Genomic DNA, 46,576 nt, shown 5'->3' with positions numbered 1-46,576 from the left:
AAGCCACCCAACGGGGCAAGAACCCATCAGCCACACCCCATCGCCCTGGGCATCCAGAACATCCCGTCCTGAACATCAACAATCTTATGGAGAACACCATGGCCGACCAGGACATCATCGCCAACATCGACAAGCTGATCGCCGAGGAGCACGAGCTGCGGTCGCGTTCGGTCGGCGACGGCCTGAGCGACGAGGACCGCACCCGGATGCGCCGGGTCGAGGAGCAGCTGGACCAGTGCTGGGACCTGCTCCGCCAGCGCCGGGCCGCGCGGGAGTTCGGGGAGGACCCGGACCAGGCGCAGGCCCGCCCGGTCAGCGAGGTCGAGTCCTACCGCCAGTGATGGAATACCCACCCTGCCCAGGCTGTTGTGCCGACTAGTTGAACGCACAACTACCTGAGCAGGGTGAGGTCCATGTCCCGCACACTCGTGGTCGTTTCGGCCGGCCTGAGCAGCCCTTCCTCGACGCGGCTGCTGGGTGACCGCCTGGCGCAGGCCGCCGCACGCGAGACCGGCGCCGCGGTCGAGGTCGTCGAGCTGCGCGACCTCGCCACCGACATCGCGAACAACCTGGTCACCGGCTTCCCGAGCCCGAAGCTGGGGGACGCCGTCGAGACCGTCACCCGCGCCGACGGGCTGATCGTGGTGACGCCGATCTTCAACGCCTCTTACAGCGGCCTGTTCAAGTCGTTCTTCGACGTGATCGAGGCCGGCTCGCTGCAGGGCAAGCCGGTCCTCATCGCCGCGACCGCGGGCACCGCCCGGCACTCGCTCGCGCTGGAGTTCGCGCTGCGGCCGCTGTTCGCCTACCTGCGCGCCGACGTCATGCCGACCGCCGTCTTCGCCGCCTCGGAGGACTGGGGCGCCTCCGACGGGCCGGACGGCGACCTGACCGCGCGCATCGAGCGCGCCGCCGGTGAGCTGGCCGCCGCGGTGAGCGGGCGGCCCGCCGCGCCGGCCGTGGCCGCGGAGGACGAGTTCGTCCCCTTCGACCAGCAGCTGGCGCGGCTGGGCATCACGTCATCGCGTTGACGCCGGTCAGGTCCCGGCCGATGATCAGCTTCTGCACCTGGCTGGTGCCTTCGTAGAGGGTGAGCACGCGGGCGTCGCGGACGTACTTGCCGACCGGGTACTCGTCGATGAACCCGTACCCGCCGAACACCTGCAGGCAGTTGTTCGTCACGCGCACCGCGGTCTCGCTCGCGTGGTACTTCGCCGCCGAAGCGTCGGTGGCGTACTCCTTCGGCTTCATCCCGGCGTCGGCCATGCGGGCGACCTGGTGGGTGAGCAGCCGCGACGCCTGCACGTCCACCGCCGCGTCCGCGAGCAGCTCCTGGACCAGCTGGAACGACGCGATCGGCTTGCCGAACTGCTCCCGCTCGGTCGCGTAGCGGGTGGCCGCGTCCAAGGCCGCCTGCGCCACGCCGACCGCGCCCGCGGCCACCGAGATCCGGCCGCGGGACAGCGTGCCGAGCGCGATGCCGAGGCCCTTGTCGACCTCGCCGAGCCGCGCCGAATCGGGCACGCGGACGTTGTCGTAGGTCAGCTCGGCGGTCGCCTGACCGCGCAGGCCCAGCTTGCCCTTGATCTCCGTCGCCGTGAAGCCGGGGGAGTCGGTGGGCACCAGGAACGCGGTGATGCCGCGGTCGCTGGTGCGCGCGAAGGTCAGCGCGACCTTCGCCCACGTGCCGTTGGTGATGAACATCTTGCTGCCGTTGATCACCCAGTCGGAGCCGTCGCGCTTGGCGCGGGTGCTCAGCGACCCGGCGTCGGAGCCGGTGCCCGGTTCGGTGAGGCCGAAGCAGCCCAGCGCCTCACCGCTGATCAGCCGCGGCAGCCACTCCTGCTTCTGCTCGTCGGTGCCGTGCGCGGCGATCGTCTTCGACACCAGGCCGAGCGACACCGACACGATCCCGCGCACCGCGGAGTCGCCGCGGCCCAGCTCCTCGGTGACCAGGACGTAGGACAGCATGTCGGCGTCCACCCCGCCGTACCGCTCGTCCAGCGTCAGGCCGAGGAACCCCAGCTCACCGAGCCGCCGCACCACGGACTGGTCGACGTGCTCGGCGCGGTCCCACTCCCGGGCGTTGGGCGCGATCTCGGCGTCCACGAACTCCGCCGCCATCCGGCGGAAGTCGCGCTGGGTCTCGGTGAGACCGAAATCCCGTGCCAGCATTGGCTTTCTCCTCCTCAGACGTCTTCGGGCGCGGTGCCCGCGGCGGTCAGCGGCAGGCCGAGCTGCGCGCGTTCGGCCAGCCACCGCGTCGGGCGGTAGCGCGGGTCGCCGGTGGCTTCGTGCAGCGCGCGCTGCAGTGTGAGCAGCCGGGCCGGGCCGACCTCGTCGCCCCAGGCCAGCGGGCCGCGCGGGTAGCCGAGCCCGAGCCGCACGCCCAGGTCGATGTCCGCGGGCGCGGCGATGCCCTGCTCGGCGATGGAGGCGGCCACCGAGACGATCGACGACACCAGCCGTTGCGCCACACCGCCTTCGACGTCCCGCACCACCGACACGGCTTTGTCGCCGCGGGCCAGGACCGCTCGCGCGTCCCGAGCCGCGGCCGGGTCGGCGGCCGGGGTGATCGCCAGCACCCGGCGCGCGGTCCGGATCGACAGCGGGTCGACGCCGAAGGTCCGCTCCGGCGGCAGCCCCTGCGCGGCGATCGCGGTGGCGACCGTGGTGCCCCACGTGGTGACGAGCGCGACCGCGTCCTCGGTGACCGTGTCGGCGACCTTCGCGCCGGCCTCGGTCAGCGCGGCGCGCAGCTCGTCATCGTCCGTCCACACCGGACGATCCGCGTCCCCGGTGATGGGCTTCTCGACGGGCTTTTCGGCGCCCTCGGTGTAGTCGAACCAGCCCTGCTTCGTCTTGCGGCCGTGCAGGCCGGCGGCGACCCGGTTCGGCGTCAGGAAGGACGCGCGCAGGCGGTCGGAGTAGCGGAACCCGGCCCAGATCGACTCGATCACCGTCGCGGTGACATCCAGCCCGGTGAGGTCCATCAGCTCGAACGGGCCCATCTTCAGGCCCAGCACGTCACGCGCGATGCGGTCCAGCTCGGCCGGCTCCGCGGCCTGGCGCTCCAGCAGCGCGAGCGCCTCGGTGACCAGCCCGCGGCCGGCGTGGTTGATCAGGAAGCCCGGCGTGTCCGACACGACGACCGCGCTGTGCCCGGTGTCCCGGACCAGTGTGGACACCCTGTCCACCACCTCGGGCCGGGTCCGGGCGCCGGGGATCACCTCGACGATCTTCATCAGCGGCGCCGGGTTGAAGAAGTGCAGCCCGACCAGGCGGGACGGATCGGACAGCCGCGCCGCGATCTGCGTGACCGGCAGCGACGAGGTGTTCGTGGCGAACACCGTCGTGGCCGGCAATGCCTTCTCCAGTTCGGTGAACAACGCGGCCTTGGTGTCCAGGTCCTCGCGGATCGCCTCGATCACCAGGTCCGCCTCGCCCGGCTGTGCGGGGGAGTCCAGCGGCACCAGGCGCGCGCCGATCGCGGCGGCCTCCTCGGCGGTGCTGCGGCCCTTCGCCACGGCCCGGTCGAGCATGCCGCGGACGAACTCCACGGCCTCGCCGACCGACTCCGGCCGGGCGTCGGCCAGCTCCACGGTGTGCCCGGCGGTCGCGGCCCACTGGGCGATCCCGCGGCCCATCACCCCGGTCCCGACGATCCTGATGCGCACGGTCCTCTCCTTCATCGCAGATACACCCGCTCCGGGTCGACATCTTCGCGCAGCAACCGTAGTTCGGCCTCGCTCGGCGGTTCGATCACCGTCAGGTCGCCGCCCACCTCCAGCGGCCAGCCGGTGCACTCGCGCGCCTGGTCCACGGTGACGCCAGGGTGCAGCGCGACCAGCTTCAGCTCCTCTCCCGGGCCGCTGCGCGCGAGGATGCCGAGTTCGGTGATCACCCTGGTGACGCCGAGCCCGGCGGGCCGCACACCGTCGGCGAGGGCGCGGTCGGGGCCGGGCGAGGTGCAGAAGTCCAGCTCGTCCACAAAGGACCGGGGGTCGTGGCGGCGCATCACCACGAACACCTCACGCGAGTTCGCCATGACCTCCATCGCGCCGCCGGAACCGGGCAGCCGCACCTTCGGGGAGTGCCAGTCGCCGATCACCGAGGAGTTCAGGTTGCCCCAGCGGTCGATCTGCGCGGCGCCGAGGAACCCGACGTCGATGTGCCCGCCCTGCAGCACGTAGCCGAACAACGCGGGCATCGACAGCACCGCCTCGGCACCGGTGATCAGCACGGCGTCGGCGATGGTCTCCGGCAGGTGCGACGGGTGCGCTCCGCACACGCCCGACTCGTAGACGATCTCCAGGTCCGGCGCGACGGTCAGGTGGGCCAGCGACGCGGCCAGCGTGGGCAGGCCAATGCCGGCGAACACCGTGCGCTTGCCCGCCAGCTCGCGGGAGGCGACGACGGACAGCGTTTCACTCGAGGTGGTCATGTCAGAGCCTCCGTCCGTAGTTCACCGGTTCGCTCAGCGCTTCGCCGACCACGAGGCCGGCCCAGAACTCCTCGCCCAGCTTGGCGACGTACTCGGCGTGGTCGGCCGTGCCGTGCACCCACTCCGCCATCCACGCGGCCAGCTTCTCCTTGTCCCTGCTGATGCCCGACCACGCGCGGTAGAAGGCGTTGTCGCGGTCGTAGTAGCCCTGCGCGAACGACGGGTGGGCCCCGCGCGGGACCTCGACCACCGCGTCCACGGCGTGCGCGGGCACCACCGTGCGGTTCGGGTCGGAGCGGACCACCTCGTCCGCCACGATCTCCTCGACCACGACGATCGCCCTGTCCGCGGCGAACACCGCCTCGGCCTGGATGCCGGTCAGGCCCCAGATCTGGGTGTTTCCCGCCCGGTCGGCGCGCTGGGCGTGGATGATCGTGACGTCCGGGTTGACCGGCGGGACGACGTAGATCTGCTCGTCGCCGTAGGGGGAGGCGACCTTGCGGATGTTCGGGTTGACGCCAGGCAGGTCGGAGCCGGCGTAGGAGCGCAGCGGGTAGAACGGCAGGCGCTGCGCCCCGGCGAGGTAGCGGCAGATCAGGCCGTAGTGGCTGTACTCCTCGAACTCCAGCGGCTCGGGGTCGGCGTGCTCGATCCGGCGGCGCAACTCGCCCAGCGACCCGGCGGAGGAGTTGCCGACGAACGAGGACACCAGCTTGCGCACGCACCCGCCGGCGAGCATCTGGTCGACGACGATGTCCGCGGTCATCCGGACGACGGTGAGGTCGCGGCGGCCCTGGCGGATGATCTCGTGCCCGGCCGCGGTGGGGATGAGGTGCGTGAACCCCTCCAGGGCGACGGTGTCCCCGTCGTGCACGAAAGCCGCGACCGCGTCGCGCAGGCTCATCGTCTTGTCCGGACCCGGGCGGGGCATCGTCGCGCTCCTGTGCTGCTCGTGGATGGGGCGGTCTTCACCGTGCCACCGAGATTGATTAGTGTCCAATACCGAATCAGAGTCAGATCAAGACGGAGCTGGTAATAATGGAGCTGCGTTACCTCACGTCCTTCCTGGCCGTGGCCGAGGAGCTGCACTTCGGGCGCGCCGCCAAGCGGCTGCAGATGGCGCAGCCGCCGCTGTCGCAGCAGATCCGGCAGCTGGAGAAGGAGCTGGGGGTGCAGCTGTTCGAGCGCAACACCCGCTCGGTGCGGCTGACCAGCGCGGGCGAGTCGTTCCTCGCGCCGGTCCGGCGGGTGATGGAGGACCTGGACATCGCCACGAAGGCGGCGCGCGCGGCGGGCCGGGGCGAGTACGGGCGCGTGACGGTGGGGTTCGCGGGCGCGTCCAGCCACGAGAGCCTGCCGCTGCTGACCCGCGCCGTGCGGGCCGCGCACCCGGGGCTGGAGCTGGTGATGCGCGGCCAGACGTACGCGAACGTGGCGCTGGCGCGCGTCGCGGACGGCTCGCTGGACCTGGGGTTCGTCCGGCTGCCGATCACCCAGCCCGGCGTCGAGGCACGGGTGATCGACGAGGAGGAGATGATCTGTGCGCTGCCGTCGGACCATCCCCTGGCGCGGCTGGACGAGGTGCCGGTCGAGGCGCTGGCGGAGGAGGCGTTCGTGAGCTTCCCGGCCAACGCCGGGTCCAGCGTGCGGGACGCGACGGTGCGGGTGTGCGTGTCGGCCGGGTTCAACCCGCGGGTAGTGCAGGAGGCGCCGGACTCGTACACGATCCTCGCGCTGGTGGCGGCCGGGGTCGGGGTGACGCTGACGGTTTCGTCGTGCCAGCACATCCAGCAGACGGGGCTGGCGTACCGGCCGCTGGCGGGTGAGCCGGTGCGGTTGCAGGCCGCGCTCGCCTGGCGGCCGGACAACCCGTCGGCGGCGTTGCGGACGGTGCTGGCGATCGCGGAGCAGGCCTTGCCTACGCCTGCCTAGGGGTCCTGGCGGATTGCGCGCCGTGGGGTGACACGCCGAGCAGGGGAAGCCACACGGTGTCCACGATCTCGACGATCGCCTCGTCCGGGACCGCGCCCATGCGCATCAGCATGTCGTGGCGCAGCAGGTCGAAGGGCAGGTTCACCAGGCGCGCGGACCGCGGCTCGTCCGCGAGCTCGCCGCGTTCGACGGCGCGCTCGACGAGCGCCGCGAAGGGGGGCGTCTGGTCCGCGGGGCGGAGGCGGCCGCGGAGGTCGTCGAAGGTGGTTCCGGTCTCGCGGAAGTAGTCCGCCAGCTGGATGCGCAGGAGCACCACCGCGCGGGACCGCTCGGCGTTGATCGTGCGCAGGAGTGCGAGGGCGTCCTGGCGCAGGCTGCCGGTGTCGGGAGGGATGTCGAGTGGACGCCAGTGCCGGGCGAGTGTGGCGACGAGGAGGTCCTCGCGCTGCGGCCAGCGGCGGTAGAGCACCGGCTTGCTGGTGCCGGCGCACGCCGCGACGGCCTCGTAGGTGAAGCCGTGGTAGCCCTGGTCGACCAGAACCTCCCAGGCGGCATCGGTGATCGCGTTCTCCAGGGTGGCACCCCTGCGTCGCGTGGAAATGCCGTCCGTGCGCTGCCGCTCACCCATCACTGCCCCACGTCTCAAGCAATACCGTTAGATCCGCTTGCGTATCTTAACCCGCGGACGTAGTCTCGGAGTCATAAGATACCAAGTCGTTTCTAAACGGGGGGAGACCCGTATGTCCATGATGAACGCCGCGCTGGTGGAGTCCTTCGACGAGCCGCCGCACTTCTGCTCCGTCCCGGCCCCTGAGGCTGGTCCCGACCAGGAGGTGGTGGACGTCCTCGCCGTCGGCGTGCACCCCGCCACGCGCGGCATCGCCGCCGGCAAGCACTACACGAGTCCCCAGGCACTGCCCGCCCTGGCGGGTGCGGACGCCGTCGTCCGCCGGGCGAACGGCAGCCTCGGCTACGTCATGCTCATGGGTGCGGGCACACTGGCCGAGCGCATCGTCGTCGATCCGGCCGCCGTCATCCCGGTTCCGGACGGAGCCGATCCCGCACTCGTGGCCGCCACCATGAACCCGGCGCTGTCCTCATGGACTGCGCTGCGCACCCGCGTGCCGTTCCAGGCCGGGCAGTCGGTCCTGGTGCACGGCGCGACCGGCAACGCCGGCTCGACGGCCGTCAAGGTCGCCAAGCACCTCGGCGCGGGGCGGGTGATCGCCGCCGGACGCAACCGCGCCCGCCTCGACGAACTCCTCGATCAGGGCGCGGACGCCGTCGTGCAGCTCCGCCACGACGAGGACGCCACCGCGGCCGCGCTCGCCGAGGCCGCCGCCGAGGTCGACGTGGTCCTGGACTACGTGTGGGGGCAGCCGACCGAACTCGCCATGCGTGCCGTCCTCGGAGCGCGGACCCAGCACACCCGCCTGCTCGACTGGGTGCAGATCGGTGGCATGGGCGGCGACGGGATCACCCTGTCCGGGCACCTCCTGCGCTCCAACGCTTTCCGGATCCTGGGCAGCGGCTTCGGCGCCGTGGACACGCAGGTCATGCAGCGGGAGTTCACCGAGCTCGTGGCCGCGATCGCGGCGGGCGGCATGGCCGTGCGCCCGCACCCGTTCCCGCTCGACCAGGTCGAGGCGGCCTGGGCCCACCGGGACGCGCCCGGGGAGCGCACGGTCATCCTCCTGCGTGATTGAGACGACCGCCGTCTTACCGGCCCCGCGATTCGGTATTGGACTCTTCTAGGTCCCGTTTGGCACGGTGTCCGAGCAACACGGGATCTCAAGGGAGAGAAAATCACCATGAGCACGGCCACGGCGGCCAGACGAGCGGGCATCGGGTCGTTCATCGGCTCGACCATCGAATGGTTCGACTTCTACATCTACGGCACCGCGTCGGCGCTGGTCTTCGACGAGGTCTTCTTCCCCGAGCTGGACGGGGCGCTCGGCACGCTGGTGGCCTTCGCGACGTTCTGGGTCGGCTTCCTCGCCCGCCCGCTGGGCGGGGTGATCTTCGGCCACTACGGCGACCGCCTCGGCCGCAAGAAGACGCTGGTCATCACGCTGCTGATGATGGGGATCTCGACCACGCTGATCGGCGTCCTGCCCTCCTACGCGCAGATCGGCGTCGCCGCGCCGTTGCTCCTCATCGCGATCCGCATGGTGCAGGGCATCGGCCTCGGCGGGGAGTGGGGCGGCTCCGTCCTCATCGCCTCCGAGCACGCGCCCAAGGGCAAGTCGATCCTCTACGGCGCGTTCGCCCAGCAGGGCTCGCCCGTCGGCAACACCCTGAGCACCGTCTGCTTCCTGGCGATCAGCCAGCTGCCCGACGACGCGTTCACCTCGTGGGGCTGGCGCTTGCCGTTCCTGTTCTCCGCGCTGCTGGTGATCGTCGGCCTGTTCATCCGGCTGCGGGTCGCCGAATCGCCGGCGATGGCGAACCTCATCGAGAAGAAGGAGGTCGCCAAGCTGCCGTTCACCGAGGTGCTCCGCACGCAGCCGCTGCTGATCGTCCTCGGCATCGGCGCCTGCACCATCGGCCTGTCGGCCACCTACTTCAAGTCGACGTTCGCGTTGTCCTGGGCCACCTCGGACCTCAGCTTCGACAAGAGCTCGTTCCTGACGATCATCCTGGTCGCCAACATCACGCAGATCCTGGTGCAGCCGTGGGGCGCGGTGATCGCGACGAAGATGCGCAGCTGGTCCCGCGCCGTGATCGTGATGCTGGTGCCGGAGATCCTGCTGATGCCGCTGATGTTCCTGTTCATCGGCACCGAGAACTACGCGCTCGCGATGATCGGCACCGCGGTCGCGACCGTGCCGCACTGCCTGTACTACGCGGCGCTGGCCGGCATGCTCGCCAGCCGCTTCCCCGCGAACGTGCGCTACACCGGGATCTCCCTGTGCTACCAGCTGTGCGGCACCCTGCTCGGCGGCACCACGCCGATCGTGGGCCAGTTCCTGCTGAACCAGACCGGGTCGATCGTCGCGGTGATCGTGTACGCGGTGTTCCAGGTCGTGCTGACGCTGGGCTGCATGCTCGCGTTGCTGCGCAAGCCCAACTACGACGAGCGCGCCGGCGAGCCGACCGGTGCGCAGGCCGTCGCGGCCTGAGGGGAGTGACTTCGATGCCGGTGGTGGCGAACGGGATCCCGGAGATCCTGGCGCTCGCGGGGCGCGACCTGGGCCGCTCGTCGTGGCGGGAGGTGACGCAGGAGCTGATCGACGCCTACGCCGAGGTGTCCGGGGACCACCAGTGGATCCACACCGACCCCGCCCGCGCGGCGGACGGCCCGTTCGGCCGCACGATCGCGCACGGTTACATGACGCTGAGCTGGGGCATCCCGATGGTCGCCGAGCTGCTCCAGGTCACCGGCGTCGGCATGGCGCTGAACTACGGGGTCAACAAGGTCCGCTTCCCGGCGCCCGTCCCGGTCGGCAGCCGGGTGCGGCTGCACGCAGTGATCGCCGTGGTCGAGGAGGTCGGCCGCGGCGGGGTGCAGGTGACGCGGAACTTCACCTTCGAAATCGAGGGCTCGGCGAAACCGGCCTGCGTGGCGGAATCCCTGACCCGCTACTACCCGTAAGACATATCGCGGGCGTATCGGAAAGCGCAGACGCCGTGGCAACAGCCTCCCGCCTTCAGTGGAGGTATGAACCACACCCTGCCACTGCCCGCGCCCGCCCGGCGCGTCCGCCGGATCGTGCTCGTCGGCCTCGCGATCGCCGGGGTGGTGATCGCCGCGCCCGGGGTGCGGCGGCTGTTCGTGGCCGCCGCGCCGCCGGTTCCGTGGACCACCCTCGGCGAGGCCGACGGTGTCGTCCCGGACGGCGCGCCGGTCTCGGTGTGGGACGAAACCCCGGCGGTGGGCAAGCTCGACGCCGACCTCCTCGACGCGCTGCGGCGTGCGGCGAAGGCCGCCGAAGCGGACGGCGTCCAGCTCCGCGTCAACAGCGGCTGGCGCTCGCCCGAGTACCAGGAGGAGCTGCTGCGGCGCGCGGTCGCCCGGCACGGCTCCCTGCAGGAGGCCGCGCGCTGGGTCGCGACCCCGGAAACGTCGCCGCACGTGGCGGGCGAAGCCGTCGACATCGGCCCGGCCCGCGCCGCGGCGTGGCTGTCCGCGCACGGCGCCGCGTACGGGCTGTGCCAGATCTACCGCAACGAGCCCTGGCACTACGAACTCCGCCCGGACGCGGTGCGCCACGGCTGCCCGCCGATGTACCCGGACCCGTCGGAGGACCCGCGGATGCGGCCGTGATCCGCTCCGGATATGCGGGCGATATGCCGCGCTGCCTACGCTGCCGATATGCGCGTGCTGATCGTGGAGGACGAGCCCTACCTGGCCGAAGCAGTCCGGGACGGCCTGCGGCTGGAAGCGATCGCCGCCGACATCGCCGGTGACGGGGACACCGCGCTGGAGCTGCTCAGCGTCAACTCCTACGACCTCGCGGTCCTCGACCGCGACATCCCCGGCCCCTCCGGCGACGAGATCGCGCGGCACATCATCGCCTCCGGCAGCGGCACCCCGATCCTCATGCTCACCGCCGCCGACCGGATCGACGACAAGGTCTCCGGGTTCGAGCTCGGCGCCGACGACTACCTCACCAAACCGTTCGAGCTGCGGGAACTGGTCCTGCGCCTGCGGGCGCTCGACCGCAGGCGCGCGCACGCCCGGCCGCCGGTCCGCGAGATCGCGGGTCTGCGGGTGGACCCGTTCCGCCGGGAGGTCTACCGCGACGGCCGCTACGTCGCGCTCACCCGCAAGCAGTTCGCCGTGCTGGAGGTCCTCGTCGCGGCCGAAGGCGGGGTGGTGAGCGCCGAGGAGCTGCTGGAGCGGGCTTGGGACGAGAACGCCAACCCGTTCACCAACGCCGTCCGCATCACCGTGTCCGCGCTGCGCAAACGGCTCGGCGAGCCGTGGCTCATCGCCACCGTGCCCGGCGTCGGCTACCGGATCGACACCGGCGGAGACCGTGGATAGGCGTCGCGGGCTGAGCCTGCGGCTGAAACTCACCCTCAGCTACGCCGGGTTCCTCCTGCTCGCCGGCGCGCTCCTGATGGTCTTGCTCTGGGTGCTGCTCGTGCGTTCGTTCCCCGACCGGGCGCCCGGGCCGCCCCGGCGCCCTCCCGGCCTGCTCGCCGTCGGCGGGCCCGCCGCGGCCACCGCGGTGGCCTTCCTACTGTTCTTCGGCCTGCTCGGCGGATGGGTGCTCGCCGGGCGGATGCTGGCGCCGCTGAACAGGATCACCGACGCGGCGCGGCGGGCGTCCGACGGCTCGCTGTCCCACCGCATCCGCATGGACGGCCCGGACGACGAGTTCCACGAGCTCGCCGACGTGCTCGACACGATGCTGGAACGGCTCGAATCCCAGGTCACGGAGCAGCAGCGGTTCGCCGCGAACGCCTCGCACGAGCTGCGCACGCCGCTGGCGATCTCGCAGACGCTGCTCGACGTCGCCCGCAAGGATCCGACGTGGGACCGGGACGAGCTCATCGAACGCCTGCACGTCGTCAACACGCGGGCCATCGACCTGACCGAGGCGCTCCTGCTGCTCAGCCGCAGCGACCGGCGCAGCTTCACCCGCGAGCCCGTCGACCTGTCCCTCGTCGCCGAAGAAGCCGCCGAAACGCTGTTGCCCCTCGCCGAACGACGCGGGATCAAGCTCGGCGTCGCCGGCGAGGCGGCGCGGGTCACCGGTTCGGCCGAGCTCGTCCTGCGGATGGTGACGAACCTCGTCCAGAACGCGATCGTGCACAACCTCCCCGCCGGCGGCACCGTGACCGTCCACACGGGACCGGACGAGGACGCGAGCGTGGTGCGGGTGGAGAACACCGGGCCGCCGTTGCCGCCGGACTTGGTGCCGACGCTGACCGAACCCTTCCACCGCGGCACGAAACGCACTCGCACCGGGGAGCACGCGGGGGTCGGCCTCGGGCTCGCCATCGTGGCGAGCATCGTCCGCGCCCACGACGGGACGCTCGAACTCGCTGCCCGGCCGGAAGGCGGGCTCGTCGCCACCGTCCGGCTGCCCCGCTGACCGGTCCGACGGGGAAGGGCTGCGAGGATCGGGGGTGTGATCGAAGTACGCGCTGCCCGCCCGGAGGAGTTCGAGGCCGTGGCCGCGTTGCGGTGGCGGTGGGTGGCCGAGCGGGACGGTCCGCCGCCGGGGGTGGACCGCGGCCGGTTCGTCCGGGAGTTCGCCGTGTGGGCGCGGGAGCACGCGACCACCCACCGGTGCCTCGTCCTGGTGCGGGAGGGTGCGGTGATCGGGATGGGGTTCCTCGCGATCACCCCGCGCGTGCCGGCGCCTCAGTCGTTCTCGCGCACCTCCGGTGACGTGCAGTGCGTGTACGTGGTGCCCGAAGCGCGGGACGCCGGCCTCGGCGGACGGCTCATCGACGGGCTGCTGGAGCTGGCCGTGGAGCTTGGGGTGGAACGGGTGACCGTGCATTCGTCGTCGCGCGCGGTGAGGGCCTACGAGCGGCACGGTTTCGCCGTTTCGCCGCTGTTGCTCCAGAAGGTGGTGCTTTTCCGACCGCGCCGTTGACCGCGAACAAACTTCACGTTATGGTCCATATCACGTGGTCTAGACCAAAAGTCATCCGGGTTCACCGCAAGGAGCCGACATGACCATCAGACGACGCATCGCGACCATCGCCGCCGGGGCGGCCCTCGCTCCCATCGCCCTCGTGGCCCTCCCGGGCACCGCCAGCGCCCACGGCTACGTCAACTCCCCGCCGAGCAGGCAGGCCCAGTGCGCGCAGGGGATCGTGCCCTGCGGCGACATCAAGTACGAACCGCAGAGCGTGGAAGGCCCGAAGGGGCTGCGCAGCTGCAGCGGCGGCAACACCCGCTTCGCCGAGCTCGACGACGACAGCAAGGGCTGGCGCGCCACCCCGGTCGGCAGCACGGTGACCTTCACCTGGAGGCTGACCGCCCAGCACCGCACCAGCACGTGGGAGTACTACATCGGCGGCACCCGCGTCGGGTTCGTCGACGACGGCGGCGCGCAGCCCCCGGCGACCGTCTCGCACCCGGTCGACCTCAGCGGCTTCAGCGGGCGGCAGAAACTGCTGGCGGTGTGGAACATCGCCGACACCGCCAACGCCTTCTACGCCTGCGTGGACCTGCAGATCGGCTGACGGCGCGTCTGTCCACCCCGGACGGTTGCCGCGCACCCGTCCGGGGTGGATCATGGCGGGGTGAACCGCTGGAACCCCGACACCGTCGCGCCGCCCGCCGGGCGCTACAGCCACCTCGCGTCCGTGCCCGAGGGGCACGAGATCGTCTACCTCGCCGGGCAGCTCGGCGTGCGGCCGGACGGCACGCTCGCCGGGCCGGACGCGCGGGCCCAGGGCGAGCAGATCTTCGCCAACATCGAGGCGCTGCTCTCCGCCGCCGGTGGCGGGCCGGAACACCTGGTGAAGCTGCTGACGCTCGTCGGCGGGGTGGAGCACCTCGACGGCTACCGCGCGGCGCAGGCCGAAGCGTTCAAGCTCTGGTTCCCCGGCGACGACTTCCCGGCGCAGTCGCTGGCCGTGGTCGCGGCACTGGCCGCGCCGCAGTACGTCGTCGAGGTCGAGGCGATCGCCGCGATCCCGCGGAAAGGCTGACCCTCAGCCCAGGTCGTTCGCGATCGCCGTCGCCGCCGCCGACAGCGCGCCGACCCAGGTGGGCAGCAGGTCGTGGTCGAATCGGGCCGACGGCAGGGCCACCGACAACGCGGCCGCGGGCTCGGCCCCGGCGGGCCACGGGATCGCCACGCCGACCGCGGTCAGGCCGGTCTCCGTCAGCTGGTCGTTGACCGCGAAGCCGCGCCGCCGCACCAGGCCCAGCTCACGCCGCAGGCGGACCAGGTCCACGTCCGTCCCGGCGTACCGGCGCGTCAGCTCGGCCGGCGGCAGCGCGGCCAGCAGCGCCTTGCCGCCGGACACCTGGTGCGCGGGCAGCGCCCGGCCCGCCCGGTCGCCCACCCGCAGGATCTGGTCGCACTCCACCGACGCCACGAACCGCGTCTCTGTGCCTGCCAGGACCTGCAGGTTCACCGTCTCCCGCACCCGCGCCACCAGCGCACGCAGGTGGGGCATCGCCGCCTGGCGCAGCAACGCCACCGGCGCGCCGGCCGGATCCGCGGGCCGCAGCACCGGCCCGGCCTGGTAGCGGCGGTCCGGGCCCTGCTCGGCGAAGTCCCGGTACACCAGCATCTGCAGCAGCCGGTGCGCCGTCGAGCGGGACACCCCCAGCCGCGCGGCCGCCTCGGACACCCCCATCGGCCCCTCCTGCTGCAGCACCGTGGCCAGGTGGAGCGCGTGGTCGACCGAGTCGATCGCGTACGACGGCTTGTTCTTCACAGCAGAATTCTAGATCCCTGCTGACAGAACATCGCCTAGCGTCCTCCTCGACCCGCCGTCCCCGAGGAAGGAGTGGCCAGGCGATGACCGCCAACCAGCCCGATCCGTCCCCCGAGCTCGACGAGCTGTACCGGGGGTTCGCGGAGGAACTGCTCGTTCCACTGTGGACCGAGATCGGCGACCTGATGCCGATGAGCCCGTCCCCGGCGATGCGCCCGCACGCCTGGCGCTGGAAGACCCTGCTGCCGCTGGCGGAAAAGGCCGGCGAGCTGGTGCCGGTCGGCCGCGGCGGCGAGCGGCGCGCCATCGCGCTGGCCAACCCGGGCCTCGGCGGCGCGCCGTACGCGACGCCGACCCTGTGGGCCGCGATCCAGTACCTCGGCCCCGGTGAGAACGCGCCCGAGCACCGGCACACCCAGAACGCGTTCCGGTTCGTCGTCGAGGGCGAAGGCGTGTGGACCGTCGTGAACGGCGACCCGGTGGCGATGCGCCGCGGCGACTTCCTGCTCACCCCCGGCTGGCACTTCCACGGCCACCACAACACCGCCAGTGAGCCGATGGCCTGGATCGACGGCCTGGACATCCCGTTCGTGCACTACACCGGCTCGGCGTTCTTCGAGTTCGGCCCCGACCAGGTGTCCAGCACCGAAACCCCGGAGCGCTCCCGCGCCGAGCGGCTGTGGGCCCACCCCGGCCTGCGCCCGGTGTCGCAGACCGCGCCTGCGGTGAACTCGCCGATCGCCGCCTACCGCTGGGAGCACACCGACGCCGCGCTGACCGACCAGCTCGCGCTGGAGGACGAGGGCCACCCGGGCGTGGTCGAGCCCGGTCACGCCGCGGTCCGCTTCACCAACCCGACCACCGGCGGCGACGTCATGCCGACCATCCGCGCCGAGTTCCACCGGCTGCGCGCCGGCGCCGAGACCGCGCCGCGGCAGGAGGTCGGATCGGCCGTGTGGCAGGTCTTCGACGGCTCCGGCACGGTCCGCGTCGGCGATCAGGAGTGGACCGTCGACCACGGCGACCTGTTCGTCGTGCCGTCCTGGGCCGAGGTGACCCTCGCCGCCGACACGCGGCTGGACCTGTTCCGCTTCAGCGACACCCCGATCTTCGAACGGCTGCACGCCGACCGCGTGCGGGTGGGAGGGCAGCGGTGAAGCTCGCGACCCTGCGCACCGCCGAGGGCACCCGCGCCATCCGCGTCGAGGGTGAGCGCTACGCCGAGCTCGGCGCGCCCGACGTCGGCGCGTTCCTGGCCCAGGAGGACTGGCGCGCCCAGGCCGAGACGGTCACCCCGGAGCGGCCGCTGGCCGGTGCGGACCTCGCCCCGGTCGTGCCGCGCCCGGGCAAGATCCTGTGCGTCGGCCTGAACTACCGCAACCACATCCTGGAGATGGGCCGCGAACTGCCGCGGTACCCGACGCTGTTCGCCAAGTACCCGGAGGCGCTCGTCGGCCCGGCCGACCCGATCGCGCTGCCGCCCGAATCGGACGCGGTGGACTGGGAGGCCGAGCTGGCCCTCGTCGTCGGCGCCACCGTGCGTCGCGCGAGCGAGACCGAGGCGGCCGCGGCGATCGCCGGGTTCAGCGTGCTGAACGACGTCACCACCCGCGACTGGCAGTACCGGTCGCCGATGTGGTTGCAGGGCAAGACCTTCGAGGGCACCACGCCGTTCGGCCCGTACCTGGTGACCCCGGACGAGCTGCCCGGCGGCACCAGGCCCGAGCTGGACCTGAGCTGCGCGGTCGACGGCGAGCAGGTGCAGAAGGCCAACACCGGCGACCTGGTGTTCGACCCGGTCGAGCTGGTCCGCTACGCCTCCACGATCCTCACGTTGTGGCCCGGCGACGTCATCGCCACCGGCACCCCCGGCGGGGTCGGCCACGCGCGGAAACCACCGCGGTACCTGTCCCACGCCGCCCGGCTGGTCACCGAGATCAGCGGACTGGGCAGGCTGGAGAACGTGGCCCGCGATGAGTGACTGGATGGACGACGGCACGCGGCTCGTCCTCCGGGCGATCGACGAGCTGCCCGACGACGCGTTCGACGCGCCGACGCTGCTGCCCGGATGGACCCGCCGCCACCTCGTGGCGCACCTGCACTACAACGCCGAAGCGCTCCGACGGCTGCTGAGCTGGGCTCGCACCGGCGTCGAGTCGCGCATGTACGAAAGCGCCGAGCACCGCGCCGCCGAGATCGAGGCGGGGGCGAAGCTGCCCGTGCCCGAACTGCGGCGGCTGGTGCACGGCTCGGCCGACGCGCTGGCCGCCGACGTGGCGGCCCTGCCCGCGGACGGCTGGGCCAACGAGGTGGTCACCGCGCAGGGCCGGACCGTGCCCGCCACCGAGATCGTCTGGATGCGCACCCGCGAGGTCGCCGTGCACGCCGTCGACCTCGACTGCGGCGTCGGGTTCGAGGACCTGCCCGCGGACCTGGTCGAGGCGCTGATCGCCGACGCGCTGCGGCGGCGGACCGCGCAGGGCCACGGCCCCGCCCTCGCGCGCTGGCTCACCGGACGCGCCGAGCAGGCCCCCGAACTCGGCCCCTGGCTGTAGGAGGAAGACATGACCGACACCGATGTCGTGGTGGTCGGCGGCGGGATCGGCGGGCTCGCCAACGCCCTCGCCCTCGCCGCGGCCGGGCAACGGGTCCGGGTGCTGGAGCGGGCCCCGGCGTTCGCCGAGGTGGGCGCCGGGCTGCAGCTGGCCCCCAACGCGACCCGGATCCTGCGTGAGTGGGGTCTGCTGGACGAAGTGGTCGCGCGCGGCGTGCTGCCGCGGCGGCTGGTGCTCAAGGACGCGCTCGACGGCGCCGAGCTGACGTCGATGGACCTCGGGCCGGGGTTCGTCGAACGCTACGGCGCGCCGTACGTGGTGATCCACCGCAGCGACCTGCTGACCATCCTGCACGACGCTTGTGCCGATGCCGGAGTCGAGTTGCTGGCCGATCACAAGGTCGACGACGTCGAGGTGCGGCCCGACGGCGTCCGGCTGCGGGTGGGGGAGCGGGAGTTCGCGGCTGGCGCCGCGCTGGCGGCCGACGGGCTGTGGTCGTCGCTGCGGTCGCGGCTGTCCGGCGACCAGCCGGTGTGCTCCGGGTACGTCGCCTACCGCGGCACCCGCCCGGTGTCCGAGGTGACCGGGCTGGATGCTGATGTGCTGACCGACGTGGTCGTCCACTTCGGACCGAAGTGCCACCTCGTGCAATACCCGTTGCGGGGTGGGGAGTTGCTCAACACGGTCGCGGTGTTCGCCTCGCCCGCCTACGAGCGCGGCGAGACCGAGTGGGGCGGCCCGGAGGAGCTGGACGCGGCGTTCGAGCACACTTGTGACGCGGTGCGGCGCGGTCTGGCGTGGCTGTGGCGGGACCGGCGGTGGCCGATGTACGACCGGCTGCCGGTGCCGCGCTGGGTCGACGGACGGCTGGCGCTGACCGGCGACGCGGCGCACCCGATGCTGCAATACCTCGCGCAGGGGGCGTGCCAGGCGCTGGAAGACGCGCACAGCCTCGCCGGCGAGGTCGCCAAGCAGCAGGCCGCCGCCGCGCTGGACTGGCCGGCCGCGCTCACGGCGTACGAGCAGGCCCGCACGGCGCGGACCGCGCGCGTGCAGTCCAGCGCGCGGGTCTGGGGCGAGCTCTGGCACTGCGACGGCCTGGCCCGGCTGCTGCGCAACCAGTACCTGACCGAACGCCCCCTGGACGACTACCGCTGGACCGACTGGCTCTACCAGCCGTGAGGCGCTGACGGGGCACCTCCGCCGTGCAGGTGCCCCGCCGGGGCGGTTGCGTCCGCACGGCCCCTGGGGGACGCTGGTCGCCCTGGGAGGAGCGACGATGGGGACGACCTACCTGCACGCGGTGGCCTCGCTGGACGGCTACATCGCCGACGAGAACGACGACGTGGGACCGCTCCACGACTGGTACTTCAACGGCGACCACCCGCTCGTCGACGAGGACCACCCCGACATCCACGGTTCGCCGTTCCGGGTCTCGGCGGCCTCCGCCGAGTACGTGCGCGGCATGTGGTCGCGGCAGAAGGTCCTGGTCGTCGGGCGGCACCAGTTCGACCTGACCAACGGCTGGGAGGGTCATCCGCCCGCGAGCGAGCACGTCGTGGTCGTGTCGCACCGGCCGCGGCCCGCGGGCTGGCACCCGGAGGCGCCGTACCACTTCGCCGGCTCGGTGGAGGAGGGGATGGCGCGAGCGCAGGAGCTGGCCGGCGACGGCGAAATCGGGGTGGGCGCGGGCGACGTCGGCGCGCAGGCGCTGGCGCTCGGGCTCATCGACCACGTGGCGATCGACGTCGTGCCGGTCGTCTTCGGCCGGGGGAAGCCGTACTTCGGATCGCTCGCCGGCGGCGACCTGATGCTGGGCGATCCCGAGGTGGTCGTCCAGGGCGACGGCGTGCTGCACCTGCGCCTCCCGGTGCGCCGCCGCGGCTAGCCGGCCGTTGGCCGTCTTCTACAAGGGCGAGTGACCAGGCTCTCACGATCCGCGCGGTCCCGCGTGCGCGCGAGCCGTGGGCATAGTCCCGGGTCAGAGCGGTCCTTTGGAGGGTTCCGACAAAAAACCGCCGTCGGCACGGTGCGGGTGCGACGATCACACTACCGGTGGGTACGCGCGATGCTGGACCAGCGGCCAGGGGAGGCCGCGCAGTCCAACCACCACAACTTGTGAGGCTCGATTCGGTGTTCAGTCGTGTCGCGATCGTCAACCGGGGAGAAGCCGCGATGCGGCTCATCCACGCCGTCGGTGAGCTCAACGCGGAGGGCGGGCCGCGCATCGAAACGGTGGCCCTCTACACCGACGCGGACCGCAACACCACGTTCGTGCGGGAAGCCGACATCGCCTACAACCTGGGTCCCGCGGCCAACCGCCCCTACCTCGACCTCGCCGTCCTGGAACGCGCGCTGATCGAGACGAAGGCCGACGCGGCCTGGGTCGGCTGGGGCTTCGTCGCCGAGGACCCGGCCTTCGCCGAACTCTGCGAGAAGCTCGGGGTCACCTTCATCGGCCCGAACCCGGAGGCGATGCGCAAACTGGGGGACAAGATCGGCGCCAAGCTGATCGCCGAAGAGGTGGGCGTGCCGGTCGCGCCGTGGAGCCGCGGCCCGGTCGAGGACCTCGACGCCGCCCTGCGCTCCGCCGAGCGGATCGGCTACCCGCTGATGCTCAAGGCCACCGCGGGCGGTGGCGGCCGGGGCATCCGGGTCATCCACAACGCCGACGAGCTGCGCGACGCCTACGAGCGCACCAGCCAGGAGGCCGCGCGCGCCTTCGGCAGCGGCGTGGTGTTCCTGGAGCGCCTGGTCACCGGCGCCCGGCACGTCGAGGTCCAGGTCATCGCCGACGGCCAGGGCACCGCGTGGGCGCTGGGCGTGCGCGACTGCTCGGTGCAGCGCCGCAACCAGAAGATCATCGAGGAGTCCTCCTCGCCGCTGCTCGCGCCCGACCAGGTGGCCGAGCTGAAGGCCTCCGCCGAGCGGCTGGCCGTCGCGGTCGGCTACCGCGGCGCCGCCACCGTGGAGTTCCTCTACCACCCGGGCGAGAAGCTGTTCGCCTTCCTCGAGGTCAACACCCGCCTGCAGGTCGAGCACCCGATCACCGAGGCCACCACCGGCATGGACCTGGTCAAGGCCCAGCTGCACGTCGCCTCCGGCGGCAAGCTGGAGGGCGCCCCGCCCGCCGAGCTGGGCCACGCCATCGAGGCCCGGCTCAACGCCGAGGACCCCGACCGCGACTTCGCGCCCGCCCCGGGCCGCATCGCGCTGCTCGACCTCCCAGCCGGCCCCGGCATCCGCGTCGACACCGGCGTCAGCGAGGGCGACACGATCCCCGCCGACTTCGACTCGATGATCGCCAAGATCATCGCCTACGGCCGCGACCGCGACGAGGCGCTGTCCCGCCTGCGCCGCGCGATGCGCGAGACCACGGTGCTCATCGAGGGCGGCACCACCAACAAGAGCTTCGTCCTCGACCTGCTCGACCAGCCCGAGGTGATCGACGCCAGCGCCGACACCGGCTGGATCGACCGGGTCCGCGCCCAGGGCCGCCTGGTCTCGCACGCCCACTCCGGCATCGCGCTGGCCGCCGCCGCGATCGAGGCCTACCAGGACGAGAAGCAGGTGGAGCTGCAACGCCTGCTGTCCACCGCGCACGGCGGCCGCCCGCAGGTGCAGCACGAGGTGGGCCGCCCGATCGACCTCAAGCTGCGCGGCGCGACCTACCGGCTGACCGTCGCCGAGACCGGCCCCGGCCGCTACCGGATCGGGTTCGTCACCGGCGACGACGTGCAGACCGTCGACGCCGAGCTGGAGCGCTACGACTCCCACACCGGCCAGATTCACGTCAACGGCCGCCGCTTCCGGCTGGTGACCGGCACGCACGGGCCGATCCACCTGGTCGAGGTCGACGGTGTCACGCACCGGATCAGCCGCGACGAGGGCGGCGTGGTCCGCTCGCCCGCCCCGGCCCTGGTCGTCGCCACGCCGCTCGCCGTCGGCGACGAGGTCGAGGCAGGCGCCCCGGTGCTGGTGCTGGAGTCCATGAAGATGGAGACCGTCCTGCGCGCGCCGTTCAAGGCGCTGCTCAAGGAGTCGATGGTCTCCGTCGGCAGCCAGGTCGAAACCGGCGCCGCCCTGCTGCGCCTGGAACCGCTGGCCGAGGACGCCGACGCCGCCCCGGAGACCGCCGGGGTGGACCTGGACCTGCCGTCCGAGCCGGACGGTCTGACCGCGGCGCACCGTGTCGAGCGGGGCCTGGCCGACCTGCGCAGCATGCTGCTCGGGTTCGACGTCGATCCGCGCGACGGCGGCCGCACCCTGGCCCGGTACCTGGCCGCGCGCGCCGAGCTGCCGCAGCGGCCGCTGGAGGCCGAGACCGCGCTGCTGGAGGTCTTCGCCGACCTGTCCGAGCTGTCCCGCAACAAGCCCGACGGTGAGGAGACCAAGGCCGAGACGCGGGTGCACAGCCCGCGTGAGCACTTCCACACCTATCTGCAGAGCTTGGACGCCGAGCGCGCCGGGCTGTCGGAGACCTTCCAGGGCCGCCTGACCCGCGTGCTGGGCCACTACGGCGTCGAGGGGCTGGACCGCACGCCGGAGCTGGAGGAGGCGGTCTTCCGCATCTTCCTCGCTCAGCAGCGCGCCGCCTCCGACGTCGCCGTGATCACCGCGCTGCTGCAGCAGTGGCTCACCGAGGTCCCGCCGCACAACGGGCTCCGGCAGACCGTCGGCCAGGCGCTGGAGCACCTGATCCGCGCCACCCAGCTGCGGTTCCCGGTGGTCGGCGACCTCGCCCGCAGCCTGGTGTTCCGCTGGTTCGCCCAGCCGCTGCTGCGCCGCACCCGCGCCGAGGTCTACACGAAGGTGCGCCGCCACCTGGCCTACCTCGACGCGAACCCGGAGGCGCCCGACCGCGAGCAGCGCATCGCCGAGATGGTCGCCAGCCCCGAACCGCTGGTGCGGCTGCTCGGCCAGCGCATCGGACGGCCCGGCCTGGATTCCGGCCCGCTGCTGGAGGTGCTCAGCCGCCGCTACTACCGCGAGCACGGCCTGGAGGGCGTGGAGACCGGCACCGCGGGCGGCCACGCGTTCGTCACCGCCGGGTACGACCTGGACGGCCAGCGGCAGCGGCTCATCGCGACCGTCGCCGACTTCGACGGCCTGGCCGACGCGGTCCGCACGGTCGCCGACGTCGCGGCGAAGGCCGAGCCCGGCGCGCTGGTCGCCGACATCTACCTGACCTGGACCGGCCAGCCCGCCGACGCGGACCTGATGGCCGCCGAGCTGCGCGAGGTGCTGTCCCGCGTCGCGCTGCCGGGCAACCTGCGCCGCGTCACCACCACCGTCGCCGGGCGCAGCGGATCGGCGATGCACCACCACTTCACGTTCCGGCCGTCGTCGGCGGGCCTGGCCGAGGAGCGGCTGATCCGCGGCCTGCACCCGCTGATCGGGCAGCGGCTGCAGCTGCGGCGCCTGCAGAACTTCGACCTCACCCGGCTGCCGTCGGCCGACGAGGACGTCTACCTGCTGCGCTGCGTCGCGCCGAAGAACCCGTCCGACGAGCGCCTGGTGGCGATGGCGCAGGTCCGCGACCTGACCCCGCTGCGCGACGACGAGGGCCGCATCCTCGCCCTGCCCGCGGTCGAGGGCGCGCTCGGCGCGTGCCTGGACGCGATCCGCAAGGTGCAGGCCCAGCGCCCGGCCAAGAAGCGGCTCGACACCAACCGGATCTTCCTCTACGTGTGGCCGCCCAGCGACCTCACCGCCGAGGACCTGAACACGGTCGCGCAGCGCGTGGTGCCGACCACCGCGGGCGCCGGCGTCGAGGAGGTGCTGTTCCTCGGCCGCCAGCGCGACAAGGAGACCGGCGAGCTGCGGCCGATCGCGGTGCGAGTGACCTACGACGTCGCCACCGGTGTCCGGCTGACCATCACCGACCCGCCGACCGAGCTGATCCAGCCGCTGGACGACTACGGCCAGAAGGTGCTGCGCGCCCGGCGCCGCGGCACGGTCTACCCGTACGAGCTGACCGGCATGCTCGCCGGGGAGGGCGGCTCGTTCACCGAGTACGACCTCGACGACTCCGGGGCGCTGGTGCCGGTCGAGCGCGAGCGTGGCCTGAACAAGGCCGGGATCGTCGCGGGGGTGGCGACCACGCCGACCGAGCGGTACCCGGAGGGCGTGACCCGCGTGGTGCTGCTCGGCGACCCGACGAAGGCGCTGGGCGCGCTGTCCGAACCGGAGTGCGCCCGCGTGATCGCCGCGCTGGACCTCGCGGAGCGGCTGCGGGTCCCGGTCGAGTGGTACGCGCTGTCCGCCGGCGCGCGGATCGCGATGGACTCCGGCACCGAGAACATGGACTGGATCGCCGCGGCCCTGCGCCGCATCGTCCAGTTCACCCAGGACGGCGGCGAGATCAACATCGTGGTCGCCGGCATCAACGTGGGCGCGCAGCCGTACTGGAACGCCGAAGCCACGATGCTCATGCACACCAAGGGCATCCTGGTGATGACGCCGGACTCGGCGATGGTGCTGACCGGCAAGCAGTCGCTGGACTTCTCCGGCGGCGTATCGGCCGAGGACAACTTCGGCATCGGCGGCTACGACCGCGTGATGGGGCCGAACGGGCAGGCGCAGTACTGGGCGCCGAACCTCGGCGCCGCGCACGGCGTGCTGATGACCCACTACGACCACACGTACGTGCTGCCGGGCGAGAACGGCCCGCGCCGGGCGACCACGACCGACCCGGTCGACCGGGACGTGTGCGACTACCCGCACGCGATCGTCGGGTCCGACTTCACCACCGTGGGCCAGATCTTCTCGCGGGAGACCAACCCGGACCGCAAGAAGCCGTTCGACATCCGCACCGTGATGCGCGCGCTGGCCGACCAGGACCACGCGATCCTGGAACGCTGGGCCGGCATGGCGGACGCGGAGACCGCGGTCGTGCAGGACGTGCACCTCGGGGGGATCCCGGTGTGCCTGCTGGGCATCGAGTCGCGGTCGGTGCCGCGGCGCGGGTTCCCGCCCACCGACGGCCCGGACACCTACACCGCGGGCACGTTGTTCCCGCGCTCGTCGAAGAAGGCGGCGCGCGCGATCAACGCGGCGAGCGGGAACCGGCCGCTGGTGGTGCTGGCGAACCTGTCCGGTTTCGACGGTTCCCCGGAGTCGATGCGCAAGCTCCAGCTGGAGTACGGCGCGGAGATCGGGCGCGCGATCGTGAACTTCCGCGGGCCCATCGTGTTCTGCGTGATTTCGCGCTACCACGGCGGGGCGTTCGTGGTGTTCTCGAAGACGCTGAACCCGAACATGACGGTGCTCGCCGTGGACGGCTCGTACGCGTCCGTGCTGGGCGGCGCCCCCGCGGCGGCCGTGGTGTTCGCCCAGGAGGTCAACGCCCGCACGGCGAACGACCCGCGGGTGTCGGAGCTGGAGGCGCGGATCGCGTCGGCGGACAGCGCTTCGCGGGCCGCGCTGGTGACGCAGCTGGCCGACGTCCGGGCGTCCGTGCGGGCCGAGAAGCTGGGCGAGGTGGCCGCCGAGTTCGACGGGGTGCACTCGATCCAGCGGGCGCAGCGGGTCGGCTCGGTGGACGCGATCATCCGCCCGGAGGAGCTGCGGCCGCAGATCATCGCGGCGGTGGAGCGGGGTCTGGCGCGCGCTTGATGCCGGGGGCGCCCGGCGTTGGCTGGGCGCCCCTTCGGTTTTTCGACGCTGGCCGGGCGCGTCTTCGGGCTCGGCGTTGGCTGGGTGCCCCTTCGGCTTCGGCGAGGTTGCTGCCGGCGGTGCCGCCCTCAGGTTCCCTACGCAGCACGAGCCGCGCACCGCGCGGGCGGCCGCCGTCTCCAGGGATTCCTCTCGCAGGTGCTGCCCCAGCGCACGAGCCGCCGGGGTGGCGTCAGATTCCCGCGTGGCGGTTGCGGGCCACGGCGCGCAGCACGCGCCGTGCGGCGCGCTCCGGGGAGCCGTCCCCGGCCACGATCACGTTCAGGCCGGGGAAGTCCCGTCGCAGGCGGGCGGCCTCCGCGGGGTCGTGCAGCACGAGCTGCCCACCCTCGCCGCGGGCGGCCATCCGCGCCGCGAAGTCCCGCGCCGTGCCCCGGCTGTCCACCACCACGTCCGGCACGTCCGGCCCGTCGCCGCGCACCTCGGCTCCGGCCCCCGCGAACGCCGCGGCCGCCGCCCGAGCGAACCGGCTCTCCCCGGTGACCACCACCAGGTAGCCGTCGAACCTGGCTGTCCGCCTTTCCGGTGCCCTCGCAGCGGAACCGACCAGCTCCGCGCGCCGCAGTGCCCGGCTTTCCGGTGCCCCCGCGACGGAATCCACCGGCTCGGCCCCGCCTGACCGTGCACGCCGCAACCCCCGGCTCTCCGGTGCGCCCGCGGCGGAATCCGCTACCTCGGTCCCGGCCGCTCGCGCCCACCTTTCCGGCGCTCTGTCGGCGGAATCCACCGGCTCGGCCCCGCCTGACCGCGCGCGACGCCGCGCCCTGCTCTCCGATGCCCCGTCGGCGGAATCCGCCGCCTCAATCCCGCCAGCCCGCGCCCCATCGGCGGAATCCACCACCTCGGCCCCGCCCGCACGCGCGCGCCGCAGCCCCCGGCTCTCCGGCGCTCCCTCGGCGAAATCCACCAGCTCGGCCGCGCACCGCGCGATCACGTCCGGCCTCTCGCGCGGGATCCAGTGCCCGCCGGGCAACCGCCGCACCCACAGCCGCGGCGCCCACCGCGCCACGTCCGTCTGCAGCGCGGGCGTCACGTACGGATCACCCAGCGGCGCGAGCACCTGCACCGGCACCTCCGCGGGCCGCGGCCGCGGGCGCGACAGCCGCATGCCGACGTTCGCCCGGTACAGCTCCAGCCCGTGCACCGCGTCCGCCACCGCCGGGCGGCCAGCCGCGCTGCCCGAAAGCCGCCGCAGCACCCGGCGGCCCACCCCGGACCGCCAACTCAGTTCAGGAACCAGCGGGATCTGGAAGAACAAGATGTAGGTCGAGTGCACGAGTTGCCGCAGCGCGGGCCCCCACCCCGACGGCCGCCGCAACCGCGTGCGGAACCAGTGCCCGGCGTGGTCGAGCGACGGCCCGGAGATCGACGTGAACGACGCGATCCGCCCGCGCAGCCGGTCCCCGGTCACCGCGTGCCAGCTCTGGATCGACCCCCAGTCGTGGGCGACGAGGTGCGCCGGGCGGTCCGGGCTGACGTCGTCGAGCACTGCGGCCAAGTCCTCGGTCAGCCGATCGAGCGCGTACCCGTCGCGCCGCGGCGGCCGGTCCGACTCGCCCGCGCCGCGGACGTCGTAGGCGACCACGTGGAACCGCTTCGCGAGCCGGGCCGCCACACCGTCCCAAACGGACCGGTCGTCGGGGTAGCCGTGCACGCACACCACCGTCGGCGCGGCCGGATCACCGGCTTCCGCGACCGCGATCCGCGTGCCGTCCCGGGACACCACTCGCCGGACCACGCCGCCTCCTCGCTGAAGCTATTACCCGAAGTAACAGTTACTGCGACGAGCATCGGCGGCCGGGCGAGCCTTGTCAAGCGCCGCGGTCTGGTCCAGTCCACACGCGTGAGTGACGCACCAAGGGTGGATGCCCTGCGCGGCAACGAAATTCGCGACGTCCGCCGTGACGGATCGGTTTCGTGGGGCCGACCAGCGGGAGTTCGCCTGTCACGTCGCCACGCCGTGATCGCAACGTGTCCTGCGTCACATCTGCGTGCCGGATTTGCCCCAGCCGTCCCGGGCACCCGGTCCGCGGAGCCGCACAGGTTCCGGCCCGGAATCCGTTGATACGAAGGGAATTCAGAACAATGAACGTTCGTCGCTTCGCGATCGCCAGCCTGCTGGCCATCCCGCTGTCGTTCGGTGCCGCGGGCATCGCGTCGGCTGACAGCTACGGTGACTCCGCCGCGTCCGCCGGCCCGGACGGCGCCGCGATCTCCAGCACCGGCTCGGTCGCGGGCCACCACTACGGCTACGACGACGACGGCTACGGTCACGGTCACGGCTGGGGCTACGCGGGCTACTACGACGCCAACCTCTCGGCTGGCCCGGAGGGGGCGGGTGGCGACTACACCGTCTCCGGCACCAACGGCCACACCGCCTTCTACGGTGACGGCTGCCTGTGGGCGGGCCCGGAGGGCGCGCACTCGAGTGAAACCTGGTCGGTCGCGGGTCACCACCACCACCACGACTGGGATGACGACGAGGACGAGGGCGACGACGACTGACGTCACCCGCACCGCCTCTCTCCCTGACGGTGACCCCCGGTCCGGCCGGGGGTCACCGTTTCCCGGTGTCCGGGGTCAGGTCGTGGCGCACCGCGAGGATCGCCAGGTGCACGCGGCTGGGGCTGCCGGTCTTGTCCATCAGGTTCGCCACGTGCGTCTTGACCGTGGTGACGCCGACGTGCATCCGCGCCGCGATGTCCGCATTGGACAGTCCCATCCCGACCAGCCCCAGCACCTCCCGCTCGCGCGGGGTCAGCGGCAGATCCGGCCGCTGCGCTCTGGACCGCACCGCCTGCCCGACCAGCCGCCGCAGCACGTCGTCGCTGAACGGGCTGCCGCCCGCGGCCGCCCGGCGGATCCCGTCGAGCAGCTCGGCGGGCGTGGCGTCCTTCGCCAGGAACCCGCACGCGCCCGCGGCCAGCGCCGGGTACAGGTGCTCGTCGTCGTCGAAGGTCGTCAGCACCACGATCCGCGTGGCGGGCCGTTCGCCCAGGATCGTCTTCGTTGCGGTGATCCCGTCCGTGCCGGGCATCCGCAGGTCCATCAGCACCACGTCCGGCTTGACCCGGCCGGCCAGCCGGATGGCCTCACCGCCGTGCGGCGCCTCGCCGACGACCTCGATGTCCGGTGTGGACTCGCACAGCATGCGCAGGCCGGCGCGGACGAGCTGCTGGTCGTCGACGAGCAGGGTGCGGATCACGGGACCTCCGAATCGACCGGGGCGGACGTCTCCGCCGGGATCAGCGCACGCACCCGCCAGCCGTCGCCGTGCGGGCCCGCGTCGAGGGTGCCGCCGACCAGGTCGACGCGTTCCCGCAGGCCCACCAGCCCGTAGCCCGGTTCGCCGCCGCCGTCCCGCGCGCCGCCCGTGTCGGTGACCTCGACCAGCACCTGCCCGCCGCCGGCGTGCACCCGCACGCTCGCCCGCGCGCCGGGGCCCGCGTGCTTGGCGACGTTGGTCAGGCTCTCCTGCACCAGCCGCAGCACCGCCAGGCCGCGCAGCGAGTCGAGCGCCGCGATGGCCGGGTCGACGTGGCAGTCGATCGCCAGCCCGGCCTGCCTGCTGCGCCCGATCACCGACTCCACCGCGGCGGGCAGCGACGCCGTCTCGATGAGCACGCCGTGATCGCGCACGCTCGCCGGGGCGCGCAGCGCGGACACCAGCTCCCGCAGGTCCGCCAGCGTCCGGGTGGCCGAGGCGTGCACGTCGTCGAGCACCTCGCCCACCCGCGGATCCAGGTCCGGCACCACGGCCCGCGCCACGCCGACCCGCAGCGCCATCGACGCGACGTGGTGGGCGACCAGGTCGTGCAGCTCGCGGGCGATCTCGGTGCGCTCGGTGAGGCGGGCGCCGCGCGCGGCCAGTTCCCGGCGCGCCTCGGCCTCCGCGGCCCGCGCGCTCGCCTGCGCCACCGCGCGCACCCCGGCCCGCAGGTAGGCGCCGAGCAGGAGCGGGCCGCCGACGACCGTGAGGACCCGGTAGCCGACGGCGAGCACGCCGGTCAGCACGTGGTCGTAGGTGCCGAGCACGAAGTACACCGCGGTGAGCACCCCGGCGCCGGCCAGGGCTTCGCGCATCGGGCGGCGGATGGCCAGCTCGAACACCGCGACGCTGGCCAGCACCTTCACCGCCACCGGTGTGGCGTCGGCCCACTGGTGCGCGGCCAGGATGAGCAGGGACTCCACGCCCGCGACCGCCAGCGGCCACACGCCGCCCGCGAGGAACACCCCGGCCGCGGCGAACACGACCACCCAGTCCGCCGGCGTGGGCTCCGGCCGCTGCACCAGCAGCAGGTAGCCGGGGCCGATCACGAGCGGCAGCAGACGCGCGGGCCCGAACCGGTCGCCGACCGCCCGCCCAACCCACGCCAGAAGCACAGAACCGACACTAACGGGCGGGCGCACGGGGCGGCTCCTCCCTGGGAAGGAGGTTCCGCCGGTTTCGGATGGCTGGTGCGCGGGGTGGTGGCGGTCGGGTGGTCGGGCCGGGTGGTTCCTCTGGGGGAGGGGATCCGCCTGGGCTGGGTGGCTGGTGGGCCGGAGTGCGGTGGGGCCGAGGTTGGTGTGCGGCGGTGGTTGCGCGGCGGTTGGGCCGGGTGGTTCCGCTGGGGAGGAGGGTTCGGCTGGGCTGCGTAGCTGTTGGGCCGAGGTTGGTGTGCGGCGGTGGTTGCGCGGCGGTTGGGCCGGGTGGTTCCGCTGGGGAGGAGGGTTCGGCTGGGCTGGGTGGCGGTTGGCCGAGGTTGGTGTGCGGCGGTTGGGCCGGGAGTTCCCGCTGGGGAGGGGGATCCGGCTGGGCTGGGTGGCTGTTGGGTGGGGTTGGGGCGGGGCGGTGGCTGTGCGGCGATCGGGGCGGGAGTTTCCTCCTGGGGGAGGGAGGTCTGCCTGGGCTGGGCGGCTGGTGCGCCGGAGTGCCTGGGGCTGTCCGGTAGCGCCGGGCGGCGCCTCCAACGGAGATCCGGCCTCGGGTGGCCGCCGGGCTCGGCGCGTGGCGGCGTTCCGGAAAACCCCGCCGAGCGCCTCCTTCCCGGGAACGAGCCCCCATCCGCCGCGAGGCCACCGCCTCCGGCGCGCGGGACGAGTCCGCGACCTGCTCACACACGCAGCCTGGAGGGGTGACCGACGAAACCGTCCTCGTGACCGGCGGCACCGGCTACCTCGCGAGCTGGTGCATCGACCTCCTCCTGACCCGCGGCTACCACGTGCGGACCACCGTCCGGGACCGCTCCCGCCGTCCGGTGGTGGCGGCCCAGCTGCCGCCCGGGCACCCCACGGCCCGCCTCACCGTCGTCGAGGCCGATCTCGGCTCCGACGCCGGCTGGGCGGAGGCCGCGGCGGGCTGCGACTTCGTCCTGCACGTCGCCTCGCCGTTCCCGGCCGTGCCGCCGCGGAATCCCGCCGCCCTGGTCGACCCCGCCCGGGACGGCACCCTCCGCGTCCTCGCCGCCGCCCGGCACGCGGGCGTCCATCGGATCGTGGTGACCTCGTCGTCGTCCGCGGCCGCCTACCCGGCAGGCCCCCGGCCCGACCCGATCACCGAGGACCACTGGACCGACCCCGGCCACCCGCTGGCCCGCGCCTACGTCCGGTCCAAGACCCTCGCCGAGCGCGCCGCGTGGGCGTACGCCCGTGAGCACGGCATGACGGACCGGCTGACCGTGATCGCGCCCGGCACGCTGCTGGGACCCGTGCGCGGCCGCCCGTCCTACTCGCTGTCGGTGGTCGAGCGGCTCGTGACCGGCCGGATGCCCGGGCTGCCACGCCTGGGTTTCCCGTTCACCGACGTGCGGGACGTCGCCGCACTGCACGTCGCCGCCATGCTCAGCCCGGACGCGGCGGGGGAGCGGTTCCTCGCCGCCGGGCCGTTCCGCTGGATCGAGGACATCGCGGCCATCCTGCGCGGGCAGCCCGGCGCGCGCGTGCCGTCCCGGCGGCTGCCCGGGCCGCTCGTCCGCGCCGCCGCCCTGTTCGACCCCGCGCTGCGCCAGGTCGTGCCCGAGCTCGGCGAGGAGTTCCGCTTCGCCACCGGCAAGGCCCGCGACGTGCTGGCCTGGAACCCGCGGCCGCTCGCGGACACCGTGCTCAACTGCGCTCGCTCGTTCGTCAGGGCCCGCTCGCTCGTCAGGGCCCGCTCGCTCGTCAAGGCCTGAGCAGGCCACGCCGCGGCAGTTTGTGCCACGGCAGCCGCGCCCCGGCGAGCGCCGTGCTCAGCGACTGCAGCACCACGAGGTACATCAGCTGCCGGTAGACGAACTGCTGCAGCGGCAGCGCGAGCAGCAGCCGCAGCGGTTCCCGGTCCAGCCGGAACGCCACCACCGCCGGGATCGCCTGCAGCGCCAGGAACGCCAGCCACGCCCCCAGCACCAGCCACCAGTCGCCGATGAACAGCCCGAACACCGCGGCCACGTCGACGAGCGGCGCCATGATCGGGAGCAGCACCTGGAACAGCAGCAGGTACGGCAGCCCCCGCCGCCCCAGCCGTCCCGCGCTGCCGCGCTCGGCGACCGCGTGCCGGTGCTTCCACACCGACTGCAGCGTCCCGTAGCACCAGCGGTACCGCTGCTTCCACAGCTCCGCCAGGGTCGCCGGCGCCTCGGTCAGCGCCCGCGCCTCCTCCTCGTACACCACGCGCCACCCGCCGCGCTCCAGCGCCATCGTCAGGTCGGTGTCCTCGGCGAGCGTGTCCGCGGGCACCCCGCCGACGCGCAGCACCGCCGACCGCCGGAACGCGCCCACCGCGCCCGGCACCGTGGGCATGCACTCGAGCACGTCGTAGAGCCGCCGGTCCAGGTTGAACCCGCACACGTACTCGATGTGCTGCCACCGGCCGAGCAGGCGGCCGCGGTTGCCGACCTTGGCGTTGCCGGACACTGCGGCCACGGCCGGATCGGCGAAGTTGCGCACCAGCGCGGGCACCGAACCCGGCTCCAGCACGGTGTCGCCGTCCATCAGCACGACCAGCTCGGTGCGCGCGGCGGCGAGACCGGTGTTCAGCGCGACCGCCTTGCCCGCGTTGGCCTGCCGGATCAGGCGCACGCTCGGGCGGCGGCGGGTGATCCGCTCCACCAGCGCGTCGGTGCCGTCGGTGGATCCGTCGTCGACCACGATCACCTGCACGCGCGGACCCGCGGCGAGCGCCGAGCGAACAGCCCACTCGATGCCTTCGCGTTCGTTGTAGGCGGGGATGATGACGGTTACCGGCTGGTCCGGCGCCTCCCGCGGACGCCGCCGCCGCGCGTGCAGGCTCGTGGTCACGCCGAGCAGAACCGTGCGCAGCAGCGCCGGCACGGTCGCCACCACCGTCAGCGCGAACAGCGCGCCGGCCACGAACTCCCCGGCGCCCACGGCGAACACGAGCAGCCAGCCGCCGATCCGCGCGCGGACCGGCGCCGCCGCCTGGGTGCCGGACAGCCCGACGGACTCGCTGACCGTGCCGAACGTCCAGCCGCGCGACCGAAGTTCCGGGATCAGCCGGTCGAGCGCCTCGACGGTCTGCCCGCGGTCCCCGCCGCCGTCGTGCATCAGGACCACCGCGCCGGCGTTCCCGGCCGGGGTCGCGCCGGCGACGATCGCGTCGGCACCGGGGCGGCGCCAGTCCTGAGAGTCCACATCGGACAAGACCACGATCTTGCCGTCCGCGCCCAAGCGCTGTGCCGCGGCCCAGTCCCGATCGTCCAGACTGTCCGGAGTGGACGAATAGGGCGGCCGCACCAGGGCCGGGAGGACGCCCGCGGTGCCGGCGAGGACGAGGTCCGTCGTGCGGATCTCCAGATCGGCCCGGAAGTCGCTCGCCGCGCTCAGGTCGGTGTGGCTCGCGGTGTGGTTGCCGATCTCGTGGCCGCGGGCCAGGATCTCGCGGACCAGGTCCGGGTGCTGCGCGGCGCGCGCGCCGGTCACGAAGAACGTCGCCTTCGCGCCGTTCCGGTCCAGCGCGTCGAGGATCCGCGGCGTCCACACCGGATCCGGCCCGTCGTCGAAGGTCAGGGCGATCGTGTGGTCCCGCGCCCGAGCGGTGGCGGGGGAAGGCGACCGCGGGTCGATCACCGCGCCGCCGCCGCGCACCTGCGCGGGCACGGTGGTCGCGGGACCCGGCGGTGACGTGTCCTCGCCGCCGTCCGCGCCCTTGACGACCGTGTCGAGCGCGAGCAGGCCGGCGACGACCGCGAGGATCGCCGACAGCAGCAGCCAGTGGGCCTTCGGCGGGCTCGGCCGCCGGTGCCGGGTCACCGGCCGGGTTCCGGCTGGCCGTCCTGCCCGCGCCCCGGTGGATCGGGGCGGGCACGCGGGTTGCGCGGCTGCTCGGAGAACACCGGCGGTTGCGGCGCGGCCGTCGTGGTCACGGCCGGAGCCTGTGGCGGCGGTGCCGCCGTACTCGGGTCCGCGGCCTCCGCCGATGGGGCAGTGTGGCTGGGGGTGGTGGTCTCGTCGACCACCGAGGGACCGCCCTGTGGCGGCGGCGTCGGCGACGCGGCAGGCGCGTCGGGTGCCGGCAGGAGCACGGAGGCGGGGATCGGCGCGCCCAGCAGCGAAGCCACCAACAGCACGGCGTAACCGCTGACCAACACGCACGCCGCGATGCTCACGCGGCGCACGATACGGCGTCTTCGCCCGGACGGATCGACGAAAACGGGTTTCTCCCGCGGAATTTCGACAGTGTCGTCGCTAATTGTCTTCATCACCAGGGCATCGCGTCGGGGGGGACCGGTCGGGGGCCTTCACCCTAGACACATCCGGTGCGCCGACCAAGCCTCACCCCGGTGGTGAATGTTCCGCGGTTTCCGTGCGGGGCCAGGGAAAAGTCAACCGCCCGCCATCGCGCCCATCACGAGGAACGGTTCGGTGCCCGCGACCACCGGCGCGGGCAGGGGGGCGTCCGGCTCCTCGTGCGACAGGTCCTCCTCGCAGGCGAAGAACCGGACGAACGCCCGTCGTTTCCCGGTGCCGTGCTCGCGGATCGTGCCGCGCAGCATGGGATAGCGCTCTTCCAGCGCGTCCAGCAGGGCACGCTGGGTGACGGCGCCGTTCAGGTCCAGTTCGACCTCGCCGTCGATGTGGGCGATGGTGCGCAGGTGCGCGGGCAGGTGGACGCGGATCATGGCAGCGTCTGGACCTCCACCGACAGGACCGCGGGCAGGTCGCGCACGATCGGCGCCCAGGTGTCCCCGGAATCAGCCGACGCGTACACCTGACCGCCGGTCGTGCCGAAGTAGACGCCGCACGACTCCAGCGAATCCACCGCCATCGCGTCGCGCAGCACGTTGACGTAGCAGTTCTCCTGCGGCAGCCCGGCCGTCAGCGGCTCCCACTCCTCACCGCCGCCGCGGCTGCGATACACGCGCAGCCGCCCGTCCGGCGGGAAGTGGTGCTCGTCGCTCTTGATCGGGACCACGTAGACGGTGTCCGGCTCGTGGGCGTGCACGTCGATGACGAACCCGAAGTCCGTCGGCAGGTTCCCGCTGATCTCGTACCAGTTGTCGCCGCCGTCGTCGCTGCGCATCACGTCCCAGTGCTTCTGCATGAACAGCACGTCCGGGCGCTGCGGGTGGCGCGCGATGTGGTGCACGCAGTGGCCCACCTCGGCGTCCGGATCGGGAATCTGGCCGGACTTCAGGCCGTGGTTGATGGCCTGCCAGGTCTTGCCGCCGTCCTCGGTGCGGAACGCGCCCGCCGCGGAAATGACGATGATCAGGCGGTTCGCGTCGCGCGGGTCCTGGATGATCGTGTGCAGGCACAGCCCGCCCGCGCCCGGCTGCCACTTGGGGCCGGAGCCGTGCCCGCGCAGGCCCGGCAGCTCCTGCCAGGTCGCACCCGCGTCGTTCGAGCGGAACAGCGCCGCGTCCTCCACCCCGGCGTAGATCAGGTCCGGGTCGGTCAGCGACGGTTCGAGGTGCCACACGCGGGCGAACTCCCACGGGTGCGGTGTGCCGTCGTACCACTGGTGGGTGCCCGGCACGCCCTCGTAGGCGAACTCGTTGCCCACCGGCTGCCACGTCTTCCCGCCGTCGTCGGAACGCTGGATCAGCTGGCCGAACCAGCTCGTCGACTGGGCGGCGAAGATCCGGTCCGGATCGGCGGGGGAGCCCTTGAGGTGGTAGATCTCCCAGCCCGGGAAGTGCGGGCCGGTGACCTCCCAGTCGGCGCGCCGTTCGTCGGACGTCAGGACGAAAGCACCCTTGCGTGTGCCGACCAGCACGCGAACCCCGCTCATCGCCGCTCCTTCCCGTGTCAGGTGGTTAGACCGTAAGGAGCAAGGGGGCCGCGCGTCTTCTCCAATCTTGCGCGGTTCGCCGGGCGGGCCACGGGTACCCGCCCGGGAAACGGAAGGAGGACGTCGTGCCGGAGACGTTGTCGGACACCGAAATCGCCCGGGGGCTGGATGGGCTCGCGGAGTGGCGCGGGGACGCCGGCCACCTCTCGCGCACCGTGCACGTGCCGGAGCAGGCGCACGGCGCGCTGATCGGCCGCGTGCAGCGGGACGCGGCGGAACTGAGCGACCACGCGCAGTTCGAACGCCGCCGGGGCGAGCTGACGTTCACCGTCACCACCGGCTTCCCGGGCCGGGTCACCGAGCCGGACCTGTGGCTGGCGCGCCGCATCGAAGCGGTGCTGGCGGAACTGACCTGACGCGCCGCGAGTCCCACGTTCACGCCCGCGGAACACGGGCCGCGTCAGATCTTGCGCCAGCTGTTGTCGCCGAGGCCGGAGGCTCCCTGGGGGCCCATGAGGAGCATCCCGCCGTCCACCACGTACGACGAGCCGGTCACGTAGCCGGCCGCGGGGGTGGTCAGGAACGCCACCACGGCGGCGACCTCGTCCGCGTGCCCGGTCCGGCCCAGCGGCACGCCGGGGCGTTCCTGGTCGCGCGGGTTCACGTCGGTCTGGCCGGTCATCGGCGTGGAGATCTCGCCCGGTGCCACCGAGTTGACCGTGATGCCGTGCTCGGCCAGCTCCAGCGCCAGCACCTTGGTCAGCATGCCCATCCCGGCCTTCGCCGCGCAGTAGGGCGCCGCGCCGACCTTCGGGGCGTGCTCGTGCACGCTGGTGATGTTGACGATCCGCCCGCCGCCACCGGCGTCGATCATGTGCCGCGCCGCCCGCTGCGCGCACAGGAACGCGCCGTCCAGGTCGACGCTCAGCACGTGCCGCCAGGTGTCGAAGTCCATGTCCATCACCCGCTGGCCGGTGCCCGTGCCGGCGCAGTTGACCAGGACGTCGACGCCGCCGAGCGCCTCGGCGAGCTCGTCGATCGCGGCCGCCGCCGTGGGCAGGTCGCCGAGGTCGAGCTGCCGCACCTCGGCGCGCGCGCCGGCTTCGCGCACCTGCGCGGCGGTCGCGTTGGCGCCCTCTTCGTCCCGGTGCCAGGTGATGCCGACGTCCACGCCGCCACCACCGAGCGCGACGGCGATCGCAAGCCCGATACCGGAGTCGGAACCGGTCACGATCGCGGTCCTCGGCCGTCCGCCCTGCTCCGCGGGCAGGGGAGCTGTGTTCGTCATACCTCCCAGCTACCCCGGCCCCGCGGCGGCTAACCCACCGGCCCCTCGACCAGGGTGGCGGTCGCGCTGCGCTGCTGCCCGGACTGGTCCAGCCACGTCACCGTGACCCGGTCGCCGGGGTGCAGCGTGTCCATCACCGCGGTCAGGTCGGTCGCCGAGCCGACCGCGCGGCCGTCCAGGGCGACGATGACGTCACCGGCGACGAGCCCGGCGTCGTCCGCCGGGCCGCCGGGCACCACCTGCTGCACCAGCGCGCCCGAGCCGCCCGCGTCGCTCACCGACACGCCGACGAACGCCGACGGTCCGATGTGGACGGTGTCGGAGCCCTGGCCCGCCTCGATGCGTTGGGCCAGGCTCAGCGCGTCGTCGATCGGGATGGCGAACCCGCTCACCCCGGCGGTGCGCCCGTTCTGCCCGAACTGGTAACCGGTCGAGGCCGCGGTGTTCATCCCGATCACCCGGCCCTCGGCGTCGGCCAGCGCACCCCCGGAATCGCCGGACTGGATGTTCGCGTCCACCTGGATGAGCCCGGTCAGCTGCTCGGAACTGCCCGTCGACTCGTCCGTCGCGGTGATCGACTGGTTCAGCGCGGTCACCTTCCCGGGTGACACGCTGGGCTCGCCGCCGTCGCCGCCCGCGTTGCCCAGCCCCACCACCGGATCGCCGACGGACACCTCCGACGAGTCTCCCGTGGTGACGGTGCCCAGCCCGGAGGCGTTCTGCACCTGCAGCAGCGCCACGTCGCGCGAGCGGCTGTACCCGAGGACCTCGGCGCGGTAGGTGCGGCCGGTGTCCACGTCGGTCACCTTGATGCTGGTCGCGCCCGCGACGACGTGGTTGTTCGTGAGGACCTTGCCGTCCCCGGTGAGCACCATCCCGGTGCCCGCGGCCTGCTGCCCGGAGTACCCGAGCGTGGAGTACACGTCGACCAGCCCGGGCTCGACCTTCTCCGCGACGTCGGCCACGTCGAGCGTCGAGTTGCCGGTCTGCTCGTTGCGCAGGCTCCGCTCCAGCGGCGACGAGGCGCTGCCCGGCGTCAGGGACCCGCGGCCGAGGTCCCACGCGACGAATCCCAGCACGACCAGCACCACCAGGCCCAGCGTGGCGAGCGCCGTGCCCAGCCCGCGCTTCCGGCGTGGCGGCGGCGGGGGTGGCGGCGCCCAGGGGTCGTACTGCGGTGGGTAGTAGCTCATGAGTGCCCCTCCTCCGCCGTCCAGTGAACCCCGCTTCTCTGAGAATCGCCTGCGGCGCGGCCGTGAAACCCCTGAGAAGCACCCCTGTTTGCGGAGTTGACCAAGGGGTACACCGCCCTTGATGCGGAAGAGGACGGCTTTCGCGGGTCTCGCGCTCGCGGTCACGCTCACCGCCTGTTCCGGCAGCTCAGCAGCGAGCTACGAGGACAGTGCGGCCGTCCGCGCGCAAGAGGGCCTCTCCGCCGTCGGCACCCTGCACCAGATCATCCGCGCCCACACCGAGGGCAGGCTATTCCCCACCTACGCCACCGCGGCCACCGACGACGTGCTCGCCACCGCCACCAAGGCGCTCGACGAGCTGGACAGCCGGCCGCCCACCAGCCCGGAGACCCAGCAGCTCTACGACGAGCTGCACCCCCGCCTGCAGGACGCGGTCGCGCGCGTCACCGAGGCCAGGGATGCGCTGGACTCGGGCGACACCGGCCGGATCGCCGCGGCGGACACCCAGCTGGTGCGGGCCGTCGACGAGCTGACCACGTTCGTGACGAGCCACCAGTGAAGAAGCTCATCGCCGTCACGCTGGGCATCCTCACCGCCATCGGGGGGTTCGTCGACATCGGCGACCTGGTCGCCAACGCCCAGTCCGGCGCCCGCTTCGGCATGCGGCAGGCGTGGATCGTGGTCGTCGGCGTCGTCGGCATCTGCGTGTTCGCCGAGATGGCAGGCCGGGTCGCCGCGGTCAGCGGTCGCGCCGTGTTCGACCTGGTGCGCGAGCGCCTCGGCCCGCGCATCGCGATGACCAACCTCGTCGGGTCCTACCTGGTCACGCTGCTGACCCTGACCGCGGAGATCGGCGGCATCGCGCTGACCATCCAGCTCGCCAGCGGCCTGCCGCACGTGCTGTGGGTGCCGCTGGCCGCGTTCGCCGTGTGGATCGTGCTGTGGCGCGTGAAGTTCCAGGTGATGGAGCAGGTGTTCGGCGTGTTCGGGCTGGCGCTGGTGGTGTTCGTGGTCGCCCTGATCGCGCTCGACCCGCCGTGGGGCACCTTCGCCGAGCAGCTCACGCACGCCGGCCCGCCGCAGGGCGAGAACTGGGGCACCTGGGGCTACCTCGCCGTGTCGCTGTTCGCCTCCGCCCTCACCCCGTACGAGGTGTTCTTCTTCAGCTCCGGCGGGGTCGAGGAGAAGTGGACGACGAAGGACCTGGCGACCGAGCGCAGCAACACCTTCGTCGGCTTCCCCCTCGGCGGGCTGCTCGGACTGGCGATCATGGGCTGCGCCGCGACGGTGTTCTTCCCCGCCGGAGTCCAGGTCGACCAGCTCAGCCAGACCGCGCTGCCGGTCGCGCTGGCGCTGGGGAAGCTGGGCCTGGTCGTGGTGATGATCGGGTTCTTCGCGGCCACGTTCGGGGCCGCGCTGGAGACCGGGCTGTCCACCGGGTACTCGATCGCGCAGTACTTCGGCTGGCAGTGGGGCAAGCTGGTGAAACCCCGCGAGGCGGCGCGGTTCCACACCGTCGTGCTGGTCAGCGTGCTGCTCGGCACGGCGGCGCTGCTGACGACGATCGATCCCGTGCAGATCACCGAGCTGTCGCTGCTGTTCAGCGCGGTGGTGCTGCCGCTGACCTACCTGCCGATCCTGGTCGTCGCCAACGACCGGGACTACCTCGGCGACCACGCGAACGGGCGGGTGCAGAACTTCCTCGGCGTGACGTTCCTGATCATCATCGTCATCGCCGCGGTCGCGGCCATCCCGCTCATGATCATCACCGGGATGGGGCAGACATGACCCACGGCCGCCCGGACCCGCTGCGGGTCGAATTCCACCTGCTGGACCGCCAGATCGTCGACGTCGACGGGCACCCGGTCGGCAAGGTCGACGACGTCGAACTGGCCCGCGACCCCGACGGCACCTACCACGTCGCCGCGTTGCTGGTCGGGCAGTACGCGCTGGGGCAGCGGATCGGTGGCCTGCTCGGGAAGGTGCTGTGCGGGCTGGCCGCGCGGCTGGGCGGCGGGCGGAGGGAGCCGCTGCGGATCACCTACGACCACGTGAAGCAGGTGAGCAGCGAGGTGACGCTGTCGCTGCGCGCGGAGGTGCTGGAGGTGCCGCCGCTGGAGAAGTGGTTGCGGGACAAGCTGATCTCGCGGATTCCGGGAGCCGGACATGCCGGGGGATGAGGTGCGGGCGAGCGACCTGCTGGGACGCCGCGTGTACGACGCGAGCGGCCGCCCGCTCGGGAAGGTGACCGACCTGATCACGCGGCTGGACGAGCTCGGCCGGGAACGGACCGTGGCGGTGCTGGTGACTCCTCGCCGGCGGGGCCGGTTGCTGGGGTACGAGCGGTCCAGCCAGCGCGGGCCGTGGCTGCTGGCGTGGCTGGCGAAGGTGCTGCACCGGGGCACGCGGGAGGTGCCCTGGGCGGAGGTGCGCTGGGAACGCTAGGCCCGTGCCCGGTGGCTCCCGCCCGCGGGGCGGAAGGGGAGCGGCCGGGTGGTGGTTCGTGCCTGGCGGCGTGCGGTGGGGCGCGGTGGCGGGGTGGAGGGCCCGCAGGTGCTTTGCGGCCGGCGGGCGCGGTGGCCGCCGGAGGGTGCAGGTGGGTGGTGATTTCCGCCGGTGGGGGTGGGGTGCCCGGGTGCGCTGGGGCTCGGTGGCCGCCGGAGGGTGCAGCTGGGTGGTGATTGCCGTCGGTGGGGCTGGGTGTCCGGGCGTGCGCTGGGGCGCGGTGGCGGCTGGTGGGGTGCAGCTGGGTGGTGATTCCCGCCGGTGGGGGTGGGTGCCCAGGCGTGCGCTGGGGCGCGGTGGCGGCTGGTGGGGCCGCGCGATGGTGGCTGCGGGCGCAAGGTGCCCGGGGCCGGTGGCCCGGCCGGGTGCGAACCGGGCACCGCCGCCCACGGGCCTCCGGCCCCGTTCGGCGGAGGCGTCCGAACCGCGGCGGTGCCGCCGCCCACGGGGCTCCGGCCCCGTCCAGCGGGGCCGTCCGGACCGCAGCCGTGCGCCGCCCGTGGATCCCCGGCGCGCGGGGCCAGGTGGGCCGTCCGGACCGCAGCGGTGCCGTCGCTCACGGGCCTCCGGCCCGGCCGGCGGGCGCGCCGGGCGCGGTGTCCGTTCCGAGACCGAATCCGGACAACCTCCACCCCACCGGGCACGTCTCTTGAGGCACCAGCGCTGGGAACCCCATCCCCTCCCGGCAGGAGGTCACCGATGACCCTCACCCCACGGCGGCTGTTCGCGGTCTGCGCCGCCGCCTTGCTCGCGCTCTCGGGCGCCGTCGTCGCGGCGGCGCCGGCCGGTGCGCAACCGGGTGTCGCCACCATGACGAACATCCGCACCGGCCTCAACACCGGCTTCGACCGGGTCGTGCTGGACATGACGGGCCCCGCGCCCCAGGCGTCCTACGAGTGGGTCGACGAGCTGATCGCCGACGGCTCCGGCGACATCGTGTGGCTCACCGGCGAGCACTTCGTCGCCGTCAGCACCACGCCCGCCCGCGCCCACGACGACAACGGCAACCGCACCTACCCGGGTCCCGACAAGTTCCGCACCCGCAACCTCCGCAACGTCATGGCCGTCGCGGTGACCGGGGACTACGAAGGCTACGTGTCGATCGGCCTCGGCACACGCTACAAGTCCTGGGTGCGGGTGTTCACGCTCACCGCACCGACCCGCGTCGTCATCGACGTGGGCCACTGACACGGGCACCGGGCGGCCCCGGCCGCCCGGTCACACCGAAGCCAGGTACTCCGCCGTCTTGGCGGGGTCCAGCAGCCAGTGCTGGAAGTCCGTGGGGTTGTTGAAGCCGTTCACGAACCGCTTCGCCACGGCCGGGTTCGTCTGGGCCGCCCCGAGGATCTGCTGCACGTGCGGCGGTGGCGGCTGCAGCATCGCGTTGGTGAACATCGTGACCCACTGGGCGTGCTCCCAGTACCGGTCGAACGCCCGCTGCATCCACTCCCGGTCGAAGGGCCGGTCCCCGTTCTCCAGGATGCTGCCCAGGTACGACTCGGCGCACTTGGCCGCGTTGTTCGCGCCCTGACCGGTGATCGGGTCGTTCGCCACCACCACGTCCGCCATGCCGAGCACGAACCCGCCGGACGGCAGCTCGCCCACCGGGCGCCGCACGACCGGCGGGTACCCGCCGACCAGCACCGCCTTGCCGTCGGTCAGCTCGGCGTTCTTCGCCCGCTCGTACTCCCACGGGATGTACTGCCGGAACAGCTCCAGGTGCCGCCGCAGCTGCTCCTCCGCCGGAGGCCGGTCGGCGAACGCGTCGAACGGCCCGCCCGGAATGCCGGACACGTAGAAGATGTCGCACGGCCCGGACAGCGTGTAGCCCGGGATGTTGATCAGCTCGCCGACGCCCGGGATGATGTTCATCCACACGTCGGTGGTGCCCGGCCGCTCCGGACGCGACTCCTGACCGTGCACATAGGACACCGACAGCCGGCGCTGCGGCTTCGTGTAAGGGGATCGCGACGGGTCGCGGTCGAACAGCTGCACCAGCTCGCCCTTGCCAGCCGCGACGATCACCAGCTCGTAGAGCCGCGCCAGCCCGTTCAGGTCGGCCGTGGTGACGCCGTGGATCACGACGTTGCCGCCGCGCTCCTCGAACAACTCAAGCCACGCCGCCATCTTCACCCGCTGGTCGATGGACTGCGCCGGTCCGCCGTCCCACGAGGCGATCCAGTTCAGCGCGCGCTGCCCGTCCGGTCCGGCCATCGAAAACCCTTGCCCCGCGACACGGGGAGCGACGTCGTCCCACAGGTTCAGCCCGTGCTTGCGCTCGATGGCGAGCGCGTCGGCGAACATGCACTGGGTCGAGGTGACCCACCCGGCGCGGATCTCGTCCGGCGTGCGCGCGGACATCACGGTCACGTCGTAGCCGTGCTCCTGCAGGCTCAGCGCGAGCTGCAGGCCCGACTGGCCCGAACCGACGATCAGGATCTTACGCATGGGCGCGGATCCGGCCCCCCTCCGAGACTTCGGCCAGTGACAGCGTGTAGGACACCAGTTCCTGCAGGGTCTCCAGCACCGACGCCTTGTCGCGGGCGTCGCAGGTGACCAGCGGGACGTCCGGGCTCAGCGCCAGCGCCTCCCGCACCTCGTCGACGTCGTGCGCGAGTTCTCCGTCGAACCGGTTGATCGCGACGATGAACGGCAGGTCCGAGTCGTTCTCGAAGTAGTTGATCGCGGCGAACGACTGGTCCAGCCGCCGGGTGTCGACCAGCACGATCGCGCCGAGCGCGCCACGCGAGAGGTCGTCCCACAGGAACCAGAACCGCGCCTGCCCCGGCGTGCCGAACAGGTACAGCATCAGGTCGTCGTACAGCGAGATCCGGCCGAAGTCCATCGCGACGGTCGTGGTGGTCTTGGCGCCGTCCGGCGGCAGGTCGTCGACACCCTCGCCGGCCTCGGTCATCCACGCCTCGGTGTTCAGCGGCGGCACCTCGGACACGGACCCGACCAGCGTCGTCTTGCCCACCCCGAACCCGCCCGCGATCACGATCTTCGCCGAGATCGTCAGCAGGCCCGGATCAGACGGGGAGCTGCTTGAGTCCATTGAGGATCCTCTCGAGCATGTTCCGGTCGTGGGAGTAGGCGTGGGCGGTCGGGTGGATGAACACCGCCCCCTGCGCGGCCAGGTCGCTGACCAGCACGCGGACCACCCCGAGCGGGATGGTCAGCAGGGAGGACAGCTCGGCGATCGAGACCTGGGAGCGGGCCCGTTCGTAGAGGGCCCGCGACTCCGGCATGAGCTTCTCCGCCAGGGCCGGGTCGTACTGGGGCACCGAGATGAGCGTTTCGACCAGCAGCTGGTGCCGTGCCCTGGTGCGGCCGCCGGTCAGGGTGTACGGCCGGATCCGCTTGCTGCGCGGCTTGACCGCCCGCTCGTCCGGCCCGGTGTCCTGGGACATCGCGAATCACATCCTGTCGGGAGTGCTCAGGCCTGGGGCCGGCGGCCGGTGAGCACGCGGCGCAGGTCCGCGCGCATCTCGGGGGTCAGCGCGTGGCCGGCGCTGGAGACGAACTGCGTCATCTCGTAGGCGACGACCTTCATGTCGCAGTCGGAGGTGGTCAGCACCGCCAGCCCGGCGTGCGCGTCGATGCCCATGAACAGGAAGTACCCGTGGGTGAGCCGGATGATGATCTGCTCGCAGGTGCCCTTGTGGAACAGCGCCGCGCTGTTGCGCGCCAGGCTGAGCAGCCCGCTGGCGATCGCGGCGAGCTGCTCGCGCTCCTCGGTCGACATGTCGTCGGAGGCGGTGAGCGGGAACCCGTCCGAGGACATGATCAGCGCGTGCGACACGCCGTGGACCTTGCGGACGAAGTCGTTGATCAGCCAGGTGAAGTCCTGGCCGGTGTCGGCGGTCACTGCTGCTGCTCCCCGGATTCGTCGGTGCCCTGCTTCTCGCGCGCCGCACGTTCGCCGTCGGTGAAGGCGCCGAGATCGGCGAGCAGTTTCTCGTGCCCGGCGGCGCGGTCCTCGGCGGGGGTCGGCTCCACCGCGGACTGCGCCGCGGGTGCCTGCCCCTGGGGGTTCTTCAGGCTGTGCGAGACGCGGCGCGGCAGACCGCTGGCGGTGGTGCCGCCGACCATCGACCCCGGCTGTGGGCGGCGCGCGGGCGCCGGCCTCGGCGGCGCAGGCTCCCGCTTGGGCAGCCCGGAGCGGTGGCGGGGCTGGGCGGGCGCCTCGGCCACCGCGGTGCCGCGCGGCGCCTGCGGGAACACCACCGTCTGCGTGCCGGACCAGTTGGCCTCCGGCAGATCGGCGACGAGACCCGCGGGCAGCAGCACCGACGCGGTGGTGCCGTGCGGGACGCGGCGGTCGAGCCGGGTGCGCATGCCGTGGCGGGCGGACAGCCGCCGCACGACCGCCAGGCCCATGTGCCGCACCGAGGAGTCGTCGAGCACCGGCTCGCCGGAGAGCCGGTCGTTGAGTTCCTGCAGCCGGTCCGGCGGCAGGCCGATGCCCTCGTCCTCGATCCGCACCAGCACGCTGCCCGCTTCGGTCAGGTGGGCGCTGACCCGCACCGGGGTGTTCGGCGGCGAGGACTTCGTCGCATTGTCCAGCAGTTCGGCGATCAGCCGGCTGAGGTCCTCGCTCGCGAAGCCGACCACGCCCAGCGACACGATCCGCCCGATGTTGACGCGGGCGTACTGGTCGATCGACGACATCGCGCCGCGCACCACGTCGACCAGCGAGGTCGTCTCGGTCGCGGTGTCGGTGGCGTCGCGGCCGGCCAGCACGCGCAGGTTCTCCGCGTTGCGGCGCAGCCGGGTCGCCAGGTGGTCCAGCCGGTACAGCTCGCCGAGCCGCTCGGTGTCCTCCTCCCTGGCCTCCATCTCCTCCAGCTGGGAGAGCAGGGAGTCGACCAGGTTGAGGTCGCGCAGCGCCACGTTCGCGCAGAGCGCGGCGAGCGCCTCTTCGTTGGCCCGCTCGCGCTCCGCCTGGGACGGGGACTGCACGATCACCGGCGGCCGCGGCGGTGGCGGCTGCGCGGGTGGGGGGCCGAAGAGCTGCGAGGCCGCTTCCCTCGAGCGGTCCAGCAGCGCGCGTGAGCGGTTGAGCAGTTCTCGAGCCCGCGTCGCCATGTCGTCCTAACTGCCTGGGTTCGTCACGTGCGGCGGCTCAACCGTCGCGGGGACCCCTTCCCCCGCGTGTGGCCGAACCCGCGCCGGTGAACGCTATGCAACCACTCCGACCCCGCCCGTGTCCACCACTCTCCGCGATCTTGACGCACCGTGCCCGGGTGGTCGACGGAAGGTGGTTCGCCTTGTCCCGCCGGGGGAAACGCTCAGGTGAGCCGCACGTCCAGCCGGGTCTCGCCGCCGCCGACGCGCGCCGCTTTCCTTACTGGTGCGTAACTCGTAGCGACGACGGTGTAGGTGCCGGGTTCGAGGTCGTGGAAGGCGTAGTGCCCGTCCTCGCCTGCGAACGTGCGCCGGGCGAGGACGCCCGATTCGTCCAGCAGGCTCACCGTGACCCGCGGCCACGGCCGCGGCAGGTCGCGCACGTTGACCGTGCCGTGGATGACCGCGGCCTCCGCCAGCTCCAGGTCCTGCCGCACGCTCGCGTCGGTCATGTGCACCGCCACCGCGGACGGCCGGTACCCCGGCGCGTTCACGGCGAGGGTGTAGGTCCCGGCGGGCAGGGCGCCGAAGGAGTATTCGCCACCCTGGCCGGAGATGTAGGACCCGACGACCTCGCCGCGGGCGTCGGCCAGCGTCACGGTCGCGTCCGCGATCGGCGCCCCGGTCGCCGCGGAGCGGACCACGCCGCCCAGCCCGGTCGCGCTGTCCAGCACGAGGTCCAGGACGGCCGCGGTGTCGCCGACGGTCAGGGTGACCGCCTCCGGCCGGTACGCCGGCGCCGAGGCGATCAGGACGTGGACGCCGCGGCCGGGCGCGGGCAGCCGGTAGCCGCCGTCCGGGCCGGTGGCGCCGCGCGCGATCTGCTGCCCGCCGGAGTCGACGAGCGTGACCGCCGCGCCGGGCACGGGTGTGTCCCGGGTGTCGCGCACCCGTCCGGTCACCTCGGTCATGAGCGGGCCTGCTCGGGACGGCCGGCGTGCAGGTCGACGTCGACGGTCGCCGATTCGCCGCCGCTCAGGTCCACCTGCCGCACCACGGGCTCGAACAGGCTGGTCACCACGGTGTAGTCGCCGGGCGCGAGGTCGTCCACCGCGTAGCCGCCGTGCTCGTCCGTCACCGCGGCCGCGGCGAGTTCGCCCGCGGCGGTGCTGACGGTGACGCGCGCGCCGGGGACCGGGCGGCCGTCCGGCCCGGTGACGGTGCCGTGCAGCGCCCCGGCGGCCTGGACCAGCAGGTCGGCCACGGCCGGTTCGGCCCCACACCTTCTCCAGCAGCTCCTCGCGGGAGAACGCGGTGCCGGGCTGGGCGAGGAAGAACGCGAGC

The 46,576-nt window shown here is 72.8% G+C and carries 48 protein-coding genes; 26 read left to right on the top strand and 22 right to left on the bottom strand.

The window, feature by feature from the left end; genetic code table 11:
• Positions 1 to 98: 98 nt before the first annotated feature.
• Positions 99 to 341 carry a DUF2630 family protein gene (locus tag ABZ215_RS27945; protein WP_020421345.1) on the top strand — a complete coding sequence of 81 codons (243 nt, stop codon included), beginning with the start codon at positions 99 to 101 and terminating at the stop codon, positions 339 to 341.
• 72 nt (positions 342 to 413) lie between these two features.
• Positions 414 to 1,031, top strand: coding sequence for an FMN reductase (locus ABZ215_RS27940; RefSeq protein ID WP_354952812.1), 618 nt, complete (start codon positions 414 to 416; stop codon positions 1,029 to 1,031).
• Here the strand turns inward: ABZ215_RS27940 and ABZ215_RS27935 are convergent.
• Genes ABZ215_RS27935 through ABZ215_RS27920 form a run of 4 tightly spaced genes read right to left on the bottom strand, consistent with a single transcriptional unit; the run spans position 1,015 to position 5,375 of the window.
• Positions 1,015 to 2,175 (bottom strand): acyl-CoA dehydrogenase family protein, encoded by a 1,161-nt coding sequence (locus ABZ215_RS27935; protein ID WP_020421342.1) that lies wholly within the window; start codon positions 2,173 to 2,175, stop codon positions 1,015 to 1,017. The genes ABZ215_RS27940 and ABZ215_RS27935 overlap by 17 nt on opposite strands.
• A 14-nt stretch (positions 2,176 to 2,189) precedes the next feature.
• Positions 2,190 to 3,692 (bottom strand): 3-hydroxyacyl-CoA dehydrogenase, encoded by a 1,503-nt coding sequence (locus tag ABZ215_RS27930; protein WP_354952810.1) that lies wholly within the window; start codon positions 3,690 to 3,692, stop codon positions 2,190 to 2,192.
• Complete coding sequence (locus ABZ215_RS27925; protein WP_354710873.1) at positions 3,689 to 4,444, bottom strand: CoA-transferase; 756 nt, start codon at positions 4,442 to 4,444, stop codon at positions 3,689 to 3,691. The genes ABZ215_RS27930 and ABZ215_RS27925 overlap by 4 nt, the downstream gene beginning before the upstream one ends.
• A 1-nt stretch (position 4,445) precedes the next feature.
• A complete protein-coding gene (locus ABZ215_RS27920) occupies positions 4,446 to 5,375 on the bottom strand; it encodes a CoA-transferase (protein WP_354952808.1) in 930 nt (309 codons plus the stop codon).
• A 107-nt stretch (positions 5,376 to 5,482) separates the two neighbouring features.
• On the opposite strand from ABZ215_RS27920, the gene ABZ215_RS27915 reads away from it, so the two are divergent.
• Positions 5,483 to 6,376, top strand: coding sequence for a LysR family transcriptional regulator (locus ABZ215_RS27915; RefSeq protein WP_020421338.1), 894 nt, complete (start codon positions 5,483 to 5,485; stop codon positions 6,374 to 6,376).
• Here ABZ215_RS27915 and ABZ215_RS27910 read toward each other — a convergent pair.
• Positions 6,363 to 7,004: a TetR/AcrR family transcriptional regulator gene (locus ABZ215_RS27910; RefSeq protein ID WP_354952806.1), complete on the bottom strand. Its 642-nt coding sequence runs from the start codon at positions 7,002 to 7,004 to the stop codon at positions 6,363 to 6,365. The genes ABZ215_RS27915 and ABZ215_RS27910 overlap by 14 nt on opposite strands.
• 112 nt (positions 7,005 to 7,116) lie before the next feature.
• On the opposite strand from ABZ215_RS27910, the gene ABZ215_RS27905 reads away from it, so the two are divergent.
• The 9 genes from ABZ215_RS27905 to ABZ215_RS27865 all read left to right on the top strand — a co-directional run bounded on the left by ABZ215_RS27905 (position 7,117) and on the right by ABZ215_RS27865 (position 13,999).
• On the top strand, positions 7,117 to 8,082 hold the full coding sequence (locus ABZ215_RS27905; RefSeq protein WP_354952804.1) for a zinc-binding alcohol dehydrogenase family protein: 966 nt from the start codon (positions 7,117 to 7,119) through the stop codon (positions 8,080 to 8,082).
• A gap of 105 nt (positions 8,083 to 8,187) precedes the next feature.
• Positions 8,188 to 9,498, top strand: coding sequence for an MFS transporter (locus ABZ215_RS27900; RefSeq protein WP_020421335.1), 1,311 nt, complete (start codon positions 8,188 to 8,190; stop codon positions 9,496 to 9,498).
• A gap of 14 nt (positions 9,499 to 9,512) precedes the next feature.
• On the top strand, positions 9,513 to 9,971 hold the full coding sequence (locus ABZ215_RS27895; RefSeq protein WP_354952802.1) for a MaoC family dehydratase: 459 nt from the start codon (positions 9,513 to 9,515) through the stop codon (positions 9,969 to 9,971).
• Positions 9,972 to 10,037: 66 nt separating this feature from the next.
• Positions 10,038 to 10,643 carry a M15 family metallopeptidase gene (locus ABZ215_RS27890; RefSeq protein ID WP_354952800.1) on the top strand — a complete coding sequence of 202 codons (606 nt, stop codon included), beginning with the start codon at positions 10,038 to 10,040 and terminating at the stop codon, positions 10,641 to 10,643.
• 48 nt (positions 10,644 to 10,691) lie between these two features.
• Positions 10,692 to 11,366: a response regulator transcription factor gene (locus tag ABZ215_RS27885; protein WP_020421332.1), complete on the top strand. Its 675-nt coding sequence runs from the start codon at positions 10,692 to 10,694 to the stop codon at positions 11,364 to 11,366.
• Complete coding sequence (locus ABZ215_RS27880) at positions 11,359 to 12,423, top strand: HAMP domain-containing sensor histidine kinase (protein ID WP_354952798.1); 1,065 nt, start codon at positions 11,359 to 11,361, stop codon at positions 12,421 to 12,423. The genes ABZ215_RS27885 and ABZ215_RS27880 overlap by 8 nt, the downstream gene beginning before the upstream one ends.
• A gap of 36 nt (positions 12,424 to 12,459) precedes the next feature.
• Positions 12,460 to 12,933, top strand: a complete 474-nt coding sequence (locus ABZ215_RS27875) for a GNAT family N-acetyltransferase (RefSeq protein WP_237337152.1) — start codon at positions 12,460 to 12,462, stop codon at positions 12,931 to 12,933.
• Positions 12,934 to 13,012: 79 nt separating this feature from the next.
• Entirely contained in the window at positions 13,013 to 13,528 is a 516-nt protein-coding gene (locus tag ABZ215_RS27870; protein WP_354952796.1) for a lytic polysaccharide monooxygenase auxiliary activity family 9 protein, read from the top strand.
• Positions 13,529 to 13,588: 60 nt separating this feature from the next.
• Entirely contained in the window at positions 13,589 to 13,999 is a 411-nt protein-coding gene (locus ABZ215_RS27865; protein WP_354710888.1) for a RidA family protein, read from the top strand.
• A gap of 3 nt (positions 14,000 to 14,002) precedes the next feature.
• On the opposite strand, the gene ABZ215_RS27860 is transcribed toward ABZ215_RS27865, so the two are convergent.
• Complete coding sequence (locus ABZ215_RS27860) at positions 14,003 to 14,737, bottom strand: IclR family transcriptional regulator (protein WP_237337149.1); 735 nt, start codon at positions 14,735 to 14,737, stop codon at positions 14,003 to 14,005.
• 83 nt (positions 14,738 to 14,820) lie between these two features.
• On the opposite strand from ABZ215_RS27860, the gene ABZ215_RS27855 reads away from it, so the two are divergent.
• From ABZ215_RS27855 to ABZ215_RS27830, 6 genes are all read left to right on the top strand, one after another.
• Positions 14,821 to 15,894 (top strand): cupin domain-containing protein, encoded by a 1,074-nt coding sequence (locus tag ABZ215_RS27855; RefSeq protein ID WP_354952794.1) that lies wholly within the window; start codon positions 14,821 to 14,823, stop codon positions 15,892 to 15,894.
• Positions 15,891 to 16,718, top strand: coding sequence for a fumarylacetoacetate hydrolase family protein (locus ABZ215_RS27850; RefSeq protein WP_354952792.1), 828 nt, complete (start codon positions 15,891 to 15,893; stop codon positions 16,716 to 16,718). The genes ABZ215_RS27855 and ABZ215_RS27850 overlap by 4 nt, the downstream gene beginning before the upstream one ends.
• Positions 16,711 to 17,292 carry a maleylpyruvate isomerase family mycothiol-dependent enzyme gene (locus tag ABZ215_RS27845; RefSeq protein WP_354952790.1) on the top strand — a complete coding sequence of 194 codons (582 nt, stop codon included), beginning with the start codon at positions 16,711 to 16,713 and terminating at the stop codon, positions 17,290 to 17,292. Before ABZ215_RS27850 ends, ABZ215_RS27845 begins: the two co-directional genes overlap by 8 nt.
• Before the next feature lie 9 nt (positions 17,293 to 17,301).
• Positions 17,302 to 18,474: an FAD-dependent monooxygenase gene (locus ABZ215_RS27840; RefSeq protein ID WP_354952788.1), complete on the top strand. Its 1,173-nt coding sequence runs from the start codon at positions 17,302 to 17,304 to the stop codon at positions 18,472 to 18,474.
• Between the two features lie 97 nt (positions 18,475 to 18,571).
• Positions 18,572 to 19,180 carry a dihydrofolate reductase gene (locus tag ABZ215_RS27835; RefSeq protein ID WP_354952786.1) on the top strand — a complete coding sequence of 203 codons (609 nt, stop codon included), beginning with the start codon at positions 18,572 to 18,574 and terminating at the stop codon, positions 19,178 to 19,180.
• A gap of 245 nt (positions 19,181 to 19,425) precedes the next feature.
• Positions 19,426 to 24,909, top strand: coding sequence for a carboxyl transferase domain-containing protein (locus tag ABZ215_RS27830; RefSeq protein WP_354952784.1), 5,484 nt, complete (start codon positions 19,426 to 19,428; stop codon positions 24,907 to 24,909).
• A 232-nt stretch (positions 24,910 to 25,141) separates the two neighbouring features.
• Here ABZ215_RS27830 and ABZ215_RS27825 read toward each other — a convergent pair whose 3' ends face one another.
• Positions 25,142 to 26,695 (bottom strand): alpha/beta fold hydrolase, encoded by a 1,554-nt coding sequence (locus tag ABZ215_RS27825; RefSeq protein WP_354952814.1) that lies wholly within the window; start codon positions 26,693 to 26,695, stop codon positions 25,142 to 25,144.
• A gap of 359 nt (positions 26,696 to 27,054) precedes the next feature.
• Here ABZ215_RS27825 and ABZ215_RS27820 point away from each other — a divergent pair, with 359 nt between their 5' ends.
• Complete coding sequence (locus tag ABZ215_RS27820) at positions 27,055 to 27,474, top strand: hypothetical protein (protein WP_354952782.1); 420 nt, start codon at positions 27,055 to 27,057, stop codon at positions 27,472 to 27,474.
• Positions 27,475 to 27,526: 52 nt separating this feature from the next.
• On the opposite strand, the gene ABZ215_RS27815 is transcribed toward ABZ215_RS27820, so the two are convergent.
• Both ABZ215_RS27815 and ABZ215_RS27810 read right to left on the bottom strand, forming a co-directional pair.
• Positions 27,527 to 28,174 (bottom strand): response regulator transcription factor, encoded by a 648-nt coding sequence (locus tag ABZ215_RS27815; RefSeq protein WP_354952781.1) that lies wholly within the window; start codon positions 28,172 to 28,174, stop codon positions 27,527 to 27,529.
• The gene (locus tag ABZ215_RS27810; protein WP_354952779.1) at positions 28,171 to 29,352 is read right to left on the bottom strand and encodes a histidine kinase; all 1,182 of its coding nucleotides are present in this window, start codon (positions 29,350 to 29,352) and stop codon (positions 28,171 to 28,173) included. Before ABZ215_RS27810 ends, ABZ215_RS27815 begins: the two co-directional genes overlap by 4 nt.
• Before the next feature lie 734 nt (positions 29,353 to 30,086).
• On the opposite strand from ABZ215_RS27810, the gene ABZ215_RS27805 reads away from it, so the two are divergent.
• Positions 30,087 to 31,121, top strand: coding sequence for an NAD-dependent epimerase/dehydratase family protein (locus tag ABZ215_RS27805; RefSeq protein WP_354952777.1), 1,035 nt, complete (start codon positions 30,087 to 30,089; stop codon positions 31,119 to 31,121).
• On the opposite strand, the gene ABZ215_RS27800 is transcribed toward ABZ215_RS27805, so the two are convergent.
• The 4 genes from ABZ215_RS27800 to ABZ215_RS27785 all read right to left on the bottom strand — a co-directional run bounded on the left by ABZ215_RS27800 (position 31,111) and on the right by ABZ215_RS27785 (position 35,179).
• Positions 31,111 to 33,198 (bottom strand): bifunctional polysaccharide deacetylase/glycosyltransferase family 2 protein, encoded by a 2,088-nt coding sequence (locus ABZ215_RS27800; RefSeq protein ID WP_354952775.1) that lies wholly within the window; start codon positions 33,196 to 33,198, stop codon positions 31,111 to 31,113. The genes ABZ215_RS27805 and ABZ215_RS27800 overlap by 11 nt on opposite strands.
• Positions 33,195 to 33,554 (bottom strand): hypothetical protein, encoded by a 360-nt coding sequence (locus ABZ215_RS27795; RefSeq protein WP_354952773.1) that lies wholly within the window; start codon positions 33,552 to 33,554, stop codon positions 33,195 to 33,197. Before ABZ215_RS27795 ends, ABZ215_RS27800 begins: the two co-directional genes overlap by 4 nt.
• A 216-nt stretch (positions 33,555 to 33,770) precedes the next feature.
• Positions 33,771 to 34,067, bottom strand: coding sequence for a MoaD/ThiS family protein (locus ABZ215_RS27790; protein WP_020421313.1), 297 nt, complete (start codon positions 34,065 to 34,067; stop codon positions 33,771 to 33,773).
• Positions 34,064 to 35,179 carry an exo-alpha-sialidase gene (locus tag ABZ215_RS27785; protein ID WP_354952771.1) on the bottom strand — a complete coding sequence of 372 codons (1,116 nt, stop codon included), beginning with the start codon at positions 35,177 to 35,179 and terminating at the stop codon, positions 34,064 to 34,066. The genes ABZ215_RS27790 and ABZ215_RS27785 overlap by 4 nt, the downstream gene beginning before the upstream one ends.
• Positions 35,180 to 35,304: 125 nt before the next feature.
• On the opposite strand from ABZ215_RS27785, the gene ABZ215_RS27780 reads away from it, so the two are divergent.
• Entirely contained in the window at positions 35,305 to 35,595 is a 291-nt protein-coding gene (locus ABZ215_RS27780) for a 4a-hydroxytetrahydrobiopterin dehydratase (protein WP_354952769.1), read from the top strand.
• Positions 35,596 to 35,639: 44 nt separating this feature from the next.
• On the opposite strand, the gene ABZ215_RS27775 is transcribed toward ABZ215_RS27780, so the two are convergent.
• Positions 35,640 to 36,467: an SDR family oxidoreductase gene (locus tag ABZ215_RS27775; RefSeq protein ID WP_354952767.1), complete on the bottom strand. Its 828-nt coding sequence runs from the start codon at positions 36,465 to 36,467 to the stop codon at positions 35,640 to 35,642.
• A 29-nt stretch (positions 36,468 to 36,496) separates the two neighbouring features.
• On the bottom strand, positions 36,497 to 37,660 hold the full coding sequence (locus tag ABZ215_RS27770) for a trypsin-like peptidase domain-containing protein (RefSeq protein WP_354952765.1): 1,164 nt from the start codon (positions 37,658 to 37,660) through the stop codon (positions 36,497 to 36,499).
• Between the two features lie 121 nt (positions 37,661 to 37,781).
• On the opposite strand from ABZ215_RS27770, the gene ABZ215_RS27765 reads away from it, so the two are divergent.
• The 5 genes from ABZ215_RS27765 (at position 37,782) to ABZ215_RS27745 (ending at position 41,353) form a co-directional block, all read left to right on the top strand.
• Positions 37,782 to 38,219: a hypothetical protein gene (locus ABZ215_RS27765; protein WP_354952763.1), complete on the top strand. Its 438-nt coding sequence runs from the start codon at positions 37,782 to 37,784 to the stop codon at positions 38,217 to 38,219.
• Positions 38,216 to 39,448, top strand: a complete 1,233-nt coding sequence (locus tag ABZ215_RS27760) for a divalent metal cation transporter (RefSeq protein WP_354952761.1) — start codon at positions 38,216 to 38,218, stop codon at positions 39,446 to 39,448. Before ABZ215_RS27765 ends, ABZ215_RS27760 begins: the two co-directional genes overlap by 4 nt.
• Positions 39,445 to 39,840 carry a hypothetical protein gene (locus ABZ215_RS27755; protein ID WP_354952759.1) on the top strand — a complete coding sequence of 132 codons (396 nt, stop codon included), beginning with the start codon at positions 39,445 to 39,447 and terminating at the stop codon, positions 39,838 to 39,840. Before ABZ215_RS27760 ends, ABZ215_RS27755 begins: the two co-directional genes overlap by 4 nt.
• Complete coding sequence (locus ABZ215_RS27750; RefSeq protein ID WP_020421306.1) at positions 39,827 to 40,105, top strand: PRC-barrel domain-containing protein; 279 nt, start codon at positions 39,827 to 39,829, stop codon at positions 40,103 to 40,105. The genes ABZ215_RS27755 and ABZ215_RS27750 overlap by 14 nt, the downstream gene beginning before the upstream one ends.
• 759 nt (positions 40,106 to 40,864) lie before the next feature.
• On the top strand, positions 40,865 to 41,353 hold the full coding sequence (locus ABZ215_RS27745; RefSeq protein WP_237337134.1) for a hypothetical protein: 489 nt from the start codon (positions 40,865 to 40,867) through the stop codon (positions 41,351 to 41,353).
• A gap of 30 nt (positions 41,354 to 41,383) precedes the next feature.
• On the opposite strand, the gene ABZ215_RS27740 is transcribed toward ABZ215_RS27745, so the two are convergent.
• From ABZ215_RS27740 to ABZ215_RS27710, 7 genes are all read right to left on the bottom strand, one after another.
• On the bottom strand, positions 41,384 to 42,613 hold the full coding sequence (locus tag ABZ215_RS27740) for a styrene monooxygenase/indole monooxygenase family protein (protein ID WP_354952756.1): 1,230 nt from the start codon (positions 42,611 to 42,613) through the stop codon (positions 41,384 to 41,386).
• The gene (locus tag ABZ215_RS27735) at positions 42,606 to 43,220 is read right to left on the bottom strand and encodes an ATP/GTP-binding protein (RefSeq protein ID WP_020422163.1); all 615 of its coding nucleotides are present in this window, start codon (positions 43,218 to 43,220) and stop codon (positions 42,606 to 42,608) included. The genes ABZ215_RS27740 and ABZ215_RS27735 overlap by 8 nt, the downstream gene beginning before the upstream one ends.
• Complete coding sequence (locus ABZ215_RS27730) at positions 43,195 to 43,575, bottom strand: DUF742 domain-containing protein (RefSeq protein WP_020422162.1); 381 nt, start codon at positions 43,573 to 43,575, stop codon at positions 43,195 to 43,197. The genes ABZ215_RS27735 and ABZ215_RS27730 overlap by 26 nt, the downstream gene beginning before the upstream one ends.
• A 26-nt stretch (positions 43,576 to 43,601) precedes the next feature.
• A complete protein-coding gene (locus ABZ215_RS27725; RefSeq protein ID WP_020422161.1) occupies positions 43,602 to 44,033 on the bottom strand; it encodes a roadblock/LC7 domain-containing protein in 432 nt (143 codons plus the stop codon).
• Positions 44,030 to 45,253 carry an ATP-binding protein gene (locus ABZ215_RS27720; protein WP_020422160.1) on the bottom strand — a complete coding sequence of 408 codons (1,224 nt, stop codon included), beginning with the start codon at positions 45,251 to 45,253 and terminating at the stop codon, positions 44,030 to 44,032. The genes ABZ215_RS27725 and ABZ215_RS27720 overlap by 4 nt, the downstream gene beginning before the upstream one ends.
• Before the next feature lie 203 nt (positions 45,254 to 45,456).
• Positions 45,457 to 46,203 (bottom strand): carboxypeptidase regulatory-like domain-containing protein, encoded by a 747-nt coding sequence (locus ABZ215_RS27715; protein ID WP_354952754.1) that lies wholly within the window; start codon positions 46,201 to 46,203, stop codon positions 45,457 to 45,459.
• Positions 46,200 to 46,496 carry a carboxypeptidase-like regulatory domain-containing protein gene (locus ABZ215_RS27710; protein ID WP_354952752.1) on the bottom strand — a complete coding sequence of 99 codons (297 nt, stop codon included), beginning with the start codon at positions 46,494 to 46,496 and terminating at the stop codon, positions 46,200 to 46,202. Before ABZ215_RS27710 ends, ABZ215_RS27715 begins: the two co-directional genes overlap by 4 nt.
• Positions 46,497 to 46,576: the final 80 nt, after the last annotated feature.

The organism is Amycolatopsis sp. NPDC006131, assembly GCF_040614175.1.
Taxonomy (GTDB): domain Bacteria; phylum Actinomycetota; class Actinomycetes; order Mycobacteriales; family Pseudonocardiaceae; genus Amycolatopsis_E; species Amycolatopsis_E tucumanensis.
Note: the sequence above shows the minus strand (reverse complement) of the source record. Positions and strands in the feature narration are given on the sequence as shown.

Coding starts and splice junctions, on each gene's coding strand:
- ABZ215_RS27715 (WP_354952754.1), bottom strand. CDS start 46,203: ATGACCGAGGTGACCGGACGGGTGCGCGACACCCGGGACACACCCGTG.
- ABZ215_RS27940 (WP_354952812.1), top strand. CDS start 414: ATGTCCCGCACACTCGTGGTCGTTTCGGCCGGCCTGAGCAGCCCTTCC.
- ABZ215_RS27720 (WP_020422160.1), bottom strand. CDS start 45,253: ATGGCGACGCGGGCTCGAGAACTGCTCAACCGCTCACGCGCGCTGCTG.
- ABZ215_RS27930 (WP_354952810.1), bottom strand. CDS start 3,692: ATGAAGGAGAGGACCGTGCGCATCAGGATCGTCGGGACCGGGGTGATG.
- ABZ215_RS27870 (WP_354952796.1), top strand. CDS start 13,013: ATGACCATCAGACGACGCATCGCGACCATCGCCGCCGGGGCGGCCCTC.
- ABZ215_RS27945 (WP_020421345.1), top strand. CDS start 99: ATGGCCGACCAGGACATCATCGCCAACATCGACAAGCTGATCGCCGAG.
- ABZ215_RS27730 (WP_020422162.1), bottom strand. CDS start 43,575: ATGTCCCAGGACACCGGGCCGGACGAGCGGGCGGTCAAGCCGCGCAGC.
- ABZ215_RS27775 (WP_354952767.1), bottom strand. CDS start 36,467: ATGACGAACACAGCTCCCCTGCCCGCGGAGCAGGGCGGACGGCCGAGG.
- ABZ215_RS27845 (WP_354952790.1), top strand. CDS start 16,711: ATGAGTGACTGGATGGACGACGGCACGCGGCTCGTCCTCCGGGCGATC.
- ABZ215_RS27755 (WP_354952759.1), top strand. CDS start 39,445: ATGACCCACGGCCGCCCGGACCCGCTGCGGGTCGAATTCCACCTGCTG.
- ABZ215_RS27925 (WP_354710873.1), bottom strand. CDS start 4,444: ATGACCACCTCGAGTGAAACGCTGTCCGTCGTCGCCTCCCGCGAGCTG.
- ABZ215_RS27915 (WP_020421338.1), top strand. CDS start 5,483: ATGGAGCTGCGTTACCTCACGTCCTTCCTGGCCGTGGCCGAGGAGCTG.
- ABZ215_RS27740 (WP_354952756.1), bottom strand. CDS start 42,613: ATGCGTAAGATCCTGATCGTCGGTTCGGGCCAGTCGGGCCTGCAGCTC.
- ABZ215_RS27910 (WP_354952806.1), bottom strand. CDS start 7,004: ATGGGTGAGCGGCAGCGCACGGACGGCATTTCCACGCGACGCAGGGGT.
- ABZ215_RS27920 (WP_354952808.1), bottom strand. CDS start 5,375: ATGCCCCGCCCGGGTCCGGACAAGACGATGAGCCTGCGCGACGCGGTC.
- ABZ215_RS27745 (WP_237337134.1), top strand. CDS start 40,865: ATGACCCTCACCCCACGGCGGCTGTTCGCGGTCTGCGCCGCCGCCTTG.
- ABZ215_RS27785 (WP_354952771.1), bottom strand. CDS start 35,179: ATGAGCGGGGTTCGCGTGCTGGTCGGCACACGCAAGGGTGCTTTCGTC.
- ABZ215_RS27820 (WP_354952782.1), top strand. CDS start 27,055: ATGAACGTTCGTCGCTTCGCGATCGCCAGCCTGCTGGCCATCCCGCTG.
- ABZ215_RS27885 (WP_020421332.1), top strand. CDS start 10,692: ATGCGCGTGCTGATCGTGGAGGACGAGCCCTACCTGGCCGAAGCAGTC.
- ABZ215_RS27770 (WP_354952765.1), bottom strand. CDS start 37,660: ATGAGCTACTACCCACCGCAGTACGACCCCTGGGCGCCGCCACCCCCG.
- ABZ215_RS27735 (WP_020422163.1), bottom strand. CDS start 43,220: ATGGACTCAAGCAGCTCCCCGTCTGATCCGGGCCTGCTGACGATCTCG.
- ABZ215_RS27855 (WP_354952794.1), top strand. CDS start 14,821: ATGACCGCCAACCAGCCCGATCCGTCCCCCGAGCTCGACGAGCTGTAC.
- ABZ215_RS27835 (WP_354952786.1), top strand. CDS start 18,572: ATGGGGACGACCTACCTGCACGCGGTGGCCTCGCTGGACGGCTACATC.
- ABZ215_RS27895 (WP_354952802.1), top strand. CDS start 9,513: ATGCCGGTGGTGGCGAACGGGATCCCGGAGATCCTGGCGCTCGCGGGG.
- ABZ215_RS27890 (WP_354952800.1), top strand. CDS start 10,038: ATGAACCACACCCTGCCACTGCCCGCGCCCGCCCGGCGCGTCCGCCGG.
- ABZ215_RS27900 (WP_020421335.1), top strand. CDS start 8,188: ATGAGCACGGCCACGGCGGCCAGACGAGCGGGCATCGGGTCGTTCATC.
- ABZ215_RS27790 (WP_020421313.1), bottom strand. CDS start 34,067: ATGATCCGCGTCCACCTGCCCGCGCACCTGCGCACCATCGCCCACATC.
- ABZ215_RS27765 (WP_354952763.1), top strand. CDS start 37,782: ATGCGGAAGAGGACGGCTTTCGCGGGTCTCGCGCTCGCGGTCACGCTC.
- ABZ215_RS27935 (WP_020421342.1), bottom strand. CDS start 2,175: ATGCTGGCACGGGATTTCGGTCTCACCGAGACCCAGCGCGACTTCCGC.
- ABZ215_RS27840 (WP_354952788.1), top strand. CDS start 17,302: ATGACCGACACCGATGTCGTGGTGGTCGGCGGCGGGATCGGCGGGCTC.
- ABZ215_RS27905 (WP_354952804.1), top strand. CDS start 7,117: ATGTCCATGATGAACGCCGCGCTGGTGGAGTCCTTCGACGAGCCGCCG.
- ABZ215_RS27750 (WP_020421306.1), top strand. CDS start 39,827: ATGCCGGGGGATGAGGTGCGGGCGAGCGACCTGCTGGGACGCCGCGTG.